The sequence below is a fragment of the Arboricoccus pini genome (assembly GCF_900187945.1).
Lineage (GTDB): Bacteria > Pseudomonadota > Alphaproteobacteria > Geminicoccales > Geminicoccaceae > Arboricoccus > Arboricoccus pini.
The window spans coordinates 57,672-115,342 of sequence record NZ_FYEH01000008.1 but is presented as its reverse complement, the minus strand read 5'-3'; the positions used below and the strand labels follow the sequence as shown (position 1 = coordinate 115,342).

General features: G+C 61.5%; 51 protein-coding genes, 1 pseudogene and 1 riboswitch (2 of these 53 cut by a window edge). Of the genes and pseudogenes, 32 read left to right on the top strand and 20 right to left on the bottom strand.

Annotation, left to right across the window (positions count from 1 at the left end):
• Positions 1-536: the start of an Orn/Lys/Arg family decarboxylase gene (locus tag CFB17_RS12510; RefSeq protein ID WP_088561891.1), read on the bottom strand. The gene continues 1,780 nt to the left of window position 1, outside the view; only the first 536 of its 2,316 coding nucleotides appear in the window; its start codon is at positions 534-536; the stop codon falls past the left edge of the window.
• Positions 537-685: 149 nt separating this feature from the next.
• Positions 686-812: riboswitch (guanidine-I (ykkC/yxkD leader) on the top strand.
• 154 nt (positions 813-966) lie between these two features.
• Between CFB17_RS12510 and CFB17_RS12505 the strand changes: the two genes are divergently transcribed.
• The 3 genes from CFB17_RS12505 to CFB17_RS12495 are packed head-to-tail and all read left to right on the top strand — an operon-like array spanning position 967 to position 5,965.
• Positions 967-1,800, top strand: coding sequence for an urea amidolyase associated protein UAAP1 (locus CFB17_RS12505; RefSeq protein WP_088561890.1), 834 nt, complete (start codon positions 967-969; stop codon positions 1,798-1,800).
• A gap of 2 nt (positions 1,801-1,802) precedes the next feature.
• Positions 1,803-2,426 (top strand): urea amidolyase associated protein UAAP2, encoded by a 624-nt coding sequence (locus CFB17_RS12500; protein WP_243389870.1) that lies wholly within the window; start codon positions 1,803-1,805, stop codon positions 2,424-2,426.
• Positions 2,426-5,965 carry a 5-oxoprolinase/urea amidolyase family protein gene (locus CFB17_RS12495; RefSeq protein ID WP_088561888.1) on the top strand — a complete coding sequence of 1,180 codons (3,540 nt, stop codon included), beginning with the start codon at positions 2,426-2,428 and terminating at the stop codon, positions 5,963-5,965. Before CFB17_RS12500 ends, CFB17_RS12495 begins: the two co-directional genes overlap by 1 nt.
• Before the next feature lie 7 nt (positions 5,966-5,972).
• Here CFB17_RS12495 and CFB17_RS12490 read toward each other — a convergent pair whose 3' ends face one another.
• Together CFB17_RS12490 and CFB17_RS12485 are read right to left on the bottom strand one after the other, a co-directional pair.
• On the bottom strand, positions 5,973-7,184 hold the full coding sequence (locus CFB17_RS12490) for a saccharopine dehydrogenase family protein (RefSeq protein WP_088561887.1): 1,212 nt from the start codon (positions 7,182-7,184) through the stop codon (positions 5,973-5,975).
• 42 nt (positions 7,185-7,226) lie between these two features.
• Positions 7,227-8,321, bottom strand: coding sequence for a carboxynorspermidine decarboxylase (locus tag CFB17_RS12485; protein WP_088561886.1), 1,095 nt, complete (start codon positions 8,319-8,321; stop codon positions 7,227-7,229).
• A gap of 502 nt (positions 8,322-8,823) precedes the next feature.
• Here CFB17_RS12485 and ada point away from each other — a divergent pair.
• The 7 genes from ada to CFB17_RS12450 all read left to right on the top strand — a co-directional run bounded on the left by ada (position 8,824) and on the right by CFB17_RS12450 (position 17,347).
• Positions 8,824-9,915 (top strand): bifunctional DNA-binding transcriptional regulator/O6-methylguanine-DNA methyltransferase Ada, encoded by a 1,092-nt coding sequence (ada, locus tag CFB17_RS12480; RefSeq protein WP_088561885.1) that lies wholly within the window; start codon positions 8,824-8,826, stop codon positions 9,913-9,915.
• A 629-nt stretch (positions 9,916-10,544) separates the two neighbouring features.
• Positions 10,545-12,092 (top strand): amino acid permease, encoded by a 1,548-nt coding sequence (locus CFB17_RS12475; RefSeq protein WP_207762059.1) that lies wholly within the window; start codon positions 10,545-10,547, stop codon positions 12,090-12,092.
• A gap of 16 nt (positions 12,093-12,108) precedes the next feature.
• Positions 12,109-12,879: an SDR family NAD(P)-dependent oxidoreductase gene (locus CFB17_RS12470; protein WP_088561884.1), complete on the top strand. Its 771-nt coding sequence runs from the start codon at positions 12,109-12,111 to the stop codon at positions 12,877-12,879.
• 271 nt (positions 12,880-13,150) lie between these two features.
• Positions 13,151-14,101: an aldo/keto reductase gene (locus tag CFB17_RS12465; RefSeq protein ID WP_088561883.1), complete on the top strand. Its 951-nt coding sequence runs from the start codon at positions 13,151-13,153 to the stop codon at positions 14,099-14,101.
• A gap of 70 nt (positions 14,102-14,171) precedes the next feature.
• Positions 14,172-15,518 (top strand): PQQ-dependent sugar dehydrogenase, encoded by a 1,347-nt coding sequence (locus CFB17_RS12460; protein ID WP_243389869.1) that lies wholly within the window; start codon positions 14,172-14,174, stop codon positions 15,516-15,518.
• A gap of 84 nt (positions 15,519-15,602) precedes the next feature.
• A complete protein-coding gene (locus tag CFB17_RS12455) occupies positions 15,603-16,472 on the top strand; it encodes an aldose 1-epimerase family protein (protein WP_088561882.1) in 870 nt (289 codons plus the stop codon).
• A 50-nt stretch (positions 16,473-16,522) separates the two neighbouring features.
• Positions 16,523-17,347, top strand: a complete 825-nt coding sequence (locus CFB17_RS12450) for a Cof-type HAD-IIB family hydrolase (RefSeq protein ID WP_207762058.1) — start codon at positions 16,523-16,525, stop codon at positions 17,345-17,347.
• A 71-nt stretch (positions 17,348-17,418) separates the two neighbouring features.
• On the opposite strand, the gene CFB17_RS12445 is transcribed toward CFB17_RS12450, so the two are convergent.
• The 8 genes from CFB17_RS12445 to CFB17_RS12410 form a co-directional block, all read right to left on the bottom strand.
• Positions 17,419-18,207: a creatininase gene (locus CFB17_RS12445; protein WP_088561881.1), complete on the bottom strand. Its 789-nt coding sequence runs from the start codon at positions 18,205-18,207 to the stop codon at positions 17,419-17,421.
• Between the two features lies 1 nt (position 18,208).
• Positions 18,209-19,735 carry an amidohydrolase family protein gene (locus tag CFB17_RS12440; protein WP_088561880.1) on the bottom strand — a complete coding sequence of 509 codons (1,527 nt, stop codon included), beginning with the start codon at positions 19,733-19,735 and terminating at the stop codon, positions 18,209-18,211.
• A 32-nt stretch (positions 19,736-19,767) separates the two neighbouring features.
• Positions 19,768-20,868: an ABC transporter ATP-binding protein gene (locus CFB17_RS12435; RefSeq protein WP_088561879.1), complete on the bottom strand. Its 1,101-nt coding sequence runs from the start codon at positions 20,866-20,868 to the stop codon at positions 19,768-19,770.
• Positions 20,869-20,871: 3 nt separating this feature from the next.
• Positions 20,872-21,675 carry an ABC transporter permease gene (locus CFB17_RS12430; protein WP_088561878.1) on the bottom strand — a complete coding sequence of 268 codons (804 nt, stop codon included), beginning with the start codon at positions 21,673-21,675 and terminating at the stop codon, positions 20,872-20,874.
• Positions 21,672-22,502: an ABC transporter permease gene (locus CFB17_RS12425; RefSeq protein ID WP_207762056.1), complete on the bottom strand. Its 831-nt coding sequence runs from the start codon at positions 22,500-22,502 to the stop codon at positions 21,672-21,674. Before CFB17_RS12425 ends, CFB17_RS12430 begins: the two co-directional genes overlap by 4 nt.
• Before the next feature lie 171 nt (positions 22,503-22,673).
• Complete coding sequence (locus tag CFB17_RS12420) at positions 22,674-23,834, bottom strand: ABC transporter substrate-binding protein (RefSeq protein WP_088561877.1); 1,161 nt, start codon at positions 23,832-23,834, stop codon at positions 22,674-22,676.
• Between the two features lie 40 nt (positions 23,835-23,874).
• The gene (locus CFB17_RS12415; protein ID WP_088561876.1) at positions 23,875-25,287 is read right to left on the bottom strand and encodes an amidase; all 1,413 of its coding nucleotides are present in this window, start codon (positions 25,285-25,287) and stop codon (positions 23,875-23,877) included.
• A 57-nt stretch (positions 25,288-25,344) separates the two neighbouring features.
• A complete protein-coding gene (locus tag CFB17_RS12410; RefSeq protein WP_088561875.1) occupies positions 25,345-26,040 on the bottom strand; it encodes a cyclase family protein in 696 nt (231 codons plus the stop codon).
• A 564-nt stretch (positions 26,041-26,604) separates the two neighbouring features.
• On the opposite strand from CFB17_RS12410, the gene CFB17_RS12405 reads away from it, so the two are divergent.
• Positions 26,605-27,543, top strand: coding sequence for a LysR family transcriptional regulator (locus CFB17_RS12405; RefSeq protein ID WP_088561874.1), 939 nt, complete (start codon positions 26,605-26,607; stop codon positions 27,541-27,543).
• A gap of 139 nt (positions 27,544-27,682) precedes the next feature.
• Here CFB17_RS12405 and CFB17_RS19950 read toward each other — a convergent pair.
• Positions 27,683-28,012 (bottom strand): annotated as a pseudogene (locus CFB17_RS19950) (5,10-methylene tetrahydromethanopterin reductase); the annotation flags it as partial.
• Between the two features lie 966 nt (positions 28,013-28,978).
• Between CFB17_RS19950 and CFB17_RS12395 the strand changes: the two are divergent.
• Genes CFB17_RS12395 through CFB17_RS12380 form a run of 4 tightly spaced genes read left to right on the top strand, consistent with a single transcriptional unit; the run spans position 28,979 to position 33,133 of the window.
• Complete coding sequence (locus CFB17_RS12395; protein ID WP_088561873.1) at positions 28,979-30,016, top strand: methionine ABC transporter ATP-binding protein; 1,038 nt, start codon at positions 28,979-28,981, stop codon at positions 30,014-30,016.
• Positions 30,013-30,720 (top strand): methionine ABC transporter permease, encoded by a 708-nt coding sequence (locus CFB17_RS12390; RefSeq protein ID WP_088561872.1) that lies wholly within the window; start codon positions 30,013-30,015, stop codon positions 30,718-30,720. The genes CFB17_RS12395 and CFB17_RS12390 overlap by 4 nt, the downstream gene beginning before the upstream one ends.
• 52 nt (positions 30,721-30,772) lie before the next feature.
• Entirely contained in the window at positions 30,773-31,720 is a 948-nt protein-coding gene (locus CFB17_RS12385) for a MetQ/NlpA family ABC transporter substrate-binding protein (protein ID WP_088561871.1), read from the top strand.
• 27 nt (positions 31,721-31,747) lie between these two features.
• The gene (locus CFB17_RS12380) at positions 31,748-33,133 is read left to right on the top strand and encodes an LLM class flavin-dependent oxidoreductase (protein WP_088561938.1); all 1,386 of its coding nucleotides are present in this window, start codon (positions 31,748-31,750) and stop codon (positions 33,131-33,133) included.
• Between the two features lie 86 nt (positions 33,134-33,219).
• Here CFB17_RS12380 and CFB17_RS12375 read toward each other — a convergent pair whose 3' ends face one another.
• Entirely contained in the window at positions 33,220-33,900 is a 681-nt protein-coding gene (locus tag CFB17_RS12375) for a hypothetical protein (protein ID WP_133063901.1), read from the bottom strand.
• Positions 33,901-34,114: 214 nt separating this feature from the next.
• Positions 34,115-35,137: a helix-turn-helix transcriptional regulator gene (locus CFB17_RS12370; RefSeq protein WP_207762053.1), complete on the bottom strand. Its 1,023-nt coding sequence runs from the start codon at positions 35,135-35,137 to the stop codon at positions 34,115-34,117.
• Between the two features lie 251 nt (positions 35,138-35,388).
• Here CFB17_RS12370 and CFB17_RS12365 point away from each other — a divergent pair, with 251 nt between their 5' ends.
• Genes CFB17_RS12365 through CFB17_RS12330 form a run of 8 tightly spaced genes read left to right on the top strand, consistent with a single transcriptional unit; the run spans position 35,389 to position 43,667 of the window.
• A complete protein-coding gene (locus CFB17_RS12365) occupies positions 35,389-36,441 on the top strand; it encodes an ABC transporter substrate-binding protein (protein WP_165769593.1) in 1,053 nt (350 codons plus the stop codon).
• A gap of 11 nt (positions 36,442-36,452) precedes the next feature.
• The gene (locus CFB17_RS12360; protein WP_088561868.1) at positions 36,453-37,184 is read left to right on the top strand and encodes an aspartate/glutamate racemase family protein; all 732 of its coding nucleotides are present in this window, start codon (positions 36,453-36,455) and stop codon (positions 37,182-37,184) included.
• Entirely contained in the window at positions 37,184-38,074 is an 891-nt protein-coding gene (locus tag CFB17_RS12355; protein ID WP_088561867.1) for an ABC transporter permease, read from the top strand. Before CFB17_RS12360 ends, CFB17_RS12355 begins: the two co-directional genes overlap by 1 nt.
• Complete coding sequence (locus CFB17_RS12350) at positions 38,071-38,868, top strand: ABC transporter permease (protein ID WP_165769592.1); 798 nt, start codon at positions 38,071-38,073, stop codon at positions 38,866-38,868. Before CFB17_RS12355 ends, CFB17_RS12350 begins: the two co-directional genes overlap by 4 nt.
• 4 nt (positions 38,869-38,872) lie before the next feature.
• On the top strand, positions 38,873-39,955 hold the full coding sequence (locus tag CFB17_RS12345; RefSeq protein WP_088561865.1) for an ABC transporter ATP-binding protein: 1,083 nt from the start codon (positions 38,873-38,875) through the stop codon (positions 39,953-39,955).
• 20 nt (positions 39,956-39,975) lie between these two features.
• Positions 39,976-41,058 carry a DUF917 domain-containing protein gene (locus tag CFB17_RS12340; RefSeq protein WP_088561864.1) on the top strand — a complete coding sequence of 361 codons (1,083 nt, stop codon included), beginning with the start codon at positions 39,976-39,978 and terminating at the stop codon, positions 41,056-41,058.
• Positions 41,055-42,614 (top strand): hydantoinase/oxoprolinase N-terminal domain-containing protein, encoded by a 1,560-nt coding sequence (locus CFB17_RS12335; RefSeq protein WP_088561863.1) that lies wholly within the window; start codon positions 41,055-41,057, stop codon positions 42,612-42,614. The genes CFB17_RS12340 and CFB17_RS12335 overlap by 4 nt, the downstream gene beginning before the upstream one ends.
• Before the next feature lie 15 nt (positions 42,615-42,629).
• Positions 42,630-43,667, top strand: a complete 1,038-nt coding sequence (locus tag CFB17_RS12330) for a threonine aldolase family protein (protein WP_088561862.1) — start codon at positions 42,630-42,632, stop codon at positions 43,665-43,667.
• Between the two features lie 87 nt (positions 43,668-43,754).
• Here the strand turns inward: CFB17_RS12330 and CFB17_RS19025 are convergent, their stop codons facing one another.
• Positions 43,755-43,985, bottom strand: coding sequence for a hypothetical protein (locus CFB17_RS19025; RefSeq protein WP_133063900.1), 231 nt, complete (start codon positions 43,983-43,985; stop codon positions 43,755-43,757).
• Positions 43,986-44,045: 60 nt separating this feature from the next.
• On the opposite strand from CFB17_RS19025, the gene CFB17_RS12325 reads away from it, so the two are divergent.
• On the top strand, positions 44,046-44,264 hold the full coding sequence (locus tag CFB17_RS12325; RefSeq protein WP_088561861.1) for an antitoxin MazE-like protein: 219 nt from the start codon (positions 44,046-44,048) through the stop codon (positions 44,262-44,264).
• The gene (locus CFB17_RS12320) at positions 44,261-44,593 is read left to right on the top strand and encodes a type II toxin-antitoxin system PemK/MazF family toxin (RefSeq protein WP_088561860.1); all 333 of its coding nucleotides are present in this window, start codon (positions 44,261-44,263) and stop codon (positions 44,591-44,593) included. Before CFB17_RS12325 ends, CFB17_RS12320 begins: the two co-directional genes overlap by 4 nt.
• Before the next feature lie 14 nt (positions 44,594-44,607).
• Here the strand turns inward: CFB17_RS12320 and CFB17_RS12315 are convergent, their stop codons facing one another.
• The 4 genes from CFB17_RS12315 to CFB17_RS12300 all read right to left on the bottom strand — a co-directional run bounded on the left by CFB17_RS12315 (position 44,608) and on the right by CFB17_RS12300 (position 49,074).
• Entirely contained in the window at positions 44,608-44,928 is a 321-nt protein-coding gene (locus CFB17_RS12315) for a hypothetical protein (RefSeq protein ID WP_088561859.1), read from the bottom strand.
• 720 nt (positions 44,929-45,648) lie between these two features.
• Entirely contained in the window at positions 45,649-46,719 is a 1,071-nt protein-coding gene (locus CFB17_RS12310; protein ID WP_088561858.1) for an ABC transporter substrate-binding protein, read from the bottom strand.
• Positions 46,720-46,759: 40 nt separating this feature from the next.
• A complete protein-coding gene (locus CFB17_RS12305; RefSeq protein ID WP_088561936.1) occupies positions 46,760-47,689 on the bottom strand; it encodes a TauD/TfdA dioxygenase family protein in 930 nt (309 codons plus the stop codon).
• Positions 47,690-47,703: 14 nt separating this feature from the next.
• A complete protein-coding gene (locus CFB17_RS12300) occupies positions 47,704-49,074 on the bottom strand; it encodes an LLM class flavin-dependent oxidoreductase (RefSeq protein WP_088561857.1) in 1,371 nt (456 codons plus the stop codon).
• Positions 49,075-49,422: 348 nt separating this feature from the next.
• Here CFB17_RS12300 and CFB17_RS12295 point away from each other — a divergent pair, with 348 nt between their 5' ends.
• From CFB17_RS12295 to CFB17_RS12275, 5 genes are read left to right on the top strand one after another with little or no spacing between them, the layout of a single operon-like run.
• Complete coding sequence (locus CFB17_RS12295; protein WP_088561856.1) at positions 49,423-50,796, top strand: LLM class flavin-dependent oxidoreductase; 1,374 nt, start codon at positions 49,423-49,425, stop codon at positions 50,794-50,796.
• A 26-nt stretch (positions 50,797-50,822) separates the two neighbouring features.
• Positions 50,823-51,641, top strand: a complete 819-nt coding sequence (locus CFB17_RS12290; RefSeq protein ID WP_088561855.1) for an ABC transporter ATP-binding protein — start codon at positions 50,823-50,825, stop codon at positions 51,639-51,641.
• A gap of 21 nt (positions 51,642-51,662) precedes the next feature.
• Positions 51,663-52,736, top strand: a complete 1,074-nt coding sequence (locus CFB17_RS12285) for an ABC transporter substrate-binding protein (protein WP_088561854.1) — start codon at positions 51,663-51,665, stop codon at positions 52,734-52,736.
• Between the two features lie 3 nt (positions 52,737-52,739).
• Positions 52,740-53,597: an ABC transporter permease gene (locus CFB17_RS12280; protein ID WP_207762052.1), complete on the top strand. Its 858-nt coding sequence runs from the start codon at positions 52,740-52,742 to the stop codon at positions 53,595-53,597.
• On the top strand, positions 53,594-54,349 hold the full coding sequence (locus tag CFB17_RS12275) for an ABC transporter permease (RefSeq protein WP_088561852.1): 756 nt from the start codon (positions 53,594-53,596) through the stop codon (positions 54,347-54,349). Before CFB17_RS12280 ends, CFB17_RS12275 begins: the two co-directional genes overlap by 4 nt.
• Before the next feature lie 78 nt (positions 54,350-54,427).
• On the opposite strand, the gene CFB17_RS12270 is transcribed toward CFB17_RS12275, so the two are convergent.
• Entirely contained in the window at positions 54,428-55,411 is a 984-nt protein-coding gene (locus CFB17_RS12270) for a LacI family DNA-binding transcriptional regulator (RefSeq protein ID WP_088561851.1), read from the bottom strand.
• A 206-nt stretch (positions 55,412-55,617) separates the two neighbouring features.
• Here CFB17_RS12270 and CFB17_RS12265 point away from each other — a divergent pair, with 206 nt between their 5' ends.
• On the top strand, positions 55,618-56,529 hold the full coding sequence (locus CFB17_RS12265) for a phytanoyl-CoA dioxygenase family protein (RefSeq protein WP_088561850.1): 912 nt from the start codon (positions 55,618-55,620) through the stop codon (positions 56,527-56,529).
• 107 nt (positions 56,530-56,636) lie between these two features.
• On the top strand, positions 56,637-57,671 hold the 5' portion of the coding sequence (locus CFB17_RS12260; RefSeq protein ID WP_207762050.1) for an MFS transporter. It continues 315 nt past the right edge of the window; only the first 1,035 of its 1,350 coding nucleotides appear in the window; it begins with the start codon at positions 56,637-56,639; the stop codon falls past the right edge of the window.

Here is a 57,671-nt window from a genome sequence, read left to right as displayed (position 1 = left end):
GCGATGCCGCCCTGGTGGCCCGGGGCCGCCCATGAATATTCCGCTGTCTCTAGGTAGGCAAAGAGAGCCTTGTTGAAGGGCGGCAGGAGGTTGGCGGTGTAGCGTTTGATCGCCGCCAGGACGCGACCGGCAATGAACGAGGTCGTATCCTCGAGCGTGAAGACATATTCATCCGCCTTCAACATGATGTCGACGTCAAGGGTTTCCGTCGCCTCTCGGTCGGCCAAGAGGATGATCGGGATATAGGCGTTGCGCCGGCGAATGGTGCGCAAGAGAGCGTCGGCCGCGTGCTCGACAGCCTCATTGTCGACATCGCCGCTCGTCCAGTCGATCAGAATTGCGTCCAAGGACGCATCCGCCATGAAGGCCGCCTGGCCATCCTCGTAGCTCAGGGCCTCGATGACGCCGATGCCCTGGCGTCGTAACTCCTCGGCCAGAGCACGAATGGCCCTGCCGCCATAGCTGGCGGGCTGCGCCAGTTTCTCGTCGATGATCAAGACGCGGAATTCCTGTTCGGCCGTGATCTTGCCAAGCATCCGGTGAACAACTCCCGCTTGAGAATAAATAAAGACCTGCGCCCGGCGCGATCTCGTGCCACAGCAGTAGGTCAGGCGGACCCAGCCTGCAAATGCGGGAGGCGCTCCCCCTTGCCATGGCGCTATGCTCCGTGCTTCCCTCCAGGTGAGACATGGATGGCTAGGGTTCCTGCTCACGCTTGCAGTGAGTGCACGGTCCAAGAGCCACCCGCCGCGCTGCCTGCAGGCTTGTAGGACCATCAGCGCGGTACACGGCGGGATAAAAGCCCGGGAGATCTCGACCTGTCGGACCGCGCAGCCTTTGCGCGCCCATGGAGCGATGATCACCGATGGCAGCACATTCCGCCCGCTACCCCAGACCCGAAACGAGCGCGTGTCGAACCGGGCGCGGCCTTGTTCTTGCGCGCTTCCCGACAGGAGGAATGGCGCCATGAGCGAGGCCGAGCGCGCAGCCCGGATCGAGGGCTATCGTCGCCGTTATGAGGAACTCAAGCATACGGGCACGACCATAGCGCCGACGGTCTGGCCCGCCCCAACGGCACTGAACGCCGCCAGCATCGCTGAGAGTGACGTCATCACGGCATCGACGCTCCCGGGCGGCTGGTATACGACATTGCTCTTGGCACGTGGCCAGGGGCTCAGGCTCGTCAACAAGGACGGCAAGGGCGCTGCCAGTCTCCTGGCCTGGAATGCCAAGGACCCCTCGGAAAGGCTGAACCACGCCGATACGATCAAGGTCCAGTGGACCACGGAGCTGCGCAAGGGACGCGTACTCTTCTCCGACATGGGACGGGTCATTCTCTCGATCATCGAGGACACGAGCGGGCACCACGACGTCCTGGTCGGCGGCTCGACGGCCGCTTCCATCAAGGAGCGCTACGGCGATGATCCCAGCCATCGCAACACACGTGACAATCTCGTCCTGGCGGCCGGCAAGCATGGCCTTGGCAGAGCCGACATCGCGCCCGTCGTCACTTTCTTCGCGCCGACGGTCGTCGGCGCGCATGGCGAGATCGGCTGGAACGAGGCCGGGCGGCGCCCGGGCGACTTTGTCGATCTTCGCGCTGAGATGGACCTGATCGTTGCCGTATCCGCCTGCCCACATCCGATGGACCCGGCCCCGTCCTACGCGCCGGGCGATCTTGGTCTGATCCGCTTCAAGGCGCCGCCCGTCAGCGCGGACGACCTCTGCCGGACAGCCACGCAGGAGGCCAGGCGCGGCTTCGATAATCTCGATGACTATCTGGCCCTGCAGGGAGCATGATCATGGCCGCCAATCCATCACCAGTCCTGCACGTGACCGTTCCCGCCCGCAAACCCTGGTCGGGGATCGTGCGGGCGGGCCAGAGGCTCCGCCTTGTCGATTCCAAGGGCCAGCAGGCGGTCGACACGCTGTTCTACAACGCGGGCGACCATGCCGAGCGCTACAGCGCGCAAGACACGATCCGACAGCAGAAGGCCGCCTATCTGGGCCTCGGCAGCAAGATCGTCTCAAACGAGGGGCGCGTCATGCTGGAGATCGTCGCCGACACATGCGGTCGACACGACACCTCGGCCGGCGCCTGCTCCTGCGAGAGCAATACGGTCCGCTTTGGCCACCACACGCGCTTTGAGCATGCCTGCCGCGAGAATTTCCTGCTCGAAGTGTCGCGCTACGGCATGAGCAAGCGCGACATCGTTCCCAACATCAATTTCTTCATGAACGTGCCTATCTCGCAGAATGGCGACCTCGTGATCGACGACGGCATCTCGGCCCCGGGCGGCTATGTCGACATGATCGCGCGCATGGACGTCCTTTGCGTCATCTCCAATTGCCCGCAGATCAATAATCCCTGCAATGGCTTCGACCCGACGCCGATCGAGGTCTTGATCTTCGACGGACCCGCTTGATGTTCAGGAAGGTGCTGATCGCCAACCGGGGCGAGATCGCGGCCCGGATCCAAAGGACGCTGCGCCAGTTGGGCGTGCGCAGTGTCGCCATCGCCTCGGAGGCAGATCGCTTCACGCTGCCCGTGCGCTTGGCCGATGAGCGGGTGATCCTGCCGGGCAACAGCGCGCTCGATACCTACCTCAATATCGAGGCGGTGATTGCCGCCTGCAGGCAAACGGGTGCCGAGGCGGTTCATCCGGGCTACGGCTTTCTCAGCGAGAGCGCCGAATTCGCCTTGCGCCTGGCTGATGAGGGGATCGCCTTCATAGGGCCCCGGCCCGAGCATCTGCGTTCCTTCGGCCTGAAGCACGAGGCGAGGCGACTGGCTAGCGAGAGTGGCGTGCCGCTCCTGCCGGGCTCGGCACTGCTCGACGATCTCGATGCAGCACTCGGGGCCGCAGAGACCATCGGCTACCCCTTGATGCTCAAGAGTACCGCTGGCGGCGGCGGCATCGGCATGCGCCTTTGCCGCGATGCCTCCGCCCTGGCCGAGTCGTTCGCGGCCGTGCAACGAACGGCCGGCGCCAGCTTCGGTGACGCGCGCGTGTACCTGGAGCGCTTCGTCGCCGCCGCCCGGCATGTCGAGGTGCAGATCTTCGGCGACGGCAAAGGCGGCGTCCTGGCATTGGGCGAACGGGACTGCTCGCTGCAGCGACGCAACCAGAAGGTCGTCGAGGAGACACCTGCACCCGGCTTATCCGAAGCCACGCGCGAGGGGCTGCACGCGGCCGCCGTCAAGCTCGCGCGAGGTGTCGCCTACGAATCGGCGGGCACGGTCGAGTTCATCTTCGATGCCGAGCGTGGCGATTTCTTCTTTCTCGAGGTGAACACCCGCCTTCAGGTCGAGCATCCGGTGACCGAGGCCGTCTTCGGCGTCGATCTCGTCGCCTGCATGGTCAGGCAGGCGGCCGGCGAGAATGTCCTGGACGACCTGGCGACACGTCGCCCGCAAGGGGCGGCGATCGAGGCCAGGCTTTATGCCGAATCGCCGCTCAAGGATTTCCAACCCTCTGCCGGGCGACTGACCGAGCTCGTCTTCCCCGATGGTGCTCGCGTCGATGGATGGATCGAGACAGGCACGGAAGTGTCGACGTTCTACGATCCTCTGCTGGCCAAGATCATCGTTGCCGGCCCGGACCGGCAATGCGCCCTGGAGGGGCTCCGCGCCGCCCTGGCGCAGACGCGCATCCAGGGCATCGAGACCAACCTGGATTATCTTCGCGCCATCGCCGCCAGTTCCGTCTTCGCGACCGCCAGCATGACGACCTCGACGCTGCAAGGCTTTGCCTTCTGCTCAAGGCGCGTCGAAGTCCTGACACCCGGGGCAATGTCGAGCCTGCAGGAATTGCCGGGTCGTCTGGGCTTTTGGCATGTGGGCGTCCCCCCATCGGGGCCGATGGATTCAAAGGCGCATCGGCTGGCTAATCGCATCGTCGGCAATGCGGAGGAAAGCCTGGCCCTGGAGGTGACGGCCTCCGGCCCGACGCTCCGTTTCCATGCCGACGCCCTGATCGGTCTGGCCGGTGCCGCCATGGCGGCTCGCCTCGACGACGAGCCGGTACCCATGGGCCGACCCGTAGCGGTGCGAGCCGGTCAGATCCTGGCGGTGGGCGCCATCGACGGTCCCGGCTTGCGTGGCTATCTGGCGGTGCGGGGAGCTTTCGAGGCAGCATCCCTGCTGGGCTCGGCCGCGACCTTTACGCTTGGCGGCTTTGGCGGCCATGCGACGGGCGCGCTTCGCGCCGGCGACATGCTGGCCTATGGCGACGAGGCCCGCCAATCAGGCGCGCCGGCTCCCGTCGACTTGCCGGCGCTTTCCCATGAGTGGCAGCTCCAGACTGTTTATGGGCCGCACGGTGCCCCGGATTTCTTCACTGAGGACGATGTCGCCACTCTCTTCAGCGCCACCTACGAAGTCCATTTCAACAGCGCCAGGACGGGTGTGCGGCTGATTGGGCCCAAACCCGAATTCGCGCGCCAGGATGGCGGGGAGGCGGGTCTGCATCCCTCCAACCTGCACGATAATGCCTATGCGATCGGCGCCATCGACTTTACGGGCGATATGCCGATCATCCTCGGACCAGATGGCCCCAGTCTCGGCGGCTTCGTCTGCCCGGGTGTCGTCGCACAAGCTGATCTCTGGAAGCTGGGCCAGCTGCGTCCAGGCGATCGTGTTCGCTTCGTGCCAACGGCAGGCGCCGACCCGATCGGCGGCCCGCTGCCCCTGCGTGTGCCGGCCGCCGGCAGCGCCATTCTGGCTAAGGCCGCGGATGCACCCGTTCCCGTGGCCTATCGCCGGCAGGGGGATGCCAATCTCCTGGTCGAGTACGGAGCGATGACACTCGATCTGGCGCTTCGGCTCAGGGTCCAGCTTTTGATGGAGGCTCTGGTGGGGTGCCGTCTCCAGGGCATCATCGACCTGACGCCCGGAATCAGGTCGTTGCAGATCCACTACGATCCAGCCTTGCTCGCGCGCGAGCGTCTATTGGCCGTGCTTGTCGAGTTGGAGGACGGCCTGCCTGCCGTCGATGCGATGCGCGTCCCCTCGCGTATTGTCCATTTGCCGCTGTCCTGGAATGACAGTCAGGTCGTCCTGGCCATGCGTCGCTACCAGGAACTGGTGCGGCCGGATGCGCCTTGGTGTCCCTCGAACATCGAGTTCATCCGGCGCATTAACGGCCTCGAGGACGAGGCGGCCGTGCAGCGCATCATCCTCAATGCGAGCTACTTGGTGATGGGCCTGGGCGACGTCTATCTGGGCGCGCCCGTGGCAACACCTCTCGACCCGCGTCACCGACTGGTGACGACCAAGTACAATCCGGCCCGCCCATGGACACCCGAGAACGCGGTGGGCATCGGCGGCGCCTATATGTGCATCTACGGGATGGAGGGGCCAGGCGGCTATCAGCTCTTTGGCCGTACCATCCAGATGTGGAACAGCTGGCGGACAACGCCTGTCTTCAAGCCCGGCCATCCCTGGCTGCTGCGCTTCTTCGACCAGGTGCGCTTCCACCTGGTAAGCGAGCAGGAACTGCTCGAGGCGCGCGCGGCATTCCCGCACGGCGCCTATCCGATCGAGATCGAGGAGACGGTGCTGGACTATGGCCAGCATGCCCGGATGCTAAAAGACGAAGCGTCCTCGATCGCCGCCTTCCAAACTGGACGCGAGGCCGCATTCGCGGCCGAACGGCGCCGATGGCAGGAGGCCGGGATTGCGGCCTATGTCGACGAGACCGCCGCCGGCCCACGTCCTGAAGGGGACGTGCCCGAGGGCCACGAGCCCTTGATGAGCTCAATGCCGGGAAGCGTTTGGCGGATCGTCGCCGAGCCCGGCCAGCCTGTCAGGGCCGGTGATGTCGTCATCGTCCTGGAGGCCATGAAGATGGAAGTGCCGATCCCGGCGACTACGACCGGCATTCTCAAGGAAATCCGGGTTCGACCGGGCCAAGTCGTGCGGGGCGGCGACATCCTGGCACTGGTCGAGCCCAGCGGGCGCTAGGTGCCGCTTACTCGCGGATCTGGGTAGGCAGGCCGATCTTGTCCAGTAGGTCGAGGAAGGGGCGGGGCGGCAGATCCTCGATATTGGCCATGCGCCGCACGTCCCATTCGCCCGTGGCGATCAGCATGGCCGTGGCCGCTGCCGGTACGCCCGCCGTGTAGGAGATTCCCTGGCTGCCGACTTCTTCGTAGGCCGCCTTGTGGTCGGAGACGTTGTAGAAGAGGATTTCGCGCTCCTTGCCGTCCTTGACCCCCTTCACAAGGTCGCCAATGCAGGTCTTGCCTGTGTAATCGGGCGCCAGCGAAGACGGATCGGGCAGAACGGCCTTTACGACCTTGAGTGGGACAACCTCCAGGCCTTCGGCTGTCTTGATCGGCTGCTCGGACAAGAGGCCCAGGTTCTTTAAAACGGTGAAGACCGTGACGTAGCGCTCGCTGAAGCTCATCCAAAAGCGGATATTGGGTACACCCAGATTCTGCGAGAGCGAGTGGATCTCGTCATGACCGGTCATGTAGGTCGTGCGCGGCCCGACGACCGGCATGTCCCACTCCTTCTTGACCTCGAACATCTTGTTCGAGGTCCACTGGTTATTCTGCCAGGACCAGACCTGACCCGTGAATTCGCGGAAATTGATCTCGGGATCGAAATTGGTCGCAAAGTAGCGGCCATGGTCACCGGCATTGATGTCGATGATGTCGATCGAATCGATACGGTCGAAATACTCGGCCTTGGCGAGGGCCGCATAGGCGTTGACGACACCGGGATCGAAACCAGCACCGAGAATAGCCGTCAGGCCGGCCTTCTCGCATTCGTCCCGGCGCTTCCACTCATAGTTCGCATACCAGGGAGGCGTCTCGCAGATCTTGAGCGGGTCTTCGTGGATTGCCGTATCGACATAGGCAGCACCGGTGGCCAGGCACGCCGAGAGGACTGCCATGTTGACGAAGGCCGGTCCGACATTGACGACGATCTGGCTCTTCGTTGCACGAATGAGCTCGATGGTCGCGCCAACATTCTGGGCGTCCAGGGCATGGCCCTTCAACACGCCCGGCACCTTCATGCTGCCCTTTTGGCCGATCGAGGCGATGATGTCCTCGCATTTGCGCAGCGTACGCGAGGCGATGTTGATGTCGCCCATCAGGTCATTGTGCTGAGCGCATTTGTGGGCCACGACCTGGGCCACGCCGCCAGCGCCGATGATAAGCAGGTTCTTTTTCATGTCATGCGCCAGACTTCGAGGTTGGCATTCAAGCGAAAGCCTTCAGGAAAGGCTCGATACATAGTCGTCATAGGTAAAATCGCGGACCTGACGGATCGTGCCGTCCAGTTCGCGGATGGCGATGGCCGGCATGCGGACACCGTTGAACCAGTTCTTTTTGACCATCGTGTAACCAGCGGCGTCCTGGATGGAGAGTCGGTCGCCGATTTTCAGCGGCGCTGGAAAATGAAACTCGCCGAAAATGTCCCCCGCCAGGCAGGACTTGCCGCAGACCATGTAGCCGTACGTTCCGGCATCGGGGGCAATCTTGGCGCTTTGCCGGTAGATGAGGAGATCGAGCATGTGCGCCTCGATCGAGCTGTCTACGATCGCCAGGTCCTTGCCGTTCTTAAGCGTGTCGAGAACGCTCACTTCGAGCGTCGTGCTGCGGGTGATGGCGGCCTCGCCCGGCTCCAGATAGACCTGGACACCGTAGCGCTCACCAAAGCCCCTCAGACGCTGGGCGAAATTCGCGATCGGATAGCCGTCACCGGTGAAATGGATTCCGCCACCCAGGCTCACCCAGCTGACGCGCTCCAAAAGGCGGCCGAATTTCACCTCGATGTCCGCGAGCAGCCGGTCGAAGAGGGCGAAATCGGCGTTCTCGCAATTATTGTGGATCATGAAGCCGCCGATCTGCTCCATAATGGGCATGATAATGTCGACGTCGCTTTCGCCAAGGCGACTGAACGGCCGGGCGGGATCGGCGAGGTCGAAGCTGGATGAGCTCACGCCCGGATTGAGCCTGAGGCCGCAGGACAAGCCGGCCGCCCGCGGCGCGAAGCGCTTGAACTGGCCGACCGAATTGAAAATGATCTTGTCGGCATTGGCGACCACCTCGTCGATTTCGTCGGCGCCGTAGGCCACGCTATAGGCGTGCGTCTCGCCGCCGAATTTTTCCCGCCCCAGCTTAACCTCGTAGAGCGAGGAAGACGTAGTGCCATCCATATAGACGCGCATGAGATCGAAGACCGACCAGGTCGCGAAGCATTTGAGCGCCAGGAGAGCCTTGGCGCCGGAGAGCCTGCGCACCTCCTGGATGCGCTCGAGGTTGCGCAGCAAGGCGGTCTTGTCGATGAGATAGAAGGGTGTCTGCATATGGATCTGGCAGCGAGGCTAAGCCGGCCCCGCTTTCCCGCGTCTATTGAGTGGAGATGGACTGATCGCCCGCCGGCTGTTCTGGCTGGACGTTTTGGCCGAACGATAAGCAGTCAGGCCAGCCTCGTCTTCACGTCGGTCTTTCCCGAGCGGGCGTGGTCGGCACAGGGAGGACTGCGCGTTCCCATCGGGCGAACCTCATCATGCCTTCAAGGGCATATCGCATGGCGCAGCCGCTTTGGCGGTGGCCAGATGTTTCTTCCGTTTGGGAGGCATTCAGCAGAACTGAGCCCATCCCCAATTGGAAGAGGGCGTCGTCTTGCAAGGCGTCCTCCCCAACCAGCAGATGTAGCCCGCTCGAAACGGGCAGCGCCCCTATACCGAGCCCGGCGCCGAAATGCAATTGCAGGCGGATGCGTGCTAGGGCTTCGAAAGCAAGCTGCGGAGTGAGATGCCGAGGCGCTCGCGCTAGATGGGGGCTGGACGAACGGAGGAGCAGTCGATGGTGGAACGCGTGGAAAAAGATGAGACAGCGGCCTGGTCGCATGCAGTCGACATGCGCGATGCCGGCTTCGATGGCCGTTTTGTCTATGCCGTGCGAACGACCGGCGTCTTTTGCCGGCCAAGCTGTCCCGCACGCCGCCCGAAGGCCGAGAACACGGCGTTCTTCGCCACGCCCGAGGAAGCATTGGCAGCCGGCTATCGGCCATGTCGGCGCTGCCAGCCGATGGCCGCCCCGGCCGCCCGCGGCCATGCCGACGTCATCGCCGCCGCTTGTCGCCGGTTGGAGAGCGCCGAGGATCTGCCGGACCTGACGACGCTGGCGCGAGAGGCCGGCTTCAGTCCCTATCATTTCCATCGCCTCTTCAAGGCCGCGACTGGACTGACGCCCCGGGCCTATGGCGCCGCCGTACGGGCGCGCGCCCTGCGGCACCACCTGGCCGACTCGGGTAGCATCACGGCTGCGCTTTACGCCGCGGGCTTCAATTCCAGCGGTCGTTTCTACGAGAACACCGATGCGATGCTGGGTATGACACCAAGTGCATTCCGACAGGGCGGTGAGGCAGCCCTCATTCGTTTCGCCATCGGCCAGAGCTCGCTCGGCGCCGTGCTCGTCGCCTGCAGCTTGAAGGGGGTTTGCGCCATTCTGCTTGGCGATTCGCCCGACAGCCTCATCAAGGATTTGCAGGACCAGTTCCCAAGGGCCGAGCTCGTCGGCGGTGAGCCCGGCTTCGAGGCCATGATTGCCGCCGTCCTCGCCTTCGCGGAAAATCCGCTAGGGGATCTGGCTTTGCCCCTGGATGTACGCGGCACGGCCTTCCAGGAGCGTGTCTGGCAGCAGCTGCGGGCGATTCCACTGGGGAAGACGGCAAGCTATGCCGAGATCGCCCAGGCCATCGGCATGCCGCGCGCCGTTCGCGCCGTCGCCCGGGCCTGTGCCACGAACCGTATAGCACTTGCCATTCCTTGCCATCGGGTGGTGCGCAGCGATGGCGATCCTTCGGGTTATCGCTGGGGAGTTGAGCGTAAGAAGGAGCTTTTAGCACGCGAGCGGAAGGCATCGGATCACGGGACGAGCAAGGCTGACGAATGAGCCGGAGCGGCAAGCAGAGCTAGGTCCTGGCCTTTGTCGCGAATCCGGCGACTCATGGGTTGAGTGAGCCGATCCGACGGATCGATACGCGCGGTGCTGTCGTCTCTCCGGCTTGCGAGCATGCCTGCAAGCTGAAGCGCGCGGCGGGGCTGCCCTGTTTTGAACTCTAGACTTTCGCGCCGAGCCGAAAGGCCCGTGAAGCGACATCGAGCGCAAGCGACACTTCGGATCGATCCGCTACAACGTCTAACACCTGAGGCCTATACGGGCGGCCAGCGACAAGGTCCCAGCCGAGCTCTATGAGTTGGCAGAATCGGCCCTTACAACGGGTCAATCGGCGAGAGAGGCATCGTTCAAACCTCGTGAAGGATGCTGCCCTGGGAGGCTGGAATCGTCCCTCCAACGTAAAGAACGCCGACCGGCGTAAGGAAGGGCTGGCCTTTCACCTGCGATGACCTCTACCATCGTCGCCAGGGCAAGGCTGCCGGCACAAAACGCTGGCTCCGGGGATGTGTGTGAACCCTTCCTGCCAACGCCAGCCTGCCGGATGAGAACGGTGGCTGGCGCAAGAAACGTCGCCAAGGACTGCCCGGGCCGGGCCTCCCTCCATCAAGAGACGGGAGTCGTGCATGCAAACGAAAGCGACCGGCAAATCTGTGCCGGGGGGTTACACGGAAGATGAACACCGCGCGGATGTCGAGCATCTGCACGGCATGGGCTATGCCCAGGAGCTCGAACGCCGCCTTAGCGGTTTTTCGAACTTCGCGGTCAGCTTCTCGATTATCTGCATCCTCTCAGGCGGTATCAACTCGCTGGCCCAGGGTATAAGCGGCGTCGGTGGTGCTGCGATCGGCATTGGCTGGCCGCTGGGCTGCCTGGTCTCGGGCGTCTTCGCGATCGCCATGGCGCAGATCGCCTCGGCCTATCCGACCGCCGGCGGCCTCTATCACTGGGGCTCGATCCTGGGTAATCGTGGCATTGGCTGGGTGACAGCCTGGCTCAACCTTCTTGGTCTCGTGACCGTGCTGGGTGCCATCAATGTGGGCACCTGGACGTTCTTCCTCGGAGTCTTCGGCCCAGTCATCGGGTTCACCGGTACCTATGGTGAGCAACTGACGTTCATGGTGATCATCACGGCCCTCCAGGCCGTCATCAATCATCGCGGCATCAAGCTGACGAGCATCCTCACCGATTTCTCGGGCTATCTGATCCTGTTCGGTTCGGCCGCGATCGCGGTTGCGTTCTTCGCATACGCCCCCAGTCACGATTTCTCGCGGCTTTGGACGTTCAGTAATTTCAGCGGCGATGTGGGCGGTGGCATCTGGCCGCAGACAAACAGCACCTTCTTTCTCTTTCTCCTCGGCCTGCTGCTACCGATCTATACGATCACCGGATACGATGCCTCGGCGCATACCTCCGAGGAGACCCGCAACGCCGCACTCAGCGTGCCGCGCTCGATGGTCCGCTCCGTCTTCTGGTCGGGGCTCATGGGCTGGATCTTCCTCTCCGCCATCGTCATTGCCATTCCCGACATGGGGGCCGCCGCGGCCCAGGGTTGGAACGTCTTCTTCTGGACAGCCGACCAAGTTCTGCCATCCGGCATCAAGGTCTTCCTCTATATCGTCATCTTCGCGGCGCAATTCCTCTGTGGCCTGGCGACTGTAACCTCGGTCTCACGCATGATCTTCGCCTTCGCGCGCGATGGCGGCCTGCCGTTTTCGAGCAAGCTACGCCACGTGAGCCCGCACTTTCGCACGCCCGTCAATGCGATCTGGACCGGCGCGGCCCTGGCTGTGCTCTTTACGAGCTACACGCCTCTCTACACGACGATCGTCTCGGTCACGGTCATCTTCCTCTTTCTCTCCTTCGCCGTGCCGATCGTCCTGGGTCTCATCCATTTCGGCGGTCGCTGGAGCAAGATGGGCCCCTGGAACATTGGAGGCCTCTATAGGCTGGTTGCTCTCCTCGTCATCGCCTCGATGGTGCTCATCTTCCTGATCGGCATCCAGCCGCCCAACGATGCTGCCTTCTGGATCACCGTGGGCTTCCTGATCCTGACGGCGATCGTCTGGTTTGGCTTTGAGCGCCGCCGTTTCAAAGGGCCGCCCATCGGCGATGCGATCAGCAGGAGGCGGGCGGAAATCGAGGCGGCCGAGAGCGCCGTCGGCGAACGTTGACCATCGGAGAAGGCACATGTCGGAGAGGATCTTCGCCGGAGCGAGCGCGCTGGTTTCCGGCGGGGCAGGTGGGTGCGGGGCCGAGGCCTCGCGCAAGCTGGCCGCGGCCGGCGCCAGGGTAACGATCGTGGACAGGCAGATCGATCTGGGGAAGGCGCTGGCGGCCGATATCGTCGCCCAGGGAGGTGAGGCCGTCTTTGCTGCCGCCGACGTTGCCAAGGGAGCCGAGATCGAGCAGGCGGTGAAGGTGGCAACGGACACCTTCGGCGCGCCTACGCTCCTCTTCAATCACGCGGGCACGATCGTCGTGAAGCCGTTTCTCGACACCAGCGAGGCGGACTATGACTGGTTGATGGACGTCAATGTCCGCTCGATGTTCCTGATGACTAAGGCCGTGCTGCCGGGCATGCTGGCGAGAGGAGGCGGTGCCATCGTCAATACCTCCTCGATCTCCGCCGTCGCCGCGACCCCCATGGAAGTCCTCTACGGGACGACCAAGGGGGCGGTACACATGTTCTCGCGTGCCATCGCGGTGGAATTCCGCGATCGCAATATTCGCTGCAACGCTGTCTGCCCGGGCTTCATCCGAACGCCGCACGGCATGCGGGAGGTGGAGGCTTTGGAAAGGCTGGGCGTCGACGTGTCGGAGAGCACGATGGCCGTCCAGCAGGGACGCATGTGCGAACCGGGCGAGGTGGCGGACGCCGCACTTTTCCTCCTCTCCGACAAAGCCCGCTTCATCAACGGCACGCATCTGTTCGTCGATAACTGTTTTACCGCCGCGTGACGCGGCGGATTTCAATCGACGCGGCGACAGACCATTAGCGCGAAATAAAACTGCATCGATCCATGCCAAATCGTACAGACTTTGGGAGCAACCATATAAAGTAGATTAATTTTCTATAACTACGCGTATTACGCGATGCCGTTAGCATCTTCGTGCATGGACATCCTTGCTTTCTCCTTGCTTGATTAATGAGAAGCGGAAGCGTCGTCTCCCGTTTTCAAATTTGAGTACTGGGTTACATCCCGTACTGATAGATTCGAGGTAGGATTCCATGGAATTTCGTGCACTCGGCCTGACGGGACTGCAGATTGCACCCATCGTCTTCGGCGGTAACGTCTTCGGCTGGACGGTCGATGAGAAAACCTCGTTCGATCTCCTCGACCAGTTCGTCGACCTGGGGTTCAACGCCATCGACACGGCCGACGTCTATTCCATCTGGGCGGAGGGCAACAAGGGTGGCGAATCGGAAACGATCATCGGTCGCTGGCTGAACGCGAACCCCGGCAAACGGGAAAAAGTTTTGATCTTCACCAAGGTTGGGGGAGATATGAAGAAGGAAGGGCACAAGGGCCTTTCCTGCCGCTGGATCACCGAGGCGGTCGAGGACTCGCTACGACGCTTGCAGGTCGACTATATTGACCTCTACCAGTCCCACTGGCCCGACCCGGAGACGCCGCACGAGGAGACACTTGGCGCCTACCAGCGACTTTTGGAAGCTGGTAAGATCCGCGCTATCGGCGCGTCCAATTATGATGCGGGTCTGCTCACTGCCGCTTTCGAGGCCTCCCGCACCCACGGCCTCCCGGCCTATCAGACCCTGCAGCCAGAATATAATCTCTACGATCGCGAGGGTTACGAATCTGGGCCACGCGAACTCGCGATACGCGAGAACCTGGGTGTAATTCCCTATTACAGCCTTGCCTCGGGCTTTTTGACGGGCAAATACCGGGCTGAGGGAGACCTCACGGGACGCAAACGCGGCACCGCCGTTGGCAAGTATCTGAACGACCATGGATTTCGTATCATTGACGCCCTGGACAAGGTGGCACTGGAGCATGATGCGAAGCCAGCCGAGGTGGCGCTGGCGTGGCTCATGGCTCAGGACGGCGTGACCGCCCCCATTGCCAGTGCCACTTCGAGGGAGCAACTGGCGAGCTTTGCCAAGGCGGTCGAACTTAAGCTGAGCGTCGCCGATACCGATCTTTTGACCGGCGTGGCATAGGCTTTACCGCAACCATCGCCTCGCTCGCTCATTCCATTGATCCATAAGCCCAAGCGCGAGGACAAGGTCGATGGGACGCGGCACGAAGCTTATGCTGACAGGGGCGATGGTTGTGCTGGCGGTGGCGGGGCTGGGCATCAAGATCGTCTTCTTCCCCGAGAATGCCAGCCTTGACGTCGCCGCCGGCACCGGTCCGTCGCCACAGCTGCCGGCCCCTAACAAGACCTTGGTGCCAACGATCAACATTGCTCCAGCCGTGGGCTGGACCGAGGGGCAGGCGCCCGCCGTGGCCAAGGGGCTCGACGTCCGGGCCTACGCCCGCGACCTCGATCATCCGCGCTGGCTGTTCACATTGCCGAACGGCGACGTCCTGGTCGCCGAATCGAACAAACCCAAAGCGGCGGAAAAGAAACCCTTCAGCCTGAAGAGTTGGGCTGCGGGCATGATCATGTCGCGGGCTGGGGCGGGCGATCCAAGTGCAGACCGGATCACGCTGCTGCGCGACACAGACGGCGACGGTACGGCCGATCAGCGCGAGGTGTTCCTGGCTAACCTGCGTTCGCCCTTCGGCATGGCCCTCATCGGCAACGACTTCTATGTAGCCAACGCCGATGCACTGATGCGCTTCAGCTATCAGCCTGGGGCCACCCGCATCGAGGGAGGGGGCATCAAGGTTGTCGATCTGCCGGCCGGCATCAACCACCACTGGACGAAGAACGTCATCGTCTCGCCCGACGGCGAGCATCTCTATGTAACCGTTGGCTCCAACAGCAATGTCGGCGAAAACGGGATCGATAGTGAGAAGGACAGGGCGATGATCTGGGAAATCGATCCATCGAACGGATCGATGCGGCCTTTTGCGACCGGTCTGCGCAATCCCAACGGTATGGCCTTCGAGCCAGAGACGGGCAAGCTCTGGGCAGCCGTCAACGAGCGCGACGAGATCGGCAGCGATCTCGTGCCCGACTATGTCACCTCCGTGCAGGAAGGGGCCTTTTATGGCTGGCCCTACAGCTATTACGGCCAGCATGTGGATGAACGCGTCAGCCCGCAGCGCCCGGACCTGGTGGCCAAGGCCATCGCACCCGATTATGCCCTAGGTCCGCATACCGCCTCGCTGGGAATCGCTTTCGCGCAGGCCAGTAGCTTGCCGCAAGACTGGCGCCAGGGTCTGTTCGTGGCCCAGCACGGCTCATGGAACCGCTCGCCCAAGAGCGGTTACAAGGTCATTTTCGTGCCGTTCGTCGCCGGCAAGCCCGCCGGATTCCCCAAAGATTTGCTTACGGGGTTTCTGGATGCCGGCGAAAATGCGCGCGGCCGGCCGGTCGGTGTGGCGCTGGATGGCAAGGGCGCCCTCCTGGTGGCGGACGATCTTGGCAACACGATCTGGCGCGTGAGCGGCGCCCCTGGCTCATAGAATCCGCCGCAGGCGCTTCCCCAGACTCGGCAAAGCGCTCTACTCTACCCTCGCGGGCACGCCACAAGCTGAAGGATCGCTTTTTTGGATCGCATCGATATCGGAAACGGCTTGATCGCGGCCGCGATCAAGCTTCACGGGGCCGAGCCCTGTTCGCTTAGCGACCAGGCGGGCAGGGAGTTTCTCTGGCAGGCGGGGCCGGCCTGGCCACGGCACGCGCCCCTGCTTTTCCCCATCGTCGGTCGCTTGAAGGATGATCGGCTACAGGTGGATGGCCGGGACTACCCGATGAAGCAGCATGGCTTTGCCCGTGACCTGCCCTTCGCCCTCAAGACACAGGACGAGGCGAGTTGCACGCTTATCCTGGAAGACAGCGAGGCGACCCGCAAACAGTTCCCCTTCGCTTTCAGGCTCGAGGCAAGCTACCGCCTGGAGGGCACCACGTTCACGGCGGTCTATGTGGCGACGAATACCGGCCCGGACGTCCTGCCGGCCTCACTAGGTGCGCATCCCGCCTTTTCCTGGCCCCTGCTGTCGGGCCTAGCCAAGGACCAGCACCGCCTCGTCTTCGAGCAGGAGGAGAACGGGCCGCTCGCCGGCATTGTCGACGGGCTCCTCGGCAAGGTGGACAGGCCCTCGCCGATCGAAGGCCGGGTTCTTTCATTGCGCGAGGAGATTTTCGCGCGGGACGCATTGGTCCTGCCGGCGGTCAAGAGCCAGAGCGTGCGCTTCGAGGCACCGGGTGCTCCCGCCTTGCGCGTCGCCTGGGACAATGCGCCGGAACTCGGACTCTGGATGAAGCCGGGTGCTGATTTTCTTTGCATCGAGCCCTGGCACGGCTTTGCCAGCCCGGTCGACTTCGATGGACCGTTCACGGCCAAGCCCGGTCTTTGGCTCATTCCCCCCGGCGAGAGCCGCCAGATGTCCTGGTCGGCTTCGATCGAAGCGGCTTGAGCGATATAAGTTCGAGCAACAGACCGTCTTCATCTATTAAAGGAAGCCGCATGCCTGAGAGCATCATGCCCGTACGCCCGATCCGTCTTCTCCTCTCGGATGTGGACGGCACGCTGGTGACACGTGACAAGGTGTTGAGCCAGGCCAACATCGATGCGGTCAGACGGCTTGGGGAGCACGGAATCGGGTTTACCGTGACCAGTGCCCGGCCGCCGCAGGGGCTGGCCATGCTTATCAAACCGCTAAGGATCGAGCTGCCGGTCTCAGGCTTCAATGGCGGGCTCTTCACCCAGCCGGACTTCAAGGTGATCGAGGAACGGCGCATCGGCCTGGCGGAAGCGAAGGCGGCACTCGCGGCCTTCGATGATGCGGGGGTCAGCGTCTGGCTCTTTACGGCCGAGCATTGGGTCGTGCGCGATCCCGAGGGACCGAGAGTGGATCACGAGACCTTCACCATCGGTTATCCCCCACGCATCGTCGAAGAATTCGACGATGCTCTCCTGGGAGCGGCCATCAAGATGGTGGGAGTGAGTGACGATCACCCGGCCCTGGCCGAGCTGGAGGCCCGTATGCAGGCGGCGTTCGGGGCACGGATCGCTGCCAGCCGCTCGCAGGTCTATTATCTCGATATCACCCATCCGAACGCCACCAAGGGGACCGTCGTCGATCGTCTAGCGACCCTCCTGCGCATCGACGCAACCGAAATCGCGACGATCGGCGATTCAGCCAACGACGTTGCGATGTTTGAGCGCTCGGGCTTCGCCATCGCCATGGGCAATGCGAATGAGACGGTGCGCGCCAAGGCACAGGCGGTCACGGGATCGAACGAAGAGTCGGGCTTTGCCCAGGCGGTGGAGCGCTACCTCCTGGCCTGAGGCCAGTCTCTCAGAGTACCTGTACCAGCTCATCAACCAAACGGAGCACCTCGACGAGTTCGGGCCGCTGGTCACACATTCGACGTTTGCTTGTCGAATGCCTTGCTGAGAGCCTCGGTGATGTCCGCCACCACCTGAGTCCAGACGGCCGCGCCTTTTTCTGCCGACGCCGACGCCGCAGGCGACAATACGCCGGTGGCCGGGATGGGGCGTGTATCGAAAGGGTAAATGTCGAAGGGTGGAAATTTCGCGGGTGGATCGTTGGGGATGAGTTCCCTACGCACAAGATCGGGCCGGATGTGCAGCATCAAGGAGGTTTCCATGACTGCCGCGTGTTCCAGTTCCCAACTAGGAGATCCATCGGGAAACAACAGTTCTTCCGTTGTTTTGCTAATGAAATCCCAATAGCCTAATTTGACTATTCGCAGATCAGTATTTCTGAACATCTTCTGATCGCGAAGGGAAAGATCGGCAGCTTCAACGAGAAACCACTGATTTTCCATATGCCCGTCGAACAAGACGATCTTGCGCAGCCCGTGACGCGCCAGCTCGTTGATGACGTTTCGCACGAGGCCGACCAGGACCTCGCCATCGAGACTGACCGTGCCTGGGAAGTGATTGCCACCCCCCGTCTTCGGCTGCGATTTGTAGCCATAGGCGATGGGCGGCGCCACAAGGCCGCCCATTCGCTCGGCGACGGCCTCAGCCAGCGCTTGTGGCAAGAGCGTGTCGGTTGAAAGCGGCAGATGCGGTCCATGCTGCTCGACCGAGCCGACGGGTAGAATGATGATCGGGTCGGACTTGACGCAATCGACGAAGTCATACCAGGTAAGATCGGCCAGGAGAGACCGGGCGGGCATCCTAGCTTGCCTTCGCCGGCCATATGTCGCTGGCACCAATAAGACGATGGATCCCGAGGTCCGTCTGATTGCAGCGCCGGTAGACGGCATCGAAATGCGGCTCGAATGCCTTGTTCGCCCGCTCAACGCCTGCATGGTAGGCGTTGAAGCTTGGCATTGCCGCCTGGAGCTCCGCTAAAAGCGCTGCTTCGTCGATTTTCGTCAGTCGACCATTTTCGACGACGATCTCGCCGTTTACCATCACCTTTTCGATTGATGAGCCGTTCTCGCAATAAACGAGATGGTTGAGGATGTCGTTGCGTGGCGTGAAGCTCACCGTGTTGAGGTCGAGAACGAGGAGGTCCGCCTTTTTGCCCACCTCGAGAGAGCCGACCTCGCGATCGATCAACGCGCTGCGGGCGCCGGCAAGTGTGCAGGCGTGGAGCACCTCTGCAGCACTCAGCCATTTCTTGTAGTCAGGGGTCGTGACCTTGTGGATCAGGCCACAGGCATGCATGACGTCGAACATGCGCGGCGTGTCGTTGGAGCAGATTCCGTCCGAGCCCAGAGCGACGTTGACGCCAGCATCGAGAAGGTCGCGAACTGGCGCAATGCCGGAGCCCAGCTTTTGATTCGAGATGATGTTATGGACGATGGAGACTCCTGCCTCGCCCATCAAAGCGATGTCGTCGGGGGTCACCCAGACGGAATGCGCAATCGTCGTGCCGGGATGCATGAGGCCGAGATCGGCCATGTAGCGCATCAATGTCTTGCCGTAGAGGGCTGGCCCGGTGACGCCCTGCACCTTGGTCTCGACGATATGGGTGTGGAACGGCACCTTCCATTCCAGGGCGAGTTCGTTGACCGCCTGCATCAGTTCGACGGTGCACCGTTGGGGAGCGGAGGGTGCGAGCATGAAACGAATACGACCGGAACGGCCATGGAAGGCTGCATATGCCTCCCTGGCGAAGTCGAGATATTCTTCGGTGGTTGGTGGCGTCAGCTTAGCGACCTCCGCCTGAAGGTCGGTTGGCACGTATTCACGCGAGAATGGGATCGAATCGAGAAAATCCCGATCCATCACGTGGCCCGAGACGGTCGCGCGAATGCCAGCATCATCGTAGGCTTGGACTGCCGCGCCCAATTGGCTGAAGGACTGACGTGGCGCTTCGAAAATATCGTCGGTCAGCGACGTGACGCCCGTCTTGAGCGACTCGATCGCGACGACCATCGAGCGAAGATAGATCATCCTTTCCGCGAGCGCTTTCGCCCCGAGGATCGGGTAGGAATAAAGCATCCATAGTTCAAGCGGGAGGTTGTCGTAGCGACCCTTGAACAAGGCCTCACCCGAATGCAGATGGGCGTTGATCAGGCCCGGCATAACAAGCTTGCCCGCCCCCTCGATGAGAGTTGCACCCTCTGGCACAGGAAGGTTAGCACCAATGGCCTCGATGCGATCGCCGACGATGAGGATGTCGCCGGTGAACGGCGTACTTTGATGGCGGCCGCCCATGGCAAGGATGGTGGCGCCCCGGATGAAAGTTGGCATCGTCTCACTCCATGAGTTGAGCGGAAATGGGATCAGGCCGGAAGGAAATAGCCTTCGTCTTCCGACCAGCGGGCGATCACGGTCTGACCCGGACTTAGCGGACTGAGCGGACTGTTCTCGATCTCGTGCAGTGGACGCTGGATCCGCAACTCGGCGCCCCCCAGCGTTTCAAGAAAGACGGTGACAGCCGAACCGATGAATTCCAACGTCAGAACACGCGCCTCGATCTCGTTACCTGTACCTGAGCGAGCAGGGAGCATGTCGATGCAATCGGCGGCTATCACCAGCGTCACCTCTGCTCCTGTCTGGAGCACGCGATCGGTTGGGGCCCGGGCAAGGGTACTGCCGAATGGACCGTCGACCCGCATCAGGCCGTTGCCCGCGTCGACGGCGGTCCCAGACAACAGATTATTGCCGCCCACAAATTCGGCGACGAAGCGGTTGGCGGCGCGACGGTGAATTTCGCGCGGTGTGCCTATCTGCTGGACCTGACCTTCGTTCATAAGGACTACCCGGTTAGCCATGGCGAAGGCCTCCGAATGACTATGCGTCACGCATACGAACGTGATCCCGAGGTCGCGATGCAGACGAACCAGTTCCGACTGCATGCGAACGCGCAGGTGCGGATCGAGCGCGGAAAGCGGCTCATCCAGAAGCAACATCTCAGGTTCCAACGCTAGGGCACGCGCCAAAGCTACCCGCTGGCGTTGCCCTCCGGAGAGCTGATCGATGCCGCGATCTGCGTAGGCAGCGATCCCCAAGCGCTCCATCCATTCAAAGGCTTTTTCTCGACGCTGCCGGATCGGCATTCCGCGTTGCTTGAGGCCGAACTCGATGTTCTTACGGACCGAAAGGAACGGGAACAGGGCATAGTTTTGCCAGACCAACGGTGCGTTGCGCTTCCAAGGTGCATCCTCGTTAAGACGTCGTCCCCACAGGCGAATTTCGCCTCCGGTCGGTTCATCGAGGCCGGCAATCATGCGCAGTGTGGTCGTCTTACCGCAGCCCGAGGGGCCCATGAGGGCGATAAACTCTCCCTTGGAGATGGTAAACGAGACATCGGCCACCGCCAGCGAATCGCCGTAACGCTTGGCGACGCGGTCGATCTCAAGCATCGTGAGTGTATTCGTCATGGTTCAGGTTCTTTTGCTGCTGCGGTCGGCGCGATTGCCGATGAGGACCTGGGCGATGACGACCAAACTCATCGAGACCACGAAGACGATGGCGCCGATAGCATTGATCTTCGGCGACACCTGTCCTTGCAGCATGGCCAGAACGCGGACCGGCAATGTCTCGTTCACGCCGGAGACAAACCAGGCAATCATGAATTCGTCGAAGGACACTGCGGCGGTGAGGAAAATCGAAGCCAGGATCGCCGGAAGGCAGAACGGGATGACGACTCCGCTCACGGCGGCCCAGGGCGTAGCCCCAAGATTCCAGGCGGCGCGCTCAATATCCGGATCAAGGTCAGCAAGACGCATGCGGACAAGCGCCATCGCGAAGGGAACGGCCAGCACGATATGGCCGACCGCCACGCCGGTCAGAGTGCCCGATAAGCCCAAGCGCCCCTCGAATGTCAGCATGGCGATACCGAGGATGACCACGGGCACGGCTGGTGGCAGGGCGATGAGGGCCGTATAGACCACCTTGCCGAGGAAGCGATACCGGTAGTCGACGTAAGCCGCGGCAAAGCCAAGGAAGCTCGCGACAATTGCGGTGGCGCCAGCAACGATCAAGCTGTTGATCAGTCCGCGCAGGATCGTGGCGTCGGCAAAAACAGCCTCGTACCAGCGGACACTGAAGCCAGCCCAGGGCAGACTGGGGAAGCGATCGGCATTGAAGGAGAAGATGATCGTCGAGACGATCGGAGCGAAGATGAAGGCCAGGAGAAGCGCAGTCCAAAGGAATAGCGCTCCACGTCTCAGGTGGTGGGCGTTCATCCGCGGCCTTTCTTGCGGCCGCCATAGGCAAGCGCCAGCATTGCCGTCATCACTACGATCAGCGTCAAAATCATCGTGACAGCTACCACTGAGGCGCGTGGCCAATTGTTGCCCGACTTGACTTGATCGGCGATCAAGATCGACAGGGTGGGAGGGTTCGAACCACCGAGATAGAGTGGCGCTACATAGTCGCCAAAGGAAAGGACGAAGGCGAAAGTAGCGGCGAGAACGAGACCGACACGCGCTGTAGGGACGATCACCGTCAAGATCGTCCGGAAACGGCCACAGCCGAGATTATGCGCCGCCTCGATCAGATCTCGTGGCGTGTTCATCAAGGCGAAGGTCTGCAACAGTAAAACGAGCGGCAGGGTAAGGACGAGATAGCCGACGACGGTTCCGGTCGGGGTATCGAGAACCGAGACCGGGCCCAGGCCGAGAGGTGCGATCATCGCATTGATGATGCCCTCCGGGCTGAAGAAGATCTGCGTTGAATAGATGCGTACGGGATAGGAGGTAAAAAACGGGACCACCAGCATGAAGATCAGGAATCGTCGGGTTCGCGGCTGGAGGCGGAAGGCTAAGGTATAGGCCGCTGGAAAGGCGGACAGGCTGGCGATCAAGGCCGTCAGCAGGGCAAGCTTGAAGGTATAGATATAGGCGCTGCGAAAGAAGCCGGCCTTAAGGATGAACATCCAGTTGGCCAACGTCATGTCCGGAGTCAGCCGAAAGCTCCGCACCGACCAGAATGTCATCGCTACAAGAAAGCCTAGCGGCACGACGAAAAAGGCGAACTGCCATAGAATCGGCGGTATTGCCCAAAACGCCACAAACCGCCGGCTCCCCTTGGCGGATGGCAATCGTCTCGTCGGCGGACGGATCGATGCGGATGAATCTGGGGATGAGGTGGCCATGGCGACTTGAAACGGGGAATGACTTGGGAATTGGGGAGCGATCAGGTCGTCGCGCCGATGCGAAGAGTATCGCATCGGCACCACGAGTCACATCGACTTGAATTCAGACCAGGCGTCGTTCCAATCCTCAATCGACTGCTGGATCGGCGTCTGACGAATTGCGATCTTGCCGTCTTTATACTCGTCCATGACATTGCGCGCGTCATAGGTGAGGCGCAGCGCCTTCGCGTCGTCGGGATGTTCTTTGTTGAGAACGTCCCAGCCTTTTTTGTTGGGAATTGAGGCCCAATAGGCCGGAAGGATCGCCGAGCGCGCCTGACCTTCGGGTGAAGAGGCATATTGGATGAATGCCTTGGCCAGATCTTTCTTGGTCGACGAGGACACGATCGACATCGATTCGGTCCACTGGATGCCGCCTTCCCGGGGAACGGTGGCCGAGATCGGCACACCGCTCTTTTGCAGCAACAGAACCACCCAATCGCCGATCCCGGGGATTACCGCGGCCGTCCCATTCGTCAGCATCGAGAACTGGTCGGCCATCGAGTAGAAGCCCGAGGCCTGCGGATGCAAGGAAAACAAGGTATCTTTCAGCTTGTCGAAAGCATCGCTCGGAATGTCGTAGGGCGACTTGTTGCCGTTGTAGAGGCTAAGGCAGCCCATCGTGGGCAAGTACCAGTCGAAAAACCCAACCTTGCCCTTGAGCTTGTCGTCCCAAAGTGCCTTGTAGGATTGAACGTCCGAGTCACTCACCATATCGGTGCGATAGGCTATGCCAAGATAGCCGAACCTGATCATCACCGAATAAAGATCGTTTCCAACCCAGTGCAGAGGAAAATGCTGGAATTCCGGCCAATAATCCTTGAGTGGATAGTCGGATGGGTCCAGCTTATCTATAAAATTGCTTTCCTGAAGCATATGGATGTATTCGGCATCCGCCAGGACGACGTCGAACGATCCTGGAGGTGATTGATTCATCAGCGCCAGCATCGGCTCACCGCCGACATACTCTTTCGCAACGACCTTGCAGCCGTATTTGTCTTCGAAAGGCTTTACGAAGGCCGGATCGCCATGGCCAGGCCAGCTCAGGAGGTTGAGTACCTTATCGTCGGCATGGGCGGGCGCGCTCGTCGTCGAGATGCCGATGGCCGCCGCGCCAGCAGCCGTGCCGGCGCCCTGGAGGAAGCGGCGACGATTGAAGGGGTGAAGCAAAGCACGGAAATCCGTGAACTTTCCATCGAAGTCGGTCATCGGGAACGTTCCATCATTGGGTTTGGTTGGGCCACCGCCGCTACGTCCCGGCAAACAAGGGTGGAGTGAGGGGGCCTTCAGGTCTGAGCCGTTCCACGGCGGAAGCGAGCCTCACAAGATCAGCCTCCGCCAAGGCGCGGGTGACAATCTGCAGGCCCACGGGCATGCCGTTGGCATCGACTCCGGCGCAGACGGAGGCGGCCGGATGGCCGGTCAGATTGAAAGGATAGGTGTAGAAGACCCAGCTCACGAGATTGCGGTCTGTGAGATGGGCAGGCATGTCGCTGCCCGCTTCCAGGGACGTCACCGGCAGCACCGGCGAAATGAGCGCATCGTAGCGCTCGAAGAAGCAACGCATCTCGTCGCGCAAGGCGTAGCGGTCGAAGACAGTCTCGTAGTATCGGCGCATTTCCTGCCCGAGAGCGAGATCGAGGACATCGGCAACAGAGGGATCGAGAAGGTCGCGCCGCTGTTCGACGACAGAGCGCAGGCGCGTGCCAACTCCGGCATAGAATTCGGCGATCCACATATCGGCAGGATCCGCCGCGAAGATAGCGTCCACCTCCTCGACCCTTGCGCCGAGATCGCTCAATCGCCGTGCCGCCGCCTCGGTGATGCGAAGAACCTCGGGATCGGGCCGCGCGTATCCAAGCGTCGGACTCCAGGCAACGCGCATGCCCCTGATGGGGGCGCCGACCGCGGCCTCCACCTCGGGCACCGGTCCTGCCACGCTGAAGGGATCGCGTGGGTCGTAGCCGGCAATACTGGCGAATACCCGCGCGGCATCTGCGATATCACGGGCGATGGGACCCACATGGGCCAGAGTTGGCGTAGCCGAGGTCGGCCAGACAGGCACGCGTCCAAACTGGCCTTTGATCCCGGCGAGGCCGGAAAAAGAGCAAGGAATGCGGATCGAACCGCCGCCATCCGTGCCAAGCGCGAACGGCGTGACAAAGGCCGCAACCGAGGCCGCAGCGCCAGCACTAGATCCCCCTGGCGTCTTGTCGAGATTCCAGGGATTACGTGTGATGCCGGTAAGTGGACTGTCGCCGACCGGCTTGCAGCCGAACTCGCTCGTCGTGGTTTTGCCGATCAGAATAGCACCAGCCGCCTTCGCTCGTTCGACCGCCGGGGCGTCGACGACGGCGATATTATCCGCCATCGCTCGTGACCCAGAGGAATAGCGCGCGCCCTTCACCGCCATGAGGTCCTTGGCGGAAAAGGGGATACCGTGCAAAACGCCGAGATCTTGGCCCTGCATCACCGCGCCCTCGGCGACGCGGGCAGCCTCCATCGCCTCCTCCTCGAAGATCAAGAAGAAGGCGTTGAGGCTCCCTTGAGTCGCAAACGCGGCATCAAGAGCAGCTCGCGTGACCTCGACGGGCGAGATCTCCCGATGAACGATGAGGCTGTGAAGCTCTCGGGCGCTCATACGCGTGAAAGAGGCACTCATGGCGGCGTTTTCAATAAAGAACAGTGCCGGGTCGTGCTGCCGCGCGGCATGGACTCATCAGTTGACAAGCGCGAAGGCACGTACCGGCGAGCCGGAGCCACCCTTGAATTTGAGGGGGACACCGAAGAACTGGAACTCGCCGAGGCCAATTAGTTCCTCGAGATTAACGAGCCATTCCCAATGGCTCATCCCGAGCTCACGGCAAAGCCGGTGCTGTGCAAAAATATTGTCGCTGGGCTTGTCGGTGGAAGGTCCCTCCACGCCCTGCATCATCGAGCCACGGTCATAGAGCCATCGCGTTGCCTCGACGGTAAGCAACGGATTCTTCCAAACCGAGTCGGGCTTGGGATAGTTGCGAGCATGGAAGCCGGTGCAGAGAAGGACGATATGACCGTCCACCTTGACGCCTGCTTTCGCCTCCGCTGCTTCCATGTCGGCGACGTTGATCTCACCCAGGTCCGGGATGTGCCGCAAATCGAAACACACGGCCTTGCCCATGAACATCTCGAGCGGCATTTCATCAATGGATGCGCCCGTCGGCTTCACATGGCGAAAGGCATCGACGTGAGTCCCCACATGGTCCAGCATGGAAATAAAATTGGTCTGGAAAGTCATGGCATCGCCCGGCACGCCGAGATTGAGCGCCTTGGAACTCTCGTGGGTCAGATGGGTAGTGAGGACCGGGCGTTGAAACAGCTTGTGCGCCGGCATGTTGTCCTCGATCAGCAAGCTCAAATCGACGACACGGGACATAGCTCAATCCTTGGAAAGTCGTGGAGAATCCGGGGGAAATCTTGAACGCCGGCGAGCTGGTGACGCCGGAAGCTTTAGTTGACGAGACGTCTCGACCCGATCAGGCCGGGCCGGAGATGCGGTAGGTGTGCTGATGTGTAAACATCGAACTGCGCTAGGGCTTATGCGCCCGAGACGGCTTATGCCTTGGCACCGTCAAGATCGCTCAAGCCGATCGGCGCTAGGGATCGGCTAAAGCTAAGTCGTTGATCCGCACGTACTTACGTCTCCTCGCGCGTATCATTCTGCTTCGACGACCTCGTGACGATGCCAGTGCATCGATGTTCGACGCCAAGCTAGTGATGCTGGAGAGTTATCGTCAAAGACGATTTTCCGATCGGCGGTATTTGCAAAACCTATCGCTATAAAATATAGGCATATCTTATAGACCGTTTTGCCGACTATATAATTGATATGTAATGATATTATAGAACAGTATGGCCATAGTTTGTGCATATAGTCTAAATTTTAGCCGTTTGACATTTGGGCGCCCTACGGCAGACATGCGACCGAAAGGTGGCGGCCATGGATTTGCGTCAACTCAAATATTTCATTCAGATCGCGGAGTGCGGCAATCTCTCGCGCGCGGCGGAAGTTCTGCGCATTGCCCAGCCTTCGCTCAGTCAACAGATGCGCAATCTCGAGGGTGAGTTGGGTGTCGATTTGCTTGTACGTCATGCTCGGGGCGTGACGCCGACCGAGATCGGGCTTCAATTATACGATCATGCTCGCCGCATTTTGCAGGAAGTTGAACGTACGCGCGAGGTTATACGCTCTCAGTCCCTGACCCCGTCCGGCCGAGTGTCAGTGGGACTACCGACCTCGGCTTGTCGCGGGCTTTCGTTGCCGCTGATAAAGGCGATGGCCGTGCGCCAGCCGAACATCACGCTTCACATCGTCGAAGCGATGACAGGCTATATCGACGATTTCATCACGATGGGGCGCCTCGACGTGGCGTTGCTCTACGACCACAAGGCGTTCGAGCATGTAGCCTGGACCGAGATGATGGCCGAGGACCTGATGCTCTTCGTTCCCCCCGACCATCCCCTGGTGAGGAAAGCTAGCGTTACATTTCGTGAGATGTTCGACCTGCCAATCGTTTTGCCTGGCGCGCCGAACGTCATGCGCACCGTGATCGAGCGGTTTGCCGCTCGTCACGACGTCAGCCCCAAGGCCATGGCTTGCGATAGCTTGCCAGCCATCGCCCGTATGGTCCGCGAACGTTTGGCGCTAGCGGTCATGCCGCATTTCGCTTTCGGGGACGAACTGGCACGCGGTGAGATGGTGGCCATTTCCATCCACGACCCCACACCGTCTTGGCGCTTATCGGTCGTCGTGTCGCAACGGACGATGAACCCTCGAGGCAGCGAGGCGGTCGCCGAGGTTATGGCCGACGTCATTGCACAAATGGTGGATGCCGGGCTTTGGCGGGCGCGTCTCCTGACCGAACGTGGACGCCCATAGGGCCGTGTCTGATCAGTCCGCGTCGTCGATGTAAGCATCGAAGTGGCTGGAACACTTGCCAAGCGATGCGCGGAACGCCGCCGAGCACGTCGCCCAATACCCAGGCCGGTAGCCTTATAGGGATGAATCGCCTCGAAGGCTCAAAGGAGGTCGACGCGGTGATGCCGATGCCCAGATGCTCGGTCGCGAGCGCGATCGGTGCCGCCAGTTGCAAGGGATCGTTGACCGGAATTTGCGCCGCCTGCTGGATGGCGTGGTAATTACTGCCCTTATAGACATCGTAATAGCCGATCACGTCGGCGATGAAGATGCCGTCAAAGATGCCCCGCTCCAGCGTGCGCGCCAGACCCTGCCAATAGTCCAGGTCCTTGTATGTCCAGGACCGGTCGCGCGGATGCGCCCACAGCCCCGGCGACTGGTGACCCACGCAGTTCATGTCGAACGCGTTGAAATGAATCTGTCGGGACATGAAACCCTCCACATAACCGCCGGGAAACGATGATGCCCACGTTGCGCCACTAACCCTATTGACTCGATAGACAACCAAGGGAAATATCTCCGTGGAACGAGGAAATTCAGACGCGTACGCGACAAAGCTGCGCGTTTTTTTTTAAGAGACGGCGCTCGCATCAACATAGGCAGGCCCATCAACCCTAAGAGCCCATGTGGATCAGCATCGATCGCTCGACCGCCCAACGGCACATCAGGGGAGGACCAATGACCTGCCGGCCAATTATCGGAATGTAACTACGGAAAATTCGGACATACTATTCGCTAGCCCGACGCCACGTAGCAATCACGAAGTGTCTTGAACCGAAAACCATAAAAAGATGCCTCATTCGCGAAAGAACGGCATAAAATACATCGTAATATTGATTGCCTTGAGAGCTTGAGTCTTACCTATCATTGAAACTGTCCATATAACGTGTGTCTTTCTTAAAAAACCACACGACAGCCCGTCCGCTGTTTGTATGGCGGACGTTAGGCCGGTCAGAGAGACGAAATCATTGATCCGCATGTCCTTGTGGACGTACTTACAGTGACGCCGGAGTATCCAATCTTGATTGAGAAGAGTTATATTATCGGTAATTCTCGTTTATTATATCTATCAAGATACCGATGTTCAACTTTTTCGACAGATATCTCATCGGTTTGAATATAATGGTGAGAATTTTACACAACGATATCCAGAGATACGAGCGCGAACTCGTCGTTATGCATCAATACGAATATTGTTGTTCTAGCACGCATCCTAGGCTGGCAGACCGACATCCAGCGCCGGATTTCACTATCCGATGTCGAACGGCAGTGCATGCGGTGCCGACCGGTGCCTGTTGTCGAGCCGAAACCAGCGACATCCCACAAGGGTCGCCGGCACATCGGCTAGGTGGTGATTACAGCCACGATTCTTGCGCGAATCGTCACGGATACATAAATGATTACCATCACCAATCTTTCCAAAAACTTTTCGGACGGTGATCGGCATTCGATTGTCCTCGATGCCATCAATCTTTCTGTCGAGCGCGGGGAAATTCTCGCCGTAGTCGGCCCCAGTGGGGCTGGTAAAAGTACGCTCGCCCGCTGCATCAATCTGCTTGGACGACCCAGTTCGGGATCTATCGTTGTCGACGGGGTCGAGTTAACCGGCCTGCGCGCGGCCGAACTGCGTGTCGCCCGGCGATCGATCGGGACGATTTTCCAGGCGTCGCACATGCTAAGCAGGCGTACGGCCGCCGAGAACATCGCCCTGCCGCTTGAGTATATGGGTGTGGTTCGGGAAGAACGGGACGCGCGGGTGCTCGAACTGCTGGAGCGCGTTGGTCTGGCGCAGCATGCGCATCGTTATCCCCATCAACTCTCTGGCGGTCAACGCCAGAGAGTCGGCATTGCTCGCGCCCTGGCTCTGCGACCGTCCGTGCTCCTTGCCGACGAGGCGACATCCGGCCTCGACCCCGACAATGTCGAATCGGTCATCGCCCTGCTGCGAGAGCTTCGGCAGGATCTCGGCCTGACGATCCTCATGATTACCCACGACATGCAGATGGTCCGCAAGATTGCAGATCGCGTGGCGCGCTTGTCGCACGGAAGGATCATCGAGAGCGGCCCGCTCCTTGATCTGCTCGTCGATCCGGAATCGCAGCTCGGCAACCTGCTTCTTCCATCCCCGAGCGGGGAGGACGATTCGATCGACGGAGGCGGCCAGGTCTGGCGGGTGGTCTACGGGAGCGATCACGTCGCTCCAACCTGGCTGGCTGCCATAAATCGGGCGCTGGGAGCAGAGGTCCACTTGCTGACCGCCTCGATCGAAACGATTCGGCGACATCAGGTAGGTCATGCGACGATCAGCCTGCCTGCCAATCTTCCCGAAGCGAATATTCGTCGCTTCCTGAGCGAGCAGGGACTTCAGGGCTACCTCGTCGCCTCGCCGTCGAAAGGCGGGCGGGAGAAGGTCGGCGAAAGGATTGAGGTATGAGCGCCGCCGAGACGTTCGGCCGGGAAGCAGCAACGACGCTGCCCGGGACGCCCTGGTCGAAACTCCCTGAACTACTGGTTCCAGCATTCGGCGAGACAGTTGTGATGGTCGGGGTCGTGATGATCATCGTCTTTGCGCTGGGGCTGCCTCTGGGCGTAATCGCCCATAATACCAGCCCAGGCGGACTCTTTCCTCGGCCGCGTTTGCATGCGGCCCTCAACGCCGTCATCAGCCTGGGTCGGTCCTTGCCCTTCCTCGTGCTCATGGCGGCGATCATCCCCTTCACCTTGCTGATCACCGGCACGACAATTGGCATTCCAGCGGCGATTGTCCCCATGGTCGTCGCGGGCACGCCGTTCTTCGCAAGGCTTGTAGAGAACGCATTGCGAGAGGTGCCACCGGCGATAACGGATCTGGCTCGGGCTTCCGGCGGATCTGACTTGCAGGTGATAGCTCATGCGCAGATTGCTGAAGCTTGGCCAGCTATTATCGGCAGCATGACAGTCAATACGATTGCAATGATCGAATACTCGGCAATCGCCGGAACGATTGGCGCCGGAGGCATTGGCTACGTCGCCGTTACCTACGGATACCAGAGGTTTGACCACACTGTCATGATCGCCACCATGCTGATCCTGATAGCGACGGTCGCAGTCGTGCAGGCCGTCGGTGACTATTGCGTCCGCCGCGCCAGACGACGCTGAGCAAATCCATCCGGTCGGTTCCGATCGAAAAACCATCGCGAAAGACTTTTCCATGAACAGCCAGAATCACCGGCCGTCCGCCGACCAGACGACCGGTCAGAGCTTCACAATCAAACGCCGCCGTCGCTGGCCGTGGGTGACGGGCCTCATCGTGCTCGTGGCTGTGATCGGTGCGGGCCTCGCGTCGTTTCGTTACGCCGGTGAGGCCTCAACGATCCCGGAGCCCGGCAGCGTCCTTGATGTCGCCTATCTGGAAAGCAATCCGGCGGAACAGGCGATCCTCGAATATGTCAGCAGCACGCTCGGACCCGCTCATGGCGTGAAGGTGAGGGGGGTTTCGCTCAGCGACAGCACGCAGATCAACAGAGCCGTTTCCGACGGCAAGATCGCCGGTACCATCTTCCAGCACCGTTACTGGCTGGGGCAGGTCATGGCGGCCAACCCTGCCTTTCAGGAAGAACCGGGCACGGGCCCGATCTTTCACTGGATCTTCGGGGTCTGGTCCGAGAAATATCACGATCTGCAATCCCTTCCCCAGGGTGCCAGGATCTCGATCCCGGCCGATCCCGCCAACGAAGCACAAGCGCTCTGGCTTTTGGAGAACGCCGGTCTGATCAAGCTTCGCCCCGGTGTCGAACCCTGGACGGCAGGCCTCGACGACATCAGCGAGAACCCACGGAATTTCTCCTGGACACTTCTTGACCTTGGCGCGCAACCGCGCGGACTGACCTCTCTCGACGCCGTGATCGGCTATGCGGAAAGCTTTCTTGCTTCCGGCATTGCGCCCGAGAAGCTGATCTATAGCCCGAAATCGCCGGATCAGTTCGCCTCGGTTCTGACGATCGGCAGTCGCTATCGAGATACCGAGAACATCAAAAACCTGATCAAGGCTTTCGAGGATCCGAAGCTTCAGACCTTCATCTTTAACGATCCGCGCACAAAGCCGATCGTCTTGCCGACGACGGACAGCCCGTCGACCTCCACCAATGCCGGTCTCTAGAGATCGCTGCATGACATGGTGAACCGCATGGAACGACGAGAGCTCCATCTGGGCCTGAACGTGCTTTCCGACGGCATGCATCCAGCCGCCTGGCGCGCGCCCTATACCGATCCCGTGGGCTTCATGAAGCCGTCTCAATGGCAGCAACTTGTACAGGTGGCCGAGCGCGGCACTCTGGATGCCATCTTTCTGGCCGACAATCTCCATCTCGCGATCGACGACAACGGTAAGATCGACCAGCCGCCGCTGGCATTGGATCCCATCGTCCTGCTCTCAACCCTGGCATCGCAGACCAGTCACGTCGGCTTGGTTGCGACAGTCTCCACATCGTTCGAGGAGCCTTACAATGTCGCTCGGCGAATAGCATCGCTCGATCACCTGAGTGGCGGTAGAGCGGCCTGGAATATCGTGACGACTGCCGAACATCGCGCTAGCGCCAATTATGGCGCCAGGCCACAGCCACCGCGCGAGGAACGCTACGCTCGCGCCGACGAATTCGTCGAAGTCGTGCGGGCACTCTGGGATAGCTGGGACGACGACGCGATGGTCGCCGATCAGGGATCGGGGGTCTTTACCGCGCCAAGGCGTATTCGCGCCATTGATCATCATGGGGCCTATTTCAAGGTCGCGGGGCCTCTCAATCTGCCGCGCTCGCCACAGGGCCAACCCGTTCTGTTCCAGGCCGGTGGCTCAGAGGGCGGCCTGGAACTTGCCGCCCGGCATGCTGATGCCGTCTTTACCTCGCAGGCGACGCTTCCCGATGCTCTGGCTTATGCGCGCGATCTGCGTGAGCGGACCTCAAGGCACGGCAGGCCGGCGGATGCGGTGCGCATCATGCCCGGGTTATCGTTTATTCTGGGCGGCACGGAAACCGAAGCCCGCAGGCGCGCCTTCGAACTCAACGAACTCGCAGGCGATCGCCGGCTCGCCATTTTCGCCTGGCAGCTCGGTGTCGATGTCCATGAACTTGCCTGGGACCGAGAGCTGCCACCTTGGCTGTTCGACAAGTCGCAACTGTCGCGTAATTCTCAAGGTGCGCGCGACATCGTTCTCAATCTGGCACGTCGCGAACGGCTGACCGTCCGTCAACTTCTCGATCGAATCCAATCGTGGCATCGGCTGGTGATCGGCGATCCCGAGCAACTTGCAGCGACGATTGCCGAATGGTTCGAGGCCGGTGCTGTCGACGGCTTCAATCTGATGCCCGATGTCGAACCGTCGGGTATCGAAGCCTTCGTCGATCACGTCATACCGATCCTGCGAAGGCGTGGCATCTTTCGCCGCGAGTATAAAGGAGCGACATTACGCGATCATCTTGGGCTGGCTCGTCCGAGCGCGGTTTTCCCGAGCGGAATCTCCTTGCCTTCACCACCTACGAGGCTCGAAGTGGAGGCGTACAGTCTCGCGCGGTAAGCAGCCTGAGTTCGCTTCGATCCAGAGACGCGGCTTGAGGAGACGATCGGGTTCTCGACACAGCTCTCTCCCCAGGGCGAGGCGCTTCACATCAATATCGCCTCCTCCTGCTCGGCGCAGCGCGCAAGGATTTGGAAATCGCTAAGGACCTGAACTGACCACTGATCGTCAACTAGACCATTTGCGCGCTGCTCAACAATCTTACCGCGTCGGGCGCGGCTTTCGTGACCTTCGAAGTCGCGCATATATTCCGCAATCACTTCACTCTCGTGGAGCGCTTCGTCATCGGCTCTTGAGGCGGGCAGCGCGATCAGTGGCGTCCGGCAGTGCTTGCCGGCAACATTTTTGGGCTCGCCACCACGGAGCTCGACCGCAGCAGGAATGACGGCGATGCGAACTTCAAAACCGTACTCAAGCCCGACGGAGACAATTTCCGGCTTGACGAAAGTAAGCTCTACAGCACCGGCACCTTTTACGCGGAATGGGTTGTGGTGCATGCTGCGATGCCAATCGGAGAAGACGTCTCGCTGATCATCCCGACGAGCCGAGACGGGGTGAGGTGGTTGGACGACCGGGATGGGGTCGGGCAACGCGTGACTGGCAGCGGCACCACGAATTTCCACGCCGTCAGTGTCGCCGCCGAGCACGTAGTGCTGGCCGCGGTCGATGAACTCGACCGAGTGGCCAGCGCTCGAGAGCGGGGCAACCGCCTTCGAAGAACTCGCACAAGGAGCCGCCGCGATCACCGCCAAGGCAAAGCTGATCACCGATGAGTTCGCGCTTCGCGCCACCTCGGCGTTATTCGATATAGGTTGTCTTCCGACTGGCACTGCTCGTCTGGGTCGTTCTCGGCCGTAGTGCCGGCGGTATTGGCGAACTTGGAATACTAGCTCCTGCTCGGCAGGCCTCGCGGCTGCCGTCGGTGTTGCCTGCGCCCGCATGACGAGCAGAGATGGCGATCGCGATTGAAAAGAGGCCTGGCTAATGGCTCGTCAGGATCGTCGACAACAATTCGCGTTCACTTGTGATGTCGAGCTTGTCGTAGATTCGCATTTTGTGATTTTTAACGCCACCTATCGATATGCCCAGGCGGCGCGCGATCGAGGCGTTGTGATGTCCTTCGTAGCAAAGCTGGACGATCTGTCTTTGTCGGGCCGTCAAGCGGTAGCGATGGACCAGTCGGTTGAAACGGACTTGAAGATCCTCCAACGTGCGCCGAAGGACGAAAAGACGCGCTCCATCCCGAATGACGCTGGACCCGTCGAGAGGTGCCTGAAGCACGTGCCAACCGGCCTTTGCCGGCAGGACATATCCGTCCCCGCGCGGCAAGGATGTGGGCAATGTCTCCGTCTCAAAGGCCTGGCGGACGGCGGTCGACCAACCAGGCGACTGGTGCAAGATGGCGCCCTCGCCGGTAAGGACGAGGAATTCGCTATGTGGGTCGCCCGGTTGACTGGTCATCGCCGCGACTTCGCGTTCCAGGAGGCGGATCACATGCTGGCGATGCATTTCCAACAGGATTTCGAGCAGCTCGGAGGCCAGCCACAGCTCTTCTGGCGCGAAGGTCCCGCTCTGGCGGTCCAGGCAGAGAGCCAGGAAACTCTGTTCATTCAACGGCAGGAGAAGAGCGAGCTCGTCGGCAATGCGAAGGTCCAGATCGAGATAGCGCGCATAAGCCCCATCAAGGGGCAGATTGGCGCAAAGGGTCCTCAGGCTGACGGCGCGGCGAGCATCGTTGGGCACCGTCCGCATCAGTGGGTCCAAATGCCAGAGCGTCTTCGTGTAGGCGGACTTGGCACCCGGCGCCATGCCCGATTCTGAGATGATGCGAGGTTTTGCCGCCGTCTCATAGCGGGCCATGATCCAAAAATCGCAAGGGATCAACGGCGCGACCGCATTGATCACCGTCTCATAGAAATCATCATGGCCGATACAGGCAAGGACACGCGCCATGCCGTTGCCGAAGCCGGCAGGCATTTGCGACAAATATGCCTGGCTGCTCATTCAGGCGTCATCCCGACCCGTGTCAAATAAAGTTGACGCCACAGGCAGCAAGAAAGCCCCGGTTTCCCGATCGGACTGGTGACGGCAGTCACTATAGGCGATCCGACGCGCGGTGGCTTATAGATCCGCCGTGCTCCGCAATGATAGTTGCATTCGCTGCGAATGGGAATGGTTGCATGTTCAGGTCTTGCCCGCGAAACCGCTCTTCTTCGAGCCGCCGCGACGTTCTGCGATTTGGTGCGCAGGCAGCCATGTTCGCGACCATTGCCTCGCAGGTCGACCTCACCAAAGCAGCCTATGCTGGCGAGACCAAACTTACCGGCCCGTTGAACGTTTTGGCCTGGGCCGGCTACGACGATCCTGAGCTGATGCGTGGCTTCACCGAACTGACCGGGGTCGAGCTTAATATCAAGCAGGCCGAGAGCAATGGCGCCCAGCTGAGCCTCGTCCAGGCAGGCACGGTCAAGTTCGATGTGATCAACCCCGACGCCGTCTGGACCGAGAAATTCGCCGCCGCCGGGCTAACGTTGCCTATCGACACGACGAAGCTCAGTTCTCTGGGCGACACGCTGCCGAGTTTCCGCAATCGGCCGGAAACGGTAGTGGACGGTAAGGTCTACAGCATTCCGACGCGCTTTGGCGTGAATGGATACGTGTTCTGGCCTGACAAAATCTCAGCCGCCGCAGCGGCCGATGCGGGTCTCGCCTGGGATAAATCTCTCAAGGAGCGGGTCGAGATCATCGACTGGCCTGAACTCTATCTTTGGATGACCGGCAAGTGGGCCGGCCTTGCCAAGCCCGAGGAGGCAGTCGGTGCCGACCTCGATAGGATAATGGAGCGGATGGCGGCCTTCCGGCCAAATATGCGTGCACTTCAGGCTGATATGGGCACGGTCAAATCCGACCTTGCGAATCGTGAGGCGTGGCTCGTATGGGGCTCGTCCAGCGACAATGTCCGCACGACGGCGCGCTTGAATGGTGCGAACGTCGATCTGGTGATCCCCAAGCAGGGCGGCGCCATGTGGATGGAGACGCTGCAGATTGTCCGGGGAACCGAGCATCTGGCGTCGGCGCTGGCCTATATCGATTACATGACGAGCGCGAAGGCCATGAAGCAAATGGCCTGGGGAGCCGACAAGTTTGCCGTTACCAACTCCAAGGTCAAAGATCTCCTCACCGCCGATCAGGTCAGGACGTTGGGTCTCGATATGATGGAAGAGTGGGTCGCCAATTGTCAGATGAGTCAGGCGCCCGTCGACGAAACCGCCTGGGCTGATGCCTGGCAAGCGTTCAAGATGGGCTGAGGCGGGACGAGATGCACATTCGCGTGATTGTCCCGGTTCTGGATTCGCCGGAACTGGTCGGCAAGGCATTGGCCGAATATCGGTCGTTTGCCCCACCGGGAACGACAGTTTCCGCCGTGCCGCTAAAGCGTGGCACGGCGTCCATTGAGGCCGAGTTCGACTCGGCTCTGGCGGCTCCTGAGGTCATGCGGCTTGCCCGCGAGGCCGAGACGGACGGTGTCGATGCCTGCACCATCGCCTGTTTCACCGATCCAGGCCTGGCTGGAGCGCGCGAGCTCGTTTCGATCCCGATCGTCGGGGAGGGCGAAGCTTCCCTGCACATGGCGGCGATGCTGGCCAACCGCTTCACGGTTTTCATCACGGAAATCACGCTCTTTCCGCTGATCCGTCGCGTTGTGGCGCGTTATGGGATGACGGATCTCCTGGCTTCCGTGCGCGCTGCCGGAGCAAGCGTGCTGGAGTTGGATGAGCGGGCGCTCGAGCATATTGTCGCTCAGGCGATCGAGGCCGTGGAGCGGGATGGCGCCGAAGCCTTCGTCATGGGCTGTACGGGCACGGGTCTGGACATGGCGGAGGCCGTGGAGGCAAGGCTGCGCGCTCATTTCGGCCTGTCGATACCCGTGATCGATCCGGGCAAGGTAGCCTTGCATATGGCTGTCGCCATGGTGTCGGCTGGTCTCAGCCCGTCCAAACTGGCCTATCCAAGCCCGGCCTTTGCACGTGACGAATACGATTTCGCGTGATGAGCGGACTGCGCAAAGCTCCTCATAGCAACCGGCGGCTCACAGTGCTTTTGCCGGCGGCAGGACTCTTGCCGCTCCTTCTTTGGCAGCTGATCTTTTTTCTCCTTCCGGTCGGCCTGATGCTTGGTCTGAGTTTTTGGCGGACCGAGAAATATAGGCTGATACCATCTTTTACTTTTGACAATTACGTAACGATCTTTGCCCGGCCGGCTATATGGCGATCTCTACTGCTTTCGGTTGAAACCGCGATCTTCGTCACGGTCGCCTGCGCGATCCTGGCTTACCCACTGGCCTATCTGATCGCCAAGAAAGCCGGGCGCTGGCGCGGCCTTCTCCTCGTGGCCGTGATCGCGCCATTTTGGATCAGCATCGTCATGCGCGTAGGCGCCTGGCGGCTGCTGCTTGGCGAACACGGTCTCATCAATCAATCCTTGATGGCCCTGGGGCTCATCCACCAGCCGTTCAGCTTTCTGCTTTATTCACCGGTGTCGACCATAATTGGTCTCGTCTACGCCTATCTGCCACTCTACGTGCTGCCGCTCTATGCCGCCATCCGCAACATCCATGACAGCTGGGTGCAGGCCGCCATGGATCTAAACGCCGGTCCGGTCCGAACCTTCGTGGAGGTCATTCTGCCGCTCTCGGCCCCTGGTCTCATCGTGGGCGCGGTCTTCTGTTTTGTCTTCGGTCTCGGCGAATTCGTTACGCCGGCCCTCCTTGGCGGTGGCAAGCAGCTGATGTTCTCACAGGTTATTCAAGATGAATTTCAGCGTCGTCTCGACTGGCCGAGCGGTGCTGCCATGTCCGTCATTCTCCTGGCGCTGGTTCTGGCCACGCTAGCGTTGTCGATGAAATGGATCCGACGAGCCAGCGGCGAGACCGAATCATGAGGCGTGGTCTCTTCGGTTGGGCTCTGCCGGCCTATTCCGCGCTCGTCTATATCTTTCTCTATCTACCGATAGCGGTCATCGTTCTCTTCGCGTTCGATGCCAAGGCAATACCAGGCCTGCCGCTCCAATCGCTGACCATGGCCTGGTTCAAGTCCAGTTTGAGCGATAGCCGGCTGGTCGGTTCGCTCTTGACGAGCCTGCGGCTGGCGGTGATCGCGGCCATCCTCTCGACCGCGCTCGCCATGCCGGCGGCTATGGTTCTGGCCTGGCGGCCCATGCGGATGAAATCGCTGGTACTCTGTCTGGTCCTGGGCCCCGTGGTCCTGCCGCAACTCGTCCTGGGTTTGGCTCTGACAATTCTCCTTCGCGCGGCACCCGATCTCATCGGTCAGCCCGCGATCGTCCTTGCTCATACGACCATGACCTCCAGTTATGCGACGCTGATGCTCTACTCTCAATTTCTTGGATTCCGGCGCAGTTATATCGAAGCCGCCATGAATCTTGGCGCGGATGAATTCGTCACATTTCGCCAGATCGTTCTGCCGCTGATCTGGCCGGCCGTGGTCGCCGTCCTCCTCCTCGCGTTCACCGACGCTTTTGGAGAGTTCGTCGTGGCTTGGTTCATGGCCGGCTTTACGGAAACGTTGCCGATCGCCCTTTGGACGTCACTCCGGCAGTTCGTCTCACCCAAGATATACGCACTCTCCGCCTTGGTGATCCTGGTGACCTTGGCTTTGAGCGTCAGCGCTCAGATCTGGATCCTTGGCCAGACCCGACGCGAAAATCAGGCTTGAGCCGATGACGACACCTCTGCCCAACGCTGTTGAACTCCGCGAGGTCAGCAAGACCTACGGAGACTCGGTTGCCGTCCGCAATATATCGATGCAGATCGCCAAAGGCTCGTTCGTCACGATCCTGGGTCCATCTGGCTGCGGCAAGTCCACGCTTTTGCGCATGATCTCGGGGTTCGCCACACCCAGTTCAGGCGATGTTCTGATCGATGGCCATTCCGTGCTCGGCGCGAAGCCGTACGAGCGCGATACCGCCATGGTCTTCCAAGACTATGCCCTGTTCCCACACCGAACGGTGGCGCAGAATCTGGCTTTTGGTCTGCGAATGCGGGGGGTCGCCAAGAGCGAGATAGCAAGCCGCGTGGCGGCGATGCTCGAGCTCGTCAATCTGATGGGCTTCGGCGAGCGCCGGATCGGCCAGATCTCGGGCGGTCAGGCACAACGGGTGGCCCTCGGGCGGGCGCTGATCGTGCGGCCCGCCGTTCTCCTCCTGGACGAGCCGCTGGGGGCTCTTGATCTCAAGCTGCGCAAGCAGATGCAGGCCGAGCTCAAGACGATTCATCGCAATCTCGGCCTTACATTCGTCGCCGTGACGCATGACCAGGAAGAGGCCCTGACGCTTTCTGATCGTATCGCTGTCATGAATGGCGGCGCGCTCGAACAGTTCGATACGCCTGAAAACCTCTATCGTCGGCCAGCCACGCGGTTCGTTGCCGATTTTGTCGGCGACGCGAACCTGTTCGAGGCCACGCTCACAGCTGGACAGGGCGCGAAGGCGACGCATCTGCCCTTGACCATGTCGCTCGACGCAAGTCGGCTGCAGGGCAGGGAGGAGGGTTGTCCGATCGTGCTGGTGATCCGGCCTGAGACGGTGGCCGCGGGCGAGACTCCGCCACCCGATCACGACTGCCGCATTGAAGCAGAGGTCGAAGAAATCATGTTCTCCGGCGCTCTTTTGCAGATTGTGGGTCGCCTCTCAAACGGCCGCAGCATTAGGGCCCATCAAAGTGCCGCTCTGCCGGCGCCGGAACGGGGCCATAAGACGGGCTTTTCCTGGTCCAGTCGATCGGCCTGGGTGGTCGATGGCTAACTTATCCGAGCAATTTTTTCATGCGTGAACTCGAACTGAACGAGCTCCGGGCCCTGGCTATCGGTGCTGGTGTCCTCGGTACGGGCGGCGGCAATCATCCCCATTTGGAATTGCTCTGCGCACAATCGGATTATCGACGCGGGCGGCGTGTCCGCCTGATGGCGGCTGATGAGCTGGCGGATGATGCCAGGGTCGCGGTCGTTTGCATCATGGGCGCTCCTATGGTGACCAAGGAACGCCTGCCGGAGCCGCAGTCGATCTGTCGCGCGGTAAGGCTGATGGAAGCGCATACGGGCCGCCCCTTCGATGCCGTCATGTCGATCGAGATCGGTGGCGAGAATGCCTTCTTCGCCATGCTGGTCGGCATGGAACTGGGCCTACCCGTCATCGATGCGGACACGATGGGACGCGCCTTTCCCGAGGCGCAGATGGCGAGTTTCGCCATACGTGGTCTGCCGGTAGCGCCGTTCGCTATCGCGGATATTCGCGATAATGAGATTTTGATCGTCAAGGCCGAGTGCGCGACCCGTGTCGAACGGATCGGCCGCCAGGTGGTGGTTGAACTAGGGTCCATAGCCGGGACCTGCACCGCGCCTCGCAGCGGGGCCGATGTCAAAGCGCATGCGATCCTGGGCTCGGTGTCCCGAGCGATAGCCATAGGCCAGGCGATCGAGGCGGCGCGGACAGCCGGGTCCGATCCTGTGAAAGCACTGATCGAGAAGGTTGGGGCAGCCCTCCTGTTCACCGGTACGGTCAAGGACGTATCGCGACGCACGATAGGCGGCTTTGTGCGCGGCCAGGTGGTGATAACCGGCAGCGCCGACGACAAGGGGCACGAGCTTACCATCGAATTCCAGAACGAATTCTCGGTGGCAAGGCGAGACGGTCGTCTCATGGCCAGCGTGCCTGATCTGGTCTCGGTGCTGGATGAGGAAAATGCCGAGGCGATCGGGGCCGAGGTCATTCGCTACGGTCAGCGGGTGGTGGTCGTTGCCCTGGCCGCCGATCCGATCATGCGGAGTGCCGAGGGCCTTTGCGTCGTAGGCCCTCGCGCGTTCGGTTACGACTTCGACTTTTGTCCTTTCGAGGAGCTGGCCCGATGATGCGCATCGGGGTGGATGTAGGCGGCACCAACACGGATGCCGTTCTTTTGGATGGCAATACGATCCGAGCGGCCATCAAGACGCCGACGACGGCCGACGTGATCTCAGGCGTGACCAAAGCCTTGTCCCACGTGCTGGCGGATGTCAAAGCACTAGACGACGTGCAGGCCGTGATGATCGGCACGACCCATTTCACCAACGCAGTCATCGAGCGACGGGGACTCTCCAAGGTAGCAGTCATCCGGATCGGCCTGCCAGCCGCAGCCTCAATTCTGCCTTTCGCCGACTGGCCACCAGACCTTGTCGATGTCGTGAAAGGCCCAATTTTCATGTTGGCCGGCGGCAACGAGTTCGACGGCCGGCCGATCGTGGCCTTCGACCATGCGGGCATGAGGCGGGTAGCCGCGACCATCCGAGACAGCGGCATCAAGGCGGTAGCGATCACGGCGGTCTTTTCTCCGCTCATCGCCGACTGTGAAAACGCCGCTGCCGCCATATTGGCCGAACTGGCCCCGAACGTCACCGTTACCCGATCCAGCGAACTCGGCCGCATTGGCCTGATCGAGCGTGAAAACGCCACGATTCTGAACAGCGCGCTGCAAGGCTTGGCTCGACAAACCGTGGCGGCGTTTCACCAGGCGCTCGTCCAGTCGAGACTGAGCGGTCCGCTCTATCTGACGCAGAACGACGGCACGCTGATCGGCGCGGCCGTGGCCGAGCATCTGCCGGTGCTCTGCTTCTCGTCCGGTCCGACCAACAGCATGCGCGGTGCGCACCTGCTCTCGGGTCTGGCCGACGCAATCGTGCTGGACGTGGGCGGGACGACAACGGACGCCGGCAGATTGAAAGATGGCTTCCCGCGCCAAGCCAACACGCAGGTCGACATTGGCGGCGTGCGTACTTTCTTTCGCATGCCCGATGTTGTGGCCATTGCCTTGGGTGGCGGGACCGTCATACGCGAGCAACCGCTGGCTGTCGGCCCGGACAGCGTGGGCTACGAGCTTCTCACGAAGGCCCGGGCGAACGGTGGCGACACGCTCACGCTGACCGATGTGGGGGTCAAACTCGGACTGATCGAGCTTGGCGATCAAGATAGTCTTGATGACCTGCCGGCGGGCTTGATTGCCAGCGTTCAAGATTGGCTTACAGTGCGCTTGGCCGAATTGGTCGACCGCATGAAGACCAGCGCAGGAGATCTGCCGGTCGTGGCCGTCGGCGGTGGTGCGTTCCTTGTCCCCGACAGCCTTCCAGGAGTCTCCCGGGTGATCAAGGTCGAGAATGCCGGCATTGCCAATGCGGTGGGGGCGGCAATGTCGCAGGTCAGTGGCGAGAGTGAACGCATCTTCCACGGCGTGCAGCGCAGCGATGCCATCGCCCAGACGCTCGATCTGGCGCGCGAGCAGGCCATTGCGGCCGGTGCGGCTGCAGATAGCCTGACCGTCCTCGACATCGAAGATACGCCGATGTCCTACGTTCCGGGCGAGCCGTTGCGTGTCCGTGTACGCGTCATCGGCGACCTTCGGGATCGATCGTCCCATTCCGAGCAGCGCAAATAGATTGGATCGAGCGCCATGACCCGCTCACCGCAGCAATTCGCCAGTGACAACTATGCAGGCGTCTGTCCTGAGGCGTGGTCGGCAATGGCGATGGCCAATGAAGGCAGCGCTACCGCCTATGGTGATGACGCGTGGACGGAGAAGGCTGCGAATTCGTTTCGCAGTCTTTTCGAACGGGATTGCGAGGTCTTCTTCGTCTTTAACGGCACCGCTGCCAACTCGCTGGCCCTGGCAGCACTCTGCCAGTCATTCCATAGCGTCATCTGCACAGCGTCAGCCCATGTCGAGACCGATGAATGCGGTGCGCCCGAATTCTTTTCCAACGGCTCGAAGCTGCTCACGGCACCTGCCTCTGAGTCCAAGCTGACACCTGAGTTGATCAAGGCGCTGGCTACCAGCCGTTCCGACATTCACTTTCCCAAACCGTCTGCTGTGACGATCACCCAACCGACGGAGACCGGGATCGTCTACTCTTGCGAAGAGATCCAGTCGATCGCCGCCCAGTGCCGCGAGCTTGGACTGAAATTGCACATGGATGGCTCGCGCTTTGCCCATGCCTGCGCCAGTCTGGCAGTGACACCAGCTGAACTGAGCTGGAAGGCCGGGGTGGATGTTCTCTGCTTTGGCGGGACCAAGAACGGCATGGCCGTCGGCGAGGCGGTCATCTTTTTCGACAAGGCCCTCGCGGCGGATTTCGATTACCGCTGCAAGCAGGCGGGCCAGTTAGCCTCCAAGATGCGCTTCCTGTCAGCACCTTGGGTGGGTCTGCTCGAGAGTGGCGCCTGGCTCAGAAATGCGCAGCATGGCAACGCCTGCGCCACCCGGCTGGCTGAGGGTGTAAAGAGCGTGCCGGGCATCGAGCTGCTCTTCCGCGTCGAGGCGAATTCCGTCTTCCTGCAGGCAGCAAAGCCTATTCTCGATCGACTTCGTGAGCGTGGCTGGCGTTTTTACACCTTCATCGGTGGGGGCGCCCGCTTCATGTTCGCCTGGGATGCCGATCCTCAAAGAGTCGACCAGTTGATCGCTGACATCCACGAAGTGGCAAGGTTCTGAGTAGCTTCAGCTGAGTCTCTGCGCTCGCGACCCAACCGGAATCTCGACAATCAACGAAGGCGGAACCTGGCCATCAGCCCGGTCCAATCACGCTGCCTCAATCGCTGTGGGCGTCGGTTCGCCGTGTTCGGTCAATTCACGCAAATAATTGCATAACTCATTTCTTCTTCCATAATTTGGCATCAGTAAAATCTGATTTGTCGTCGGTTCAAATAAAAAGTCGGTTTGCGCATAAAGGCGATTCGCCAGATGAGTGTTGCCACCGTCTCCATCTTCGATGCAGACCGTACCGGCCTCGCTCCCGACTATCGATGGCAACGTTACAATCTCATTGATTTAGGGCTGTATAGTGGTTATGAATAACCAAAGGAGGGCGATATGGCGCTTAGCAACGAGGAAAAGCAGCAGCGTTTTCGCGATCGCATGCGGCATAAGGGCCTGCGATCGGTACAGCACTGGGTGCCCGATTTCCGTCGCACTGCCATGATCGAGCGTCTGCGGGCCGAGGCGCTCAGGATCGCCGGTGAGGTGCCGGACCCGGCCCTGGAAGCGCTGGCTGACGAGGCGATGGCCGACTTGGCCGATCATCGGCGGTGAAGCGCGGCGATGTCGTGATCGTTGCGCTTGCGGGCGAGCTTGGCAAGCCGCGCCCCGCGATCGTCGTCCAGAGCGACCTGTTGAACGACGCCGATCCGCAAAGCTTCCTGGTGGCTCCTCTGACGACGTCGCTGGAAAGCGCCGGTTATTTCCGCCCCATGGTCGAGCCCACCGCCCGAAACGGCCTCGATGCTCCGTCCGCCGTCATGACGGACAAGATCATCGCGGTGCCGGTAAGACGACTGCGCGACGTGATCGGGGCGCTCGACCCTGACGCGCAACGGGCCGTCGACAGCGCCTTGCTCCTGGCCCTTGGGCTGGCGGAATAACTGCTGACTGGCCGTTATCGGTATTCGAAGGTGCGCATCTCCCAGGCAAAGGCGGATCTGATGATGTCGGCGGTGGATCGGTCATAATAGCCGATGAACGGCTCGGGTCGCTGCCGGTATTCGCGTTTGAAGGAGGGCATTGGCCCCAAAAATTCGGCGATCCCGCATCTATCGGCGACTTTGCGAATGTCGCTGTCGCGTTGTTCGAAGCGAATGACCGCATCGACACAGAGTTCGCCATTTATTGTGTAGATATGGCGATCCTGGACGTGATTCCTCGGGCCGGCCGCCCAGGCGGTGAAGTGCTCCCGCGTCCGGGAGAAGCTGGCGTTCACGAGATCCTGTTGCTCGTCAGACGTAAGCTTGAACCAGAAGCAGCCATGTGGTTGTAAAAATTCAGGTGTTTGCCATGCACTCGGCTGCCTACAATTCCGTATTCACTTACGGTCTCGTCGACCTGACGCGAGATTTTTTTTGCGTAGCGCCGGCGCCATGCAAAAGGGCTGGAATAACGCCTCGATTAACCTCCCAGCAGCCTTTAGCGTCTTAAGATAGATGAATCGATGCTGACGCGAGACCAACACGTGGAGGGCCTTTTGATATATCTGCGAGGCAGACTACCGGCAATGGCTGCAACCGTCCATGAAGCCTGGTCTCATCCTGCCACGGACGTACCGGCTCGCGAGACGCAGGCGAGTTTAGAGAAGAAAGGTCCTTGATCGGCCATGCCGCTGGCAAGCACCAGGACGTGCGGGCGAAGCGCTCGGTATTTGCCAGATGCTCTCCGCCCTAAGGCGGATTCGCGCATGTTCTGCAAGGCAGCGACGTTCCGACACGGCCTCGACGCCGAGAGGCACGCCGTCTTGCCTGAGATGGGCCGCGCGCGTCACGCAGATCTGGTCCTAGCAGGCGTGCGACGGTTGACAGGGCCCTAATTCGAACGGTTTGAAGATATCGGCCGGTCGCGTGACCGGGCAAGTTCAGTGAGGGCCGCCGTTCTCGAAGCGGGGTCTGGTCAGGCTTGAAACGCGCGGGCAGGGGAGCTGGTTCGCGGCTTACATCCCCAGCCGCTTGCCGTTCACGTCAAGACGGTCCCAGAAGGTCTCAAGACCAAGATCCTTCAGTCCCTGATCGAGGAAGCTCGTATCGAACCAGCCGTTGATGTCGACATCCCGGCGCACGAGACCCAACGCCTTGGCCGATACGGCCTGGGCGCGGTACTGCTCCTTGAAGAAATCGTCGATGATCGGGCTGTTGCGCCATTTGAGCGTCTCGCCCTCGAGATCGGCGCCATAGGCCTTGGCCGCAATGCCGGACCTTGCCCAGATCGCCAATAATTGCTGCCGGTTTTCCTCCTGGCTGCTCCAGTAGGCCGCTCGCAAGATAGCCTTGACGAGGCGGGCCGTGATGTCCGGATGAGCGCTTGCGAACGCGTCGGTGACGAGCAGGTGCGAGTTCCGGCCGAAAGCCCGATCCTCGCCTTTGGTCGAATAGGCGATGCGCGCGTCGCCCCGCTCCGCCAATGCCAAGAGCGGATAATTGTCGAAACTGGCGTCAACGTCGCCGCTGATGAGTGCCGCCGTCGCGGTGGCGGCGTCCATGTTGATGAACTTGAGGCTTCGCTCGGTCAGGCCATGCGCCGCCAGCACCTTGGCGACGGCCAGCTGGTTGTTGGTGCCGAAATGCAGCGCTACCTTCCTGCCCTTAAGATCCTCGATCCGCTGGATGTCGGAATCGGGCCGAACCGCCAGATAGGTCGGCGCGTGGGCGCCGTTGGCCATGATCAGCCTGGTCTTCAATCCGTTGGCGCGACCGATGATCGCCGGCAGGTCGCCCTGGCTGGCAAAGTCGAGCTGGCCGTTGGCGATCGCCTCGTTGACGGCAGGCCCGGCACCGCGGAAGAAATACCATTCGATCTTGACGCCGGGATCGTTCTTGAATTCGTCAGCGACATAGGGCTCGAGATTGGCCAGCGCCACCGCGCTGCCGCCCACGGCCTGACGGTTGCCCTCGCCGATCGAGGCAAAGCCGATGCGGACCGTAAGCGCATCGGCACGCACCGGATGAGCCAGGCCGAGACAGACGACTACCAGGAGGGCGGCCAGGATGCGGCGTTGAAGGATCATGGCGCTGTCTCTTTCATGGCTGACCGCCCGGGCGGATCTCTTAAGCGGCGGCGGAATTCCCGGGTGTTGTCGTCAGCGTCCTGCTTCGACGCCCATCGACGCTGACCGGCACCTCGCCCGCGATGGTCACACGTCGAACGACGCGATGGGTATCGCCGTAATCGTCGACGGCACGATGCTGGGTGGCGCGGTTGTCCCAGATCGCGACGTCGCCCTGGCGCCAGCGCCAGCGGACGGTGTTCTCCGGCCGGGTCACATGGTCCTGCAGGACGGCCAGCAAGTGGGATGAGTCAGATGCGTTGAAGCCGATCAGGCGTTGGACGAAGTGGCCGAGGATGAGCGAGCGCTCGCCGGTCTCGGGATGAACATGCACCACCGGATGCTCCGTCTCGTAAACGACACGGGTAAAAACCTCGCGATGTTTCTTGAGGCCGGCCGCTGACCTGGTGTCGTGGGTCCCGGCATAGTCGTAGGCGTTGGTGTGCAGCGCCCAAAGCCGGTCGGCCAGATCGCGCAGCGGCTCCGGCAGTTCGGCATAGGCGGCAGCGGTATTGGCCCAGATCGTGTCGCCGCCCGCCTCGGGTACGACGACGCCACGCAGGATCGAGATCTTGGGATAGCCGTCGACGAACGTGACATCCGTGTGCCAGGAACTGGCGCGGCTGTTGGTGCTGTCAATGTCGAGAACGCCGGTAGTGCCGGCGATCGAGGGTACCGTCGGATGCGGGACGAGCTCGCCCAGAAGGCGGCCGAACGCTTCCTGCCCAGCCTCGTCCAGATGACCCTGATCGCGCAGGAAGACGACTTTGTGGGCCAAGAGTGCGTCCCGCAGTGCTTGCACCGCATTCGCGTCCAGATCGCCGCCCAGACGGACGCCGACGATCTCGGCACCGATCCGACCGGTCACGGGGCGAATTTCAAAGGGTGCTTGGGTGAGCGAGCGCAGATCATTGCGTTTGGTGGTCGTCATGTCGACTTCTCCCGTCATTCGGCCGCATGATGAATGGCACTCCGGCGGAGCCTGGCGGCAGCACCGTGAGCAGGGCGCGGCAGCCCTAGATTTTCGCGCAAGGTCCGGCCCGCATAATCGCTGCGAAAGAGGCCCCGGCGCCGTAGCTCGGGCACGACGAGCTCGATGAAATCCGTGAGGCCGCCGGGCAAATAGGGCGGCATGACGTTGAAGCCATCGGCACCTCGCGCTTCGAAGCGTTCCTGAAGCAGATCGACAATGTCGGACGGCGTACCGACGATCTGCCAGTGCCCACGCGCGCCGGCGATTCGCAGATAAAGCTGTCGGACGGTCAGGCCTTCGCGGCGTCCCAGTTCCTGCACGAGCTTCTGGCGGCTTTTGCCGGCATTGGTCTCCGGCAGGATATCCGGAAGCGGCTGGTCGACGTCCAGGTGCGAAAGATCGATGCCGCCCAGGTGCATCGAGAGGAGGTTCAAGCCCGCCTCGGGATGGATGAGGTCCTGAAGCTGCTCGAACTTGTCCTTGGCCTCCTGGCGCGTGCGGCCGACGACCGGAAACACGCCCGGCATGATCTTGAGATGATCGGGCTCCCGGCCATACTTGGCCATACGGCCTTTGACATCGGCGTAGAACGCGACCGCTTCCCCGGTCGTCTGATGCGCGGCGAAGATCGCCTCGGCGGTCTCGGCCGCCAGCTCCTTGCCCGGTTCGGAAGCACCGGCTTGAACGATAACCGGCCAGCCCTGGGGCGACCTTGCGACGTTGAGCGGCCCGCGTACGCTGAAATGCTGGCCCTTGTGGTGCAGGACGTGCAGCTTTTCGGGCTCGAAGAACAGGCCGCTCTCCTTGTCGCGGAGAAAGGCGTCATCCTCCCAGCTGTCCCAAAGCCCGGTCACCACCTCGGCGAATTCTCGCGCCCGCTCGTAGCGCAGGGCATGCGGAACATGCTGCTCCCGGTTGAAATTGGTCGCTTCATGCTCGTTGCTGGAGGTGACGAGATTCCAGCCGGCGCGACCCCCGGACAGGTGGTCGAGAGAGGCGAATTTGCGCGCCAGATGATAGGGCTCGTTGTAGGTCGTCGTGACCGTAGCGACGAGGCCGATGCGCTCGGTTACGGCCGAGAGGGCCGAGAGAAGCGTCAGCGGCTCAAAGTGCACGACCTTTCCCTGCCTGCTCAAGGCATCCGGTTGGTCGCCGCGCAGGCCAGCGCTGTCGGCCAGGAAAAGCAGATCGAACTTGGCGCGCTCCGCCTGAATGGCCAGGTCGCGGTAATGGGCGAAGCTCACGCCGGCACGAGCATCGGCGTCGGGATGTCGCCAGGCGGCCAGATGATGGCCTGTCGCCGGGACGAATGCCCCTAGCCGCAGCTTTCTCGTGTCGGCCATGATCGATTGTTCCTGGCTTGGCTATATTGACAGTCGTGCCCAAATACTTTGGACCAACCACTGTTGGACTTTGGCCCGATGATGATTTTGCTAATGCGATAAACCCTATAGAGTCAATAGACATATAATTTCTGTTTTGAGAAAGTGATGATGCCGTCGCGACGAGGCGCGATGTGTCGTGGCGGGGGCCATCGCCGCCGCTCTCCAGGCCCTGGCGGGCGTGGCCCGGCGCAGGTCTCCCGACGCGGTGCCGTGGAGCATGGGCCATCGTCGTGAAAGACGAGTAAGACGATTGACAATTAGAATTATGAATCTATCGTCAACTGAGCACTCTGACGGAACGGTCCCATGCCTAAGAAGCAGATGAAGCTCGGCGCCTTTCTCTATCCGACCGGGCATCATGTGGCAGCTTGGCGCCATCCCCAGGCAGCCGCAAACGCAGGCTCGTCGATCGCGCATTACCGCGAAATCGCGCAGGTGGCGGAACATGCCAAGTTCGACATGATATTCCTGGCGGACGGTGCCGGTACGCGCGGCACCGAGGCAGACCTGCCAGCCCTCAGCCGCACCGCGACGCGCTACGTGGCGCAGTTCGAGCCCTTGACGCTGCTATCGTCGCTGGCAGCCGTCACGAGCCATGTCGGGCTCGTGGCCACCGCGACGACGACCTATAACGAGCCCTACCATGTGGCGCGCAAGTTCGCCTCCCTCGACCACCTCTCCGGCGGTCGCGCCGGCTGGAATCTCGTCACCTCGACCAGCCCTTATGAGGCCGAGAATTTCGGCAGCGGCGGCTACACGCCGCACGCCCAGCGCTACGAGCGGGCGCGCGAATTCGCCGACGTGGTGCGCGGGCTCTGGGACAGCTGGGACGACGATGCCTTTGTTCGCGACAAGGAGAGCGGAGTCTTCTTCTCGCCCGAAAAGCTCCATGTCCTGCACCATAAGGGCCGGCATTTCAGCGTACGCGGCCCCCTGAACGTCGCTAGGTCGCCACAAGGCCATCCCGTCATGGTGCAGGCCGGTTCCTCCGAACCCGGCAAGGATCTGGCCGCCGCTACAGCTGAAGTGATCTTCACCGCCCAGGTGACCTTGGCGGATGCGCAGTCATTCTATCGGGACGTCAAGGGACGATTGGCCGGTTACGGGCGCCAATGGGACCATCTCAAGATCATGCCGGGCGTGTTCCCGGTCGTCGGCCGCACGCGCCAGGAGGCCAATGACAAGTTCGAGCAGCTCCAGGACCTCATCCATCCGGAGGTCGGGCTGTCCCTGCTCCAGGCAACGGGCGGCCTCGACCTTCGCGGCCATGACCTGGATGGGCCGCTGCCCGACGAACTGCCACCGACGGAAGGCGGTAAGAGCCGCCAGCAGCTCTTGATCGATCTGGCCCGGCGCGAGAACCTGACGATCAGGCAGCTCTATCTCAAGATCGCCGGCGCGCGCGGCCATTGGCAGATCGTCGGCACGCCGGCCGACATTGCCGACCAACTGCAGGAGCGCTTCGAGGGGGAGGGGGCCGACGGCTTCAACGTCATGCCGCCTTATCTGCCGGGCGGCCTCGTCGATTTCGTCGAGCTCGTCTTGCCGGAGCTCCGTCGACGCGGCTTGTTCCGGACCGACTATGAGGGGCCGACCCTGCGGGACAATCTCGGCCTGCCGCGTCCGGCAATAGGCGGCTGGGCGCCTGCCGCACGCGCATTCGAGCATGCGGCCGAGTAATGAATCCAGCCGCAGGAGTGCCAGCAATGGCCGCCACGCTCGACATCAAAGGAGTGGAGAAGACCTTCAGCATCGACGGCCGGGCCGTGCCCGCGCTGGCCGGCGTCGATCTCAAGGTGGAACCCGGCGAGTTCCTCACCGTCCTTGGCGCATCGGGCTGTGGCAAGTCGACTTTGCTGCGGCTGATCGCCGGCCTCGATACCAGCTACGAGGGCAGTATCAGCCTCGACGGCCAGCGGATCCGCGGACCATCGCTCGACCGCGGCATCGTCTTTCAGGAGCCGCGGCTTTTCCCCTGGCTGACGGCAGCTCGCAACGTGGCCCTGGCACTCGAGAACGCACCACTTGCCCGCGAGGCCAAGCGGCGCGCCGTGGACGAGCATCTGGCGCTCGTCGGCCTCTCGTCCTTTGGCAATGCCTACCCGCACCAGCTCTCCGGCGGCATGGCGCAGCGTGTCGCCATCGCGCGCGGCCTCGTCAACCGTCCTGAGATCCTTTTGCTGGACGAGCCTTTCGGCGCCCTGGATGCACTGACGCGTGCCCACCTCCAAGACGAATTGCAGCGCATCCAGCAGGACGAGCAAATCACCACCGTTCTTGTCACCCACGACGTCGAGGAAGCGGTCTATCTGGGCGATCGCGTGATCGTCATGGCGCCGCGACCCGGCCGGGTCGCGCACGTCTTCGACATCGATCTGCCGCGGCCGCGCCGGCGCACCGATGACCGTCTGGTCCAGCAGCGCGCCCGCATTCTCGAAACACTTGAAGAGATATCGGGCGAATCCGCTCGGCCGCTTGCCACCCAACCGGTAGGGCCACTGGAAGCCCGGCCGGCACTCGCCTGACATCGGAAGGCCCAAGGATACATGATTCGTCCCCTGACGCGCCGAGGCATCGCGGCCCTGGCAATCGCCTTCGCTCTGGCCGCGCCCGCCTTGGCCGCTTCGCCGCTTACCATCCGTATCGGCTATGCCGCGATCGGGGTCGGCAATCGTCCTTATGCGGATCAGACATCGGTGGCGACGGCACGTGCCGGCCAGTATGTCGAAAAGGCGTTCGCCCAGCGGCCTGACGTCAAGATCGAGTGGTATTTCTTCAAAGGTGCTGGACCGGCGGTCAACGAGGCCATCGCCAATGGCCAGCTCGACTTTGCCTATCAGGGCGATCTGCCCTCGCTCATCGGCCGGGCCAACGGACTGAGGACGAAGCTCCTGCTGGCGAGCGGCGCGCACAAGCCGGTCTATCTGGCCGTGCAACCTTCTTCCGACATCAAGGGCGTCCAGGATCTCAAGGGGCGTCGGGTCGCGCTGCAACGCGGCACCAACAACCAGTTGGCCGTCGACAAGGTCCTGGCAGCCAAGGGGCTGAGCGAGCGCGACCTTAAGATCGTCAACATGGACTCGGCGGCAGCCACGGCGGCCCTGGCCGCCAAGGAGATCGACGCGGCGTTCGGCGACACGGAATTGATCCGACTGGAGCAGCAGGGCGTGGCGCGGATCGCCTACACGACGAAAGGTGATGATCCGCGACTAGGCCGCAATGGCGCGTTCCTGGTCACCGAGGCCTTCGTAGCAGCGCATCCCGAGGAGACCCAGACGGTCGTGGACGCCGTCGTGGCCGCGGCGCGCTGGTCTTCCGAGGAAGCCAATCGCGAGGCGCTCTTTCAGCTCTGGACCACGTCCGGGATTCCGGCCGATATCAACCGGGCCTATTTCGCGGATGAAAGCCTTGCGTGGCGCCATTCGCCCCTCTTCGACGATTTCATGCGGTCGCAATATGCCGAGCAGGGAGCGGCCGCGCTCGAATATGGCCTGCTGCGCCGACCGGTCGACCAGACGGGATGGATCGACACTAGCTATCTCGAAAGGGCGCAAAAAGCGCAGCATCTCGAGAATTTCTGGCAACGCTATGGCGCCGACGGCAAGCCGCTCGGATCTTGAGGCGTGCGTATCGTCACCGACATATCCATGACGGCGGCCCTGGGCGCCTTTCGCACCCAGGCGCCGCGGACGCGCGCTCGCGGCTGGGTGCGGCTTGTCGTGACGGCTCTTGCCGGATTCATCGTACCGCTCCTGGCCTTGCTGCTCTGGCAAGTCAGCGCCTCGCGTGACTGGTTGCCGCAGCAGATCCTGCCGCCGCCAGACATGGTCTGGCAGAGTTTCGTCGACATGGTCAAAAGTGGTGAGCTTCTTGGCCATATCGAAATCTCACTCCAGCGTGTGGTGGAAGGATTTGCGCTGGGCGCCGTTATCGGTCTGACGCTCGGCTTCTCGATCGGTCTGTCACCAATATTGGACGATTACCTCTCGCCGCTCATCACCGCCTTCGCTCAGGTGCCGACGCTGGGCTGGGTGCCGCTCTTGATGATCCTCCTTGGCATTGATGAAGGCCTAAAGGTCGCGATCATCGCCATCGCCGCCTTCATTCCCATGGTCATCAACACCCGCGCTGCCGTGCGAGCCGTACCGCAGGGTCTTCTGGAGGTAGCGCGCTGCTTTATGTACACGCGACGGCAGCAACTCCTCCGTGTCGTCCTCCCGGCCTCCGTACCCACGATCTTCACGGGCATTCGCTACGGCCTGACGCATGCCTGGAAGGCCCTCGTCGGCGTGGAGCTTCTGGCCTCGGCTGAGGGGCTGGGGTACCTCCTCGTCTGGGGCAGGCAGATGTTCTGGCTCGACATGGTCCTTCTCGCCATGGCGGTGATCGGCGTGCTGGGCTTTGCCATGGACTATGGCCTGGCGCGCATCGAGCGCCGCCTTCAGCGCTGGCGGATTGGTCCCTTGGGAGATCCGTCTTGAGGTGGAACGCCTTGCGTCGCGGCCTCACTCTTCCGCTCATCCTCCTTCTGGCCTGGGAGCTGGCAAGCCGGCTCGGATTGGCCGATCCGCGCATCTTGCCGCCGGCGAGCCAGGTTCTCCTGCGAGGGTGGGCGGCGTTTTGGAACGACGATCTCCTGGGCAATCTTCTGGCAAGTCTCACCCGCGATCTTGCCGGCTTCTCGCTGGGCACGCTGGCAGGCTTGTGCTTCGGGACGCTGCTCGGTCTCTCCCGGCTGGGTGATCGCCTCCTGGGACCGAGCTTTCACGGTCTGAAGCAGATCGCGATCTTTGCCTGGATTCCGCTTATCTCGATGTGGTTCGGGATCGGCGAACTGGCGAAGATCGTCTTCATCGCCATCGCCGCCTTCGTGCCCGTGGTTCTCAATACCGAGGAGGGCATGCGAGGCGCCTCGCGCCAGTTGATCGAGGTCGGCCGGGTCCTCACCTTCAATCGACGCCAGAGGCTGACGCGGATCTTTCTGCCCTCGGCTCTGCCGGCCATTCTCACAGGCATCCAGCTCGCGCTCATGGCATCCTGGTTGGCGACGATCGGGACGGAGTATTTCATGACCGTCGGACCCGGGATAGGCGGTCTCATCATTGAGGGCCGCGAGCGCTTCGAGATGGATCAGGTGATGCTGGGCATCCTGATCCTGGGCGTCGTCGGCTTTGCCCTCAATGCCGTGGCCGGTCACCTCGGACGTGTTCTTACAAGGTACGAGACCGCCTGAGCGCCGGCCGACATGCGGCCGACCAGTGCGAGCGGTGTGCCGTAAGGCACGCCCGCGTATGACCCGATGCTTGCGGTTTCAGGCGCTCGAACGGCGTATGATCTTGTAGCCGACATCAATGGTAGCTGTGGACAGGATTTCCTTGCGAAGTCGGGCCAGCAGCAGATCGCCTGCACGGCTGCCGATCTGCTCGCCATCGACACGCACGGTGGTGAGATCAAGACCCGCCGCCTGCGCGATGGCAAAATCACCAAACCCCGCGAGCGCGAAGCGTTCGGGTATGGACCATCCGCGGCGTTGCGCGGCGAAATAGATTCCGGCCGCGAGAATATCGACGGCGCAGAAGATTGCATCCGTCTCTGGGAACCGCTCGACGATTTCTTCAAGCGCCGTCGCGCCCGCCATCAGATCAGGCTTGGCCGCCTCAAGGAACAGCTCGCGCGGAGACTGATCGCTGTACGCGATCGCGTCACGATAGCCCCGGCGTCTCAGCTGGCCCCGTCGGTCATCCGGCGTGCGCAGCCCGACAAAGGCGATACGTCGATAACCATAGGAGAAAAGCGCACGTGTCATGGCGCGTGCGGCGCTGCGATTGGAGAAGCCCACCGCCATGTCGATCGGCTGATCCGGCAGTTGCCAGGTTTCAACCACCGGCACCCTTGCGGCGGACAGCAGCTTGCGCGCCGCCGCTGTGTGGACATTGTCGGTGAGGACAATTCCGTCCGGTCGCCGCCCGAGAACCGTGCGCAGCAGCTTCTCCTCATCGACCGTCGAATAATCCGAGGTGCCGAGCAACATCGAATAGCCATGCCGTACGACGTTGGTGGAAAGGCCCGAGATCGTCTGCGCGAAGATCGAGTTTTCCAAGGTCGAGACGATGGCGGCGATCAATCCGCTTTGGCGGCTGGCAAGCGCGCTGGCCCCGAGGTCGGGAATATAGCCGAGCTCGTCCATCGCTCGCTGAATTCGCCGCCGCGTGACTTCCGCTACCTTGTCGGGCGCTCGCAAGGCGCGCGAGACCGTCATCTGCGATACCCCGGCCCGATGTGCCACATCGTGCATCGTGACCTTCAGGCCAGGCTTGTCCAGGAATGCGCCTCCTTCAGCAAACGCTCTCCTTCCTAGGCGATCGTCGCGGGCTAGACCATGGGGCGACGCACAAGGCACAACCTTGACCCTGCGACATGTTTGCGCAAACACTGGTATCTTGAACTAGACGGTCCTCGGCGATCGGTGCGTCGAGTCCGTCCAACAAAGGAGGCTGACAGATGTTGAGCGAGGCACAAATCAAGGCCTATCGCGAGGACGGCTATATCATGGTCGAGGACGCGGTGACGGGGCGATTGCTCGATGAGCTGCGCGACTTGACCTATGGAATGATCGAGAAATCCCGCATGGTCAGCGCCAGTGACGCTGCCTTCGACCTGGATGACGGCCATTCCGCCACATCGCCCCGTCTGACGCGGATCAAGCAACCGCACGTACTGATGCCGCCCTTCTTTGAGGTGCTGCGCAGCCCCAAGGTACGCGCCGTGCTGGAAGCGCTCATCGGTCCCGCCGTTCGCCTGCAGACGAGCAAGCTCAATACAAAGGCACCTGGTGGCGGGGCCGCGGTCGAGTGGCATCAGGACTGGGCATTCTATCCGCACACCAATGACGATCTCCTGGCGATCGGCTTGATGCTCGAGGATGTCGACGAGGCAAATGGGCCACTTATGGTCGTGCCGGGCACGCATAAGGGCCCTGTTCTCAGCCATTTTCGCAATGGCGTGTTTTGTGGTGCCATTGATCCAGCCGATCAGCTTTTTGAACGCGACAAAGCCGTGACGCTGACGGGCAAGGCGGGCTCGATGACGCTGCATCACGTCCGCACCCTGCACGGCTCGGCGCCCAACATGTCCGATCGGGCGCGCCTGATCTGCTTCTACGAGGTCGCATCGGCAGATGCCTGGCCCTTGGCGGGCGCTTCCGGCGCCTATGTCGGGATGAGCCAGAAGGAGACCTGGGAGGCGACGCAAGCGAAGCTGATCTTTGGCGAGCAGACCAATCGGCCGCGCCTGGCCGATGTGCCGGTCCTCCTGCCGTTGCCACCGGCACCCGATAGTTCCTCGATCTTCAAGACGCAGAAAAGTGCCGGCGCGATCAGCGCCTTCGCCAAGCCCGGCGAGCGGGCGGCCTAGTCATTCGCGAGCGCGAAACAGAAGCGCCGCCGCCCCATTTGGCATAGCCGCGACCTTGCGCGCGGTCATGCCCTTTCAGGGGGTATAAAAATCAGGGAGATCAAGTCATGGCGACGGACGACATGAGGGAGGGTCGGCGCCATCAGCGTCGGGTCATCCTCGCATCCTGCGTGGGATCGGCACTCGAATGGTATGACTTCTTTATTTATAGTTCAGCGGCGGCACTCGTCTTCGGACGCCTGTTCTTCACCAATCTGGATCCGGCCGTTGGCACCTTGGTGGCGCTGGCCACCTTCGGCGTCGGCTTTCTCTCGCGCCCCCTGGGGGGCATCGTCTTCGGTCATCTGGGCGATCGCCTCGGGCGCAAGCCGATTCTCGTCGCCACGCTTCTCGTCGTCGGAATAGGGACGGCGCTGATCGGCGTTCTGCCGACCTATGCGACGATCGGCATTTGGGCACCGATCCTGCTTGTCTGTCTGCGGCTGGTACAGGGTTTCGGTGCCGGTGCCGAATATGGTGGTGCGGTGATCATGCTGGTCGAGCACGCGCCGCCACATAGGAGGGGATTTTGGGGCTCGTTCGCGCCGCTCGGCGTCGGCATCGGCATGATGCTGGCATCGGCCACGTTCGCGCTTGTCTCGATGATGCCGGAGCAGGCGTTCCTGCAATGGGGCTGGCGGGTGCCCTTCCTGCTTAGCATCGTCATGGTGGCGTTCGGCATCTTCGTGCGCGCGCGGTTGAGCGAGACGCCGGTCTTCGAGAAGGCCGTCATCTCGCGCAAGGCCAAAAGCAGGATGCCCATCCTGGATGCCATTCGGCATCAACCCAGGAGCTTTCTCGTCGTCCTGGGCGCACGGCTGGCTGAAAACGGCCATGGCTTTCTCTTTCCCGTCTTCGGACTGAGCTACGCCGTCAACCAACTAGGCGTCTTGAAGTCGGAAGCGCTGGTGGCCCTCATGACGGGCTATCTTTTTCAGATCCCGGCCATTCTCGGCTTCTCAATGCTGTCGGATAAGATCGGACGGCGTCCGGTGTATATCTTCGGGGCACTCTTTAGCGCCGCTATTTCCTTTCCGTTTTTCGCCATGCTGGAAACGAATTCCTTCTTTTGGCTCGTCATGGCGTTCGTTCTGACCAGCGGC

Bases quoted from the DNA above. Each gene is read 5' to 3' on its own strand.
- CFB17_RS12360 (WP_088561868.1), top strand. From the start codon at position 36,453: ATGCACATTCGCGTGATTGTCCCGGTTCTGGATTCGCCGGAACTGGTC.
- CFB17_RS12420 (WP_088561877.1), bottom strand. From the start codon at position 23,834: ATGACCGACTTCGATGGAAAGTTCACGGATTTCCGTGCTTTGCTTCAC.
- CFB17_RS12380 (WP_088561938.1), top strand. From the start codon at position 31,748: ATGGAACGACGAGAGCTCCATCTGGGCCTGAACGTGCTTTCCGACGGC.
- CFB17_RS12475 (WP_207762059.1), top strand. From the start codon at position 10,545: ATGCAAACGAAAGCGACCGGCAAATCTGTGCCGGGGGGTTACACGGAA.
- CFB17_RS12335 (WP_088561863.1), top strand. From the start codon at position 41,055: ATGATGCGCATCGGGGTGGATGTAGGCGGCACCAACACGGATGCCGTT.
- CFB17_RS12500 (WP_243389870.1), top strand. From the start codon at position 1,803: ATGGCCGCCAATCCATCACCAGTCCTGCACGTGACCGTTCCCGCCCGC.
- CFB17_RS12290 (WP_088561855.1), top strand. From the start codon at position 50,823: ATGGCCGCCACGCTCGACATCAAAGGAGTGGAGAAGACCTTCAGCATC.
- CFB17_RS12385 (WP_088561871.1), top strand. From the start codon at position 30,773: ATGAACAGCCAGAATCACCGGCCGTCCGCCGACCAGACGACCGGTCAG.
- CFB17_RS12270 (WP_088561851.1), bottom strand. From the start codon at position 55,411: ATGCACGATGTGGCACATCGGGCCGGGGTATCGCAGATGACGGTCTCG.
- CFB17_RS12450 (WP_207762058.1), top strand. From the start codon at position 16,523: ATGCCTGAGAGCATCATGCCCGTACGCCCGATCCGTCTTCTCCTCTCG.
- CFB17_RS12395 (WP_088561873.1), top strand. From the start codon at position 28,979: ATGATTACCATCACCAATCTTTCCAAAAACTTTTCGGACGGTGATCGG.
- CFB17_RS12365 (WP_165769593.1), top strand. From the start codon at position 35,389: ATGTTCGCGACCATTGCCTCGCAGGTCGACCTCACCAAAGCAGCCTAT.
- CFB17_RS12405 (WP_088561874.1), top strand. From the start codon at position 26,605: ATGGATTTGCGTCAACTCAAATATTTCATTCAGATCGCGGAGTGCGGC.
- CFB17_RS12460 (WP_243389869.1), top strand. From the start codon at position 14,172: ATGGGACGCGGCACGAAGCTTATGCTGACAGGGGCGATGGTTGTGCTG.
- CFB17_RS12470 (WP_088561884.1), top strand. From the start codon at position 12,109: ATGTCGGAGAGGATCTTCGCCGGAGCGAGCGCGCTGGTTTCCGGCGGG.
- CFB17_RS12330 (WP_088561862.1), top strand. From the start codon at position 42,630: ATGACCCGCTCACCGCAGCAATTCGCCAGTGACAACTATGCAGGCGTC.
- CFB17_RS12485 (WP_088561886.1), bottom strand. From the start codon at position 8,321: ATGCAGACACCCTTCTATCTCATCGACAAGACCGCCTTGCTGCGCAAC.
- CFB17_RS12295 (WP_088561856.1), top strand. From the start codon at position 49,423: ATGCCTAAGAAGCAGATGAAGCTCGGCGCCTTTCTCTATCCGACCGGG.
- CFB17_RS12340 (WP_088561864.1), top strand. From the start codon at position 39,976: ATGCGTGAACTCGAACTGAACGAGCTCCGGGCCCTGGCTATCGGTGCT.
- CFB17_RS12435 (WP_088561879.1), bottom strand. From the start codon at position 20,868: ATGACGAATACACTCACGATGCTTGAGATCGACCGCGTCGCCAAGCGT.
- CFB17_RS12300 (WP_088561857.1), bottom strand. From the start codon at position 49,074: ATGGCCGACACGAGAAAGCTGCGGCTAGGGGCATTCGTCCCGGCGACA.
- CFB17_RS12490 (WP_088561887.1), bottom strand. From the start codon at position 7,184: ATGAAAAAGAACCTGCTTATCATCGGCGCTGGCGGCGTGGCCCAGGTC.
- CFB17_RS12410 (WP_088561875.1), bottom strand. From the start codon at position 26,040: ATGTCCCGTGTCGTCGATTTGAGCTTGCTGATCGAGGACAACATGCCG.
- CFB17_RS12505 (WP_088561890.1), top strand. From the start codon at position 967: ATGAGCGAGGCCGAGCGCGCAGCCCGGATCGAGGGCTATCGTCGCCGT.
- CFB17_RS12415 (WP_088561876.1), bottom strand. From the start codon at position 25,287: ATGAGTGCCTCTTTCACGCGTATGAGCGCCCGAGAGCTTCACAGCCTC.
- CFB17_RS12370 (WP_207762053.1), bottom strand. From the start codon at position 35,137: ATGAGCAGCCAGGCATATTTGTCGCAAATGCCTGCCGGCTTCGGCAAC.
- CFB17_RS12310 (WP_088561858.1), bottom strand. From the start codon at position 46,719: ATGATCCTTCAACGCCGCATCCTGGCCGCCCTCCTGGTAGTCGTCTGT.
- CFB17_RS12305 (WP_088561936.1), bottom strand. From the start codon at position 47,689: ATGACGACCACCAAACGCAATGATCTGCGCTCGCTCACCCAAGCACCC.
- CFB17_RS12265 (WP_088561850.1), top strand. From the start codon at position 55,618: ATGTTGAGCGAGGCACAAATCAAGGCCTATCGCGAGGACGGCTATATC.
- ada (WP_088561885.1), top strand. From the start codon at position 8,824: ATGGTGGAACGCGTGGAAAAAGATGAGACAGCGGCCTGGTCGCATGCA.
- CFB17_RS12325 (WP_088561861.1), top strand. From the start codon at position 44,046: ATGGCGCTTAGCAACGAGGAAAAGCAGCAGCGTTTTCGCGATCGCATG.
- CFB17_RS12285 (WP_088561854.1), top strand. From the start codon at position 51,663: ATGATTCGTCCCCTGACGCGCCGAGGCATCGCGGCCCTGGCAATCGCC.
- CFB17_RS12465 (WP_088561883.1), top strand. From the start codon at position 13,151: ATGGAATTTCGTGCACTCGGCCTGACGGGACTGCAGATTGCACCCATC.
- CFB17_RS12430 (WP_088561878.1), bottom strand. From the start codon at position 21,675: ATGAACGCCCACCACCTGAGACGTGGAGCGCTATTCCTTTGGACTGCG.
- CFB17_RS12390 (WP_088561872.1), top strand. From the start codon at position 30,013: ATGAGCGCCGCCGAGACGTTCGGCCGGGAAGCAGCAACGACGCTGCCC.
- CFB17_RS12355 (WP_088561867.1), top strand. From the start codon at position 37,184: ATGAGCGGACTGCGCAAAGCTCCTCATAGCAACCGGCGGCTCACAGTG.
- CFB17_RS12350 (WP_165769592.1), top strand. From the start codon at position 38,071: ATGAGGCGTGGTCTCTTCGGTTGGGCTCTGCCGGCCTATTCCGCGCTC.
- CFB17_RS12495 (WP_088561888.1), top strand. From the start codon at position 2,426: ATGTTCAGGAAGGTGCTGATCGCCAACCGGGGCGAGATCGCGGCCCGG.
- CFB17_RS12345 (WP_088561865.1), top strand. From the start codon at position 38,873: ATGACGACACCTCTGCCCAACGCTGTTGAACTCCGCGAGGTCAGCAAG.
- CFB17_RS12440 (WP_088561880.1), bottom strand. From the start codon at position 19,735: ATGCCAACTTTCATCCGGGGCGCCACCATCCTTGCCATGGGCGGCCGC.
- CFB17_RS12445 (WP_088561881.1), bottom strand. From the start codon at position 18,207: ATGCCCGCCCGGTCTCTCCTGGCCGATCTTACCTGGTATGACTTCGTC.